The organism is Ralstonia sp. ASV6 (assembly GCF_016429285.1).
Classification (GTDB): domain Bacteria; phylum Pseudomonadota; class Gammaproteobacteria; order Burkholderiales; family Burkholderiaceae; genus Ralstonia; species Ralstonia flaminis.
On record NZ_JAELUI010000023.1, the window covers coordinates 1 to 49,728 of the forward strand.

A 49,728-nucleotide genomic window follows, 5' to 3' on the forward strand; every position below is an offset into this window, starting at 1 on the left:
CGTGGTGGCCGTGCCGTGCTGAACGCACGCCGCGCCAAGGGCCGCAAGCGCCTGGCGATCTAAGACTGCCGCGCCCCGGGTGACGGCTTCTGGCCGTTGCCCATGGCTTTTGCCGCAGTCTTACCCCCAGCCGGCGATGGGCCTGCACGCCTACCCCAAAGCCGCAAGGCTGACGAAAACGGATGAGTTCTCATCCGTTTTTGCTTTGCGGCCCGTCCGGCGTAGTCGTCACTTTGTGCTGTATGTGCGCGCCAACGGGCATCCCCAGGCGCGCCTGGGCGTGGTGATCGGCAAGAAATTTGCCAAGCGCGCCGTCGAGCGCAACCTCATCAAGCGCCAGTGCCGCGAGCTGTTCCGCCTGCGGCAGCCGTCCTTGGGTGGCCGCGACGTGCTGATCCGCCTGCACGCCAAGTTCCCACGCCAGGACGTGCCCACCGTGGCTGCCTTCAAACGCATCTGCCACGAAGAGTTGTCGCACCTCTTTGAGATTGCGACACGGCCACTGCCTGCACCGCCCGCCACACCCTCTGCCCCCCAGCCTGCCACCGGGGGGGCGCCATGACGCGCGTGCTGTTGTTTCTGCTGCGCATCTATAAAGTGGCGTTCAGCCCCTTCGTGGGCGCGCAATGCCGCTTCCTGCCGACCTGCTCCGACTACGCACGCGACGCCGTGCTCACCCACGGGCCTGGGTACGGCAGTTATCTTGCGGCAAAACGCCTATGCCGCTGCCATCCGTTCGCACAAGGCGGGTATGATCCTGTGCCGCCCGCCGCTGGCGACGCTGTGCACCGCTCCAACGATTCCGCATCGACCGACGCGACCGCAGCCGACACTCAGGCTGCGCGGCCGTCGATTCACCTTCCCAGACCGTAATCCGACATGGATATCAAACGCACCATTCTCTGGGTGATCTTCTCGCTGGCGGTTGTCCTGCTGTTCGACAACTGGCAACGCGCGAATGGCCACCAGTCGATGTTCTTCCCGACGCCGCAGACGGCCACGACCACCGCCGCGCCGGGCAGCACGCCCGCAGGCGACGTGCCCAAGAGCGCCACGACCACCGCAGCAGCAGGTACGCAAGCGGCGCCGGCCACCGGCGCAGCGTCGCAGGCACCGGCTTCGGAAAAGATCGTCATCACGACCGACGTGGTGCGCGCCACCATCGACACGGCCGGCGCCATCGTCACCAAGCTGGAACTGCTGGACCAGAAGGACCACGACGGCAACCCGGTGGTGCTGTTCGACCGCAGCATCGAGCGCACGTATCTGGCGCGCTCGGGCATCATCGGTGGTGACTTCCCGAACCACACGACAGCGTTCACGGCATCGGCCGGCCCGCGTGACCTGGGCACGGGCAACGACGTCTCCATCACGCTGACGGCCGACAAGGGCGGTGCCAAGCTGGCCAAGACGTACGTCTTCAAGCGCGGCAGCTACGTGATCGACACGCGCTTTGACGTGACCAACGACGGCACAGCACCGATCAACCCGACGCTGTACATGGAACTGGCCCGCGACGGCGGCGCCGTGGAGCAATCGCGCTTCTACAGCACGTTCACCGGCCCGGCCGTGTACACCGACGGCGACAAGTTCCACAAGATCACCTTCTCCGACATCGACAAGGGCAAGGCACACGTGCCGACCCCGACCGACAGCGGCTGGGTGGCAATGGTGCAGCACTACTTTGCCTCGGCCTGGATTCCGGCGGACAACGTCAAGCGTGAGTACTACGTCGACCGCGTCGACACCAACTTCTACCGCATCGGCATTCAGGAGCCGCTGGGCACGGTGGCGCCCGGCGCCAGCGTGTCGGCCACGGCACGCCTGTTCGCCGGCCCGCAGCAAGCGCGCATGCTTGAGGCCATCACCCCGGGCCTGGATCTGGTGAAGGACTATGGCTGGCTGACCATCGTCGCCAAGCCGCTGTTCTGGCTGCTGGAGAAGATCCACGGGCTGCTGGGCAACTGGGGCTGGTCGATCGTCGCACTCACGGTGCTGATCAAACTGGTGTTCTTCCCGCTGTCGGCCACGAGCTACCGTTCGATGGCGAAGATGAAGGACCTGCAGCCGCGCATGACGGCCATCCGCGAGCGTCACAAGGGCGATCCGCAGAAGATGAACCAGGAGATGATGACGCTGTACCGCACCGAGAAGGTCAACCCGCTCGGCGGCTGCCTGCCGATCGTGATCCAGATCCCGGTGTTCATGGCGCTGTACTGGGCGCTGCTGTCGTCGGTGGAAATGCGCGGCGCGCCGTGGATCGGCTGGGTGCACGATCTGTCCGCACCGGACCCGTTCTACATCCTGCCGGTGCTGATGGCCGTGTCGATGTTCGTGCAGACCAAGCTGAACCCGACCCCGCCGGACCCGGTGCAGGCCAAGGTGATGATGTTCATGCCGATCGCGTTCTCGGTGATGTTCTTCTTCTTCCCGGCCGGCCTGGTGCTGTACTGGGTGGTGAACAACTGCCTGTCGATCGCACAGCAATGGTCGATCAACCGCATGCTGGGCACCAACAAGAAGGCGGCACCCGCCAAGTAAGGCGAACGCGCCTCAGCAAAATGGGCACCCTCGGGTGCCCTTTTTTCATGCCACTTGATAACGAACCTTATGCAGGCGCGTGGCAGACCGCCTCGATATTGTGGCCGTCCGGATCGCGCACAAAGGCGCCGTAGTAGTTCGGATGATAGTGCGCACGCACACCGGGGGTGCCGTTGTCAGTGCCACCGGCCGCCATGGCTGCTGCGTAAAACGCCTCCACCTCGGCACGCGACTCCACACGAAACGCCACGTGCAGCGGTGGCTTGTTTGGTCCCTGCCCGGCTGTCGCAGCAGAAATCCAGAACTCCGCCTTGCCCGGTGGGCCAAAGCCGGCCACATCGGTGTGGCCCGTCACGGCGGCGGGAAACTCCAGCACCTTGGCCAAGCCAATGGAGCCCAATGCCTGTTCGTAGAACCGCTTGCTGGCCTCGAAGTCGCTGACGACGACGCCGGTGTGATCGATCATCCGAATCTCCCAGGTTGGAAACTGGCGCGCAACTGCACGGCTGCCGCACAATACCGCCCATGACTGCTGCTGACCACCCCACGACCTTGCCAAACGCTTCCGACGCCCCGCGCGCGCCCATCCGCACCATTCCCATCGCGGCGATTGCCACCGCGCCTGGGCGGGGCGGCATTGGGGTCGTGCGCGTGTCGGGGCCTGATGTGCGCGCCGTCATGCAGGCCGTATGCGGCCGGCTGCTGACGCCGCGCCAGGCAACCTACCTGCCCTTCCTTGACGCCGACGGCGGCGCCATCGATCGCGGCATCGCACTGTGGTTTCCGGCGCCGCATTCATACACCGGCGAAGACGTGCTCGAACTGCAGGGCCACGGCGGCCCGGTGGTGATGCAGTTGCTGCTGCAGCGCTGCCTGGTTGCCGGGCGCGAGATCGGCCTGCGCGTGGCCGAGCCCGGCGAATTCACGCGCCGCGCCTTTCTCAATGACAAGATGGACCTGGCGCAGGCCGAAGCCGTCGCCGACCTGATCGAAGCCAGCACCGAAGCTGCGGCACGCTCGGCAGCACGCTCGCTCGATGGTGCGTTCTCGCAGGCTGTGCATGCGCTGGTCGAGCGCGTGATCCATCTGCGCATGCTGGTGGAAGCGACGCTGGATTTTCCGGAAGAGGAAATCGACTTTCTGGAAGCGTCTGATGCGCGCGGCCAGCTTGCCGGCATTCGCACGGCGGTTGACGGTGTGCTGGCGCAGGCGCGACAGGGCGCACTCCTGCGCGAAGGCCTGCACGTGGTGCTGGCCGGGCAGCCGAACGTGGGCAAGTCGTCGCTGCTCAATGCGTTGGCCGGCGCCGAGCTGGCCATCGTTACGCCCATCGCCGGCACCACGCGCGACAAGGTGCAGCAGACCATCCAGATTGAAGGCATCCCGCTGAACATTGTCGACACAGCCGGCCTGCGCGAGACGGAAGACGAGGTGGAGCGCATCGGCATCGAGCGCACCTGGGCCGCCATCGCGCGCGCGGATGTGGTGCTGCATCTGCTGGACGCTGCGGACTACCGCAGCAACGGCCTGTCCGCCGAAGATGCCGCCATCGACGCACGCATCGCTGAACACGTACCCGCCGGCGTACCGACGCTGCGCGTCATCAACAAGATCGACCTGACAGGTGTGGCCGTAGCGGGCCATGTGGATACCGAGCCGCCAGAGGTGTGGCTCTCGGCGCGCGACGGCGTGGGCGTGGAGTTGCTGCGCGCGGCATTGCTGGAGATTGCCGGTTGGCAAGGCGGCGGCGAGGGCCTGTACCTGGCGCGCGAACGCCATCTCGCAGCCTTGCGCTCAGCCAAGGAGCACCTGGCCTTTGCGGCCGAGCATGCCGATCAGCAAGCGCAATCGCTCGATCTGTTTGCGGAAGAGCTGCGGCTGGCGCAGGAAGCGTTGAACAGCATCACGGGAGCGTTTTCCAGTGATGATCTGTTGGGGGTGATCTTTAGTCGGTTCTGTATTGGCAAATAGCGAGCGACCCGCTGAGACGCAGGGCCGCCCGCCAAGCGCATCCCTCACCCACCAACCCGAACCACCACCTTGCCAAAGTGCCGCCCCGACTGCAGGTAGTCATACGCGGCTGGCACCTCATCAAAACCGAAGACACGATCGACCACCGGGCGGATCTGCTGCACGTCGACCAGACGAACCACCTCATCGAGCACCGTGCGGCTGCCGACGATCACGCCGTGCAGGTGCTTGGCAACGTCGAACAGGCTGCGCAGGCCGAAATCCACGCCCGCAAAGCCGCTCAGCAAACCCGTGATGGAGACGACACCACCCAGCCGGGTGGCCGCAATCGAGCGCGCCATCGTGTCATATCCGCCCACCTCCACCACCACGTCGGCACCCGCGCCACCGGTCAGTCGCAACACTTCGTGCTGCCACTCGGGCACGGTACGGTAGTTGATGGTTGCGTCGGCGCCGAGCTGCCGTGCGCGCGCCAGCTTCTCATTGCTGGATGAGGTGATGATGGCGCGCAGCCCCGCCGCCTTTGCCAACTGCAGCGCCCAGATCGAAACGCCACCCGTGCCCAGCAGCAACGCCGTCGCGCCCGGCTTGACCACGGTATTCGCGAACAGCGCGTTCCAGGCCGTGATGCCCGCACAGGAGATCGTGGCCGCCTCCTCAAAACTCAGATGCGCCGGAATGGCGGCCAGCGTGGATTCGTCAGCGACAAACTGTTCGGCCAGCACACCGTCAAACGTGGCACCAGGCGATTCAGCAATCTTCCAAAGTGCGATTTCACCGTCGATCCAGTTCGGGAAATAGGTGTTGATCACGCGATCCCCCGGTTTGAGCCGTGTCACGCGCGGCCCCACCGCAACCACCTCGCCTGCGCCATCGCTCAGCGGAATGCGCGGTGTGCCATCGATGCCTGGGTAGTCGCCGCGTGCGGCCATCCAATCGCGGTAATTGAGGGAGGCAGCCCGCATACTCACGACTACCTCGGTAGACCCCGGCTCGCGCGCGTCCGTGTCGATCTGCTGCAATCCCGCAATGCCGTGTCCCGGTCTGACTTGCCATGCTTTCATGTGAGTTCCCCGTTTCAATGAAGCACCGATCTTATTGTTTCCATATGAGACGCATTGACTCCATTTGGTAGACTTACCGTCGCCCACCAGGCGCCATTTGATCAACCGAAACGGAGCAGATTTGGATGGACGATCGGCTCAGCGGCGTGGCCGAATTTGTGAACGTGGTCGAGTCGGGCAGCTTTGCGGCGGCCGCGGCGCAGTTGGGGGTCACGCGCTCGGCGGTGGCCAAGGTCATCGCCCGGCTGGAACACCGCCTGAACACGCGGCTGCTGCAGCGCACGACCCGCAGCCTGAACCTGACCGGCGAAGGGGCGCTCTATTACGAGCAATGCAAACGCCTGCTGACCGAGTTGAGCGAAACCGAAGCGGCCTTGCTCGCCAGCCGGCGCGAACCGACCGGCCGATTGCGGATGACCGTGCCGGTGCTGTTCGGCAGACAGTGTGTTGCGCCGGTCATGCGTCGATTGATCGAGCGTCACCCGCTGCTGGAAGTCGAGATCGCATTCAACGACCGCATGGCCGACCTGGTGGAAGACCGCTTCGACATCGCCGTACGCATGGGCCCGCTGCCGGATCACGCCACGCTGGTCAGCCGCCAGCTGGGCTTCAACCGGATGGCACTCTGCGCGTCGCCCGCCTATCTCGAACAGCATGGCCAGCCGGCAACGCTGCGCGATCTGGACGCACATGCCTGCATCGTCTACGCGCGCGGCGCGCACCACACGCCGTGGCGCCTCCCCGGGCCGGATGGGCAGATGCAGACCTATCAGCCCGCATCACGCCTGCGGTTGGACGACCTGCTCTCCATCGCTGACGCCGCAGCAGCCGGTGCTGGCCTGGCATGGCTGCCCTGCTGGCTCATTCCGTCATACTTGAACGCTGGCCAGCTCACGGTCGTCATGGGCCATGAGGGCGTGCTCGATACGCAGGTCAACGTGCTCTGGCTGAAGACCCGCCATATGCCGCTCAAAGTGCGCGTGGCCATCGATGCCCTTGTCGATGAGGTGCCTCGCCTGCTGACGCAAGCCTGAGCGACCGAATCCATTCATCAACGGAGAATCCGGTGCGCAAGTACCGCCACTACCTGAACAACCGCGTCGTACTGGGCCTGACGTTGCTCGGCCTATCGGGCGCCGCCACGGCACAGGCCGGCTATACGCTGATGCCCATACACAACGGCGTCAATGCGCTGAAGCTGCGCGGCTACGATGCCATCGCCGTCCGTGCATGGCGCGAGAACTTCAATGCGCACAGCTTTGATGTGGTGACCTTCTTTGTGCGCGACGGCGCAGCAGGCCGCGCGCAACCCTGGAGCCTCGTGCCGATCTTCCGCCGCAATGACGGTGGCGGTGGCAACGAGAAAGAGCAACTGCACGTGACGACCAGCGGTGGCGCAGACTGCCTGCTTCACGACTTCCGGCTCCTGCTCGCACAGGGCGGCAAGCCCGCCGTGCTCATCCTCGCCAACCGCGAAGCCGGTGCTAGCTACGCGGCCGATGCCAACGTGCGCTTCGACTACTACGTGCTGACAGAGAACACCGATGGCACACCGGGCTATCCCAAGCTATCGTTCCGCTGGCAAAAATCTCAGCCCGCACGCGCGCAATACTGCGACGTGAACCGCGCCTTCGACCAGGAGCTGCATCTGGGCACGTCGAGCGGCACCGCCAACGTGGCGGATGGGCCGTAACCCATACAGTCAGCCACCACCATGAGCGCCATGTCCACCTACCCCGTCTCTGTCAAAGGCGTGCTGCGCGCACCCACCGGCGAGGTCGTCCTACTGCTCAATGAGCGCGAAGAGTGGGAACTGCCCGGCGGCCGTATCGAGTTGGGGGAATCGTCCACCGAATGCCTCGCGCGCGAGATTGCGGAGGAGCTGAACCTGGCGGTGCAGGTCGGCGCGCCGATCGATACGTATCTATTTGAGGTCGTGCCGGGCAAGCATGTGTTCATCGCCACGTATGACTGCACGCTGGTCGGCCCGTTTGCACCGGTGGTCAGCCACGAGCACAAGCGGCTCGGGCTGTTTGCGCCGGACACGCTGCCGATGCATCTGCCTGACGGGTATCGCGCGTCGATTGCAGCCGTGTGCAGTCGGAACCCATGACACCGATGCGCGCCCTGTTCATCTGCAGCCGCAACCGGCTCCGCAGCCCGACAGCCGAGACCGTCTTCGCACAGTGGCCAGGCATCGAAACCGACTCCGCCGGCTTGGCGCCCGACGCGGACGTGCCGCTCAATGTCGAACAACTCGACTGGGCCGACGTCATTTTCCTGATGGAACGCAGCCATCAGCCACGGCTATCGCAACGGTTCAAACAACATCTGCGCGGTAAACGCGTGGTCTGCCTGGAAATTGCTGACGACTACACGTTCATGCAGCCGGAACTCGTTGCCCTACTCGAGAAGCGGGTGGGCCCACATCTGCGCAAATAGCCTAAGGCTCAATCCCCGCCCCACCGCCAGCGCGGTGGTTCGCCTTTCCACCAGCACACCAGCACGAGCAACAGGCTCAGCGCCAGCGTATAGAGCACGAAGCTCACCGGCTCGGCATGCGGGCGCAGCACAGCGATGCCCGCCGCCAGCAGCACGGCATAAATGGCGATCACCACCCAGCCTTGCCAGCGAGACGGCAGCCCCCAGCCCCAGCCGTAGCGCTTGGCGGGGAACCAGTAATCGTTGGAGTGGGTTGGCATCGTCGTCTCGATAAGCTGGGGTCAATGGACGGATGCGTCGTCCCCCGCAGGCTTGGGCAGATGGGCTTCAGCCTCGGCATTACGGCGCGCCGCACGCTCAACGCCAATGTACTCGATGGCAAACAGTGCAAGGATGGCCAGCAGGGCGCCCGCGCCGAGCAGCCAATGGCTCATCAGGTTCATGATCGAAAGACGCATTGCGTCCGCAGTCTGGGATACCTGCAGCGTACGGCTGTGCCCGTCAAAAAGTCGTAAAGAGAGGCGGGCACCGCGCAAAATTCGCGTCTACGGCAAGACGAGGAACGGGCGAGACGAGGAAAGCTCTGCGCGACAAACGCCAACAGCCAGCCGGTCAATCACCGCTGGCGGAAGTCGTTTGCAACAGAACATGCGCGCGAAGGCGCACCGAAGCGGCGGAGAACGGCACTTAGGCCATCAACCGCATCTTGCGAGCTTCTGTATCGGGGGTTGGAGCGTTGGCCGGGCCCCGAAAGAGCTTCCGGGTGCGTGCAAGGCACGCTACGAACCAAGCTCGGCGAGTTGGAAGTCGACCGACTTCACACCGCCAACGGCAGCACCCAGTTGGTGCTACCGGAACAACTACGCGATCTTAGTAGAGCTTCTTCGGCAGCATTTGCGAGCGCAGGCGTTTACGCGTACGCGACACAGCGGCAGCCTTCTTGCGCTTGCGCTCGGTCGTCGGCTTTTCGTAAGCGGTACGGGCGCGCAGTTCCTTGATCAGGCCAGTGCGCTCAATTTCACGGCGGAAGCGGCGCAGTGCAACTTCGACCGGCTCGTTTTCTTTCAGACGGATGGTGGTCATCGGGTCCCTTGCTCAGTATTCGGGTGGACGGCGAAACAGCGGATTATATACCGCCCAGAGGGCGTGCAGTGTAGTTGAATTGGTTTACCGATGCAAGCATCGGCTTTGCGTGCCCAATCAGGCACTTTTGCACCGTCCACCGTCGCGTGGAGACGACGGCAGACGGTGCGCGCTGAAGGGTCAGCGAGCCGGCGTCATGTCCGGTGCGACGGGTGCCACGCCCGGCGCAGCCGTCGGTTGCGCCTGCTTGGCAGCGGCAATGGTGCTGCTTTCCTGCAGGCCACCGCCCAGCGCCGTGTACAGATCGATGGCGTTGGTCAGGCGGGCCAGGCGCGTCTGCACCAGAGTCTGATCGGCGCTGAACAGATCGCGTTGCGCATCCAGCACGTCGAGGAAGCTCGACACGCCGTTGCGATAGCGTTGGTCCGACAGCGTCAGACGCTCAGCCGTGGCATCGCGGAAGCGCTTCTGTGCAGCCACCTGCTCTTCCAGCGTGCCGCGCGCCACCAGGGCGTCAGACACTTCCTGGAACGCGGTCTGGATGGTCTTCTCGTAGGTGGCGACTGCGATCTTCTGGTTGGCCTTGGTGGAGTCCAATTGGAAGATGCGCGTGCCCCAGTCGAAGATCGGCAGCGTGAGATTCGGCACGAACGACCACAGCCCCGTCCCGCTCTTGAACAGGTCATGCAGTGCGCCGCTGGCCGTGCCCACGTTGGACGTCAGCCCGATGCTCGGGAAGAACGCCGCACGCGCAATGCCGATGTTGGCATTGGCGGCAATCAGCTTCTGCTCGGCCTGGCGGATGTCCGGGCGCTGCTCCAGCAGCTCCGACGGCAAGCCCGGCGGGATGTCGGCCACGATCTTTTCCGACGACACGGTGGTCGGCGGTGGCAGATCGGCCGGCAGCGGCGCACCCACCAGCAGTACCAGCGCATTGGTCGCCTGGGCGTACTGACGCGTCAACTGTGCAACGGCCACACGCGCCGATTCGACCAGCGTCTCGGTCTGGCGCAGGTCCAGCAACGACGAGGCACCCACGTCAAAGCGCTGCTTGGCGAGCTTGTAGTAGTCCTCGCGACCCTTCAGGGTCTGCTGGGCCAGCTCAAGCTGCTCGGCGTAGGCGCGCTCGTTCAGGTAAGCCTTGGCCACTTGCGAGATCAGGCTGATCTGCGCGGCACGCTGGCCCTCCGCGGTCGCCAGGTAGCTGGCGCGCGCGGAGCGCGTCACGTCGCCCACGCTGAACAGGTTGACCTGGTAATTGCTGATACCGACACCAAGCTGGTACTGCTTGGTGACGATATCCGACCCGGTCTGCGAGATCGACTGCGGCGTCAGGCTGCGCGTGTACGTTGCAGCCGCGTTGACCGGCGGCAGCAGCTCAGCAACTTGCAGACGGTACTGCGCGCGCGCTGCCTCGATGTTGAGCACGGCGATGCGCAGGTCGCGGTTGTTTTCCAGCGACAGGCCGATCAGCTTCTGCAGGCGCGGATCGGGGAAGAACTCGCGCCAGCCGAGATCGGTGGCGCGCGGGGCGTTTTCGCCCGGCTTCGCGCTATCAGCCGGCACGGCATAGCCGGCCGGTGCCTGCGGATACGTGCTCGTTACCGGAGCATCCGGGCGCTCATAGGTCGGCGCCAGCGAGCAGCCAGACAGCACGCCGGCAGCAAGCAGGAGCGCCGGCAATAGCGCAGGGGTTCGAAAGGTCATCGTTTTCTGCATATTCAGATTTCCTCGTCCAACGGACGGTGCGCGGCATCCAGGCGGCGTTGACGCTCGCTGCCCTTGAAGATGCGACGGACCACCACGAAGAACACGGGCACCAGCACCACAGCCAGCACCGTCGCGGTAATCATCCCGCCCATCACGCCGGTACCGATGGCGCGCTGGCTGGCGGAGCTTGCACCGGTGGCAATTGCCAGCGGCAGCACGCCCAGGATGAAGGCGAACGACGTCATGATGATCGGGCGGAACCGCAGATGCACGGCCTCCAGCGTGGCTTCGATCAGGCCCTTGCCTTGCGCCTGCAAGTCCTTCGCAAACTCGATAATCAGAATGGCGTTCTTAGCGGATAGACCCACCACCGCAATCAGGCCGACCTTGAAGTACACGTCGTCAGGCATGGCGCGCAGCGTCACGCCCAGCAGTGCGCCGAGCACGCCCAGCGGCACCACCAGAATCACCGCCGCCGGGATCGACCAGCTTTCGTACAGCGCAGCCAGCACCAGGAACACCGCCAGCAGCGACAGCGCATACAGCGCAGGCGCCTGCGAGCCGGAGGTCTTTTCCTGCAGCGACTGGCCCGTCCACTCGTAACCGATACCGGCCGGCAGCTTGCTCGCGAGGCGCTCCATTTCAGCCATGGCCTCACCCGTACTCGCGCCAGGCACAGCATCACCCGACAGGCGGATCGACGGATAGCCGTTGTAGCGCACGAGCTGCACCGGACCGACGATCCAGTGGCCCTTCGCGAACGTCGACATCGGCACCATGTTGCCCTGCCCGTTGCGCACGTACAGGTTCATGATGTCTTCGGGCTGCATGCGGTTGATCTTGTCCGCTTGCACGATCACGCGTTGCTGACGACCGTAGTTCGGGAAATCGTTGGCGTACGCCGAACCCAGCGCCGTCGACAGCGTGGCGTTGATGTCAGTGAACGACACACCCAGCGCGTTGGCCTTCTCGCGGTCGATATCCACCTGGTACTGCGGCGAATCTTCCAGACCTTCAGGACGGACGCCCTTGAGGATCTTGCTCTTCGCAGCCATGCCCAGGAGCTGGTTACGTGCAGCCATCAGCGCATCGTGGCCCAGGCCAGCACGGTCCTGCAGACGGAACGTGAAGCCCGTTGCATTACCCAGTTCCGGGATCGGCGGCGGGTTCAGCGGGAACACGATCGCATCGCGAATGCCACCGAACAGCGCACCAAAGGCACGGCCGGCCACGGCGTCAGCGGATTGATCCGGGCCGCGCTCCTTCCAGTCCTTGAGCGTGGTGAACACCAGACCAGCGTTCGGGCCGTTACCCGAGAAGCTGAAGCCCTGCACAGCCACCATGTTCTCGACGGCCTTTTCGTGCTTGTAGTAGTTCTCGACCTGCTTGATCACTTCCAGCGTGCGGTTGGCCGATGCGGCCGGCGGCAGCTGGATGTTGGTCACGATATAGCCCTGATCTTCGGTCGGCAGGAACGAAGACGGCAGGCGCAGGAACAGGAACACCACCGCAGCGATCAGCACACCGTAGATCACCATGTAGCGGAAGGTCTTCTTCAGCATGCGCTCCACGAAGCTCTGATAGCCATTCGTGGTGCTCGTGAACATGCGGTTGAACCAGCCGAAGAAGCCCTTCTTCTCGTGGTGCGAGCCTTTCTCGATCGGCTTGAGCAGCGTCGCGCACAGTGCGGGCGTGAGCGTCAGCGCCATGAGTGCAGAGAAGAAGATCGACGACACCATCGACAGCGAGAACTGGCGGTAGATCGCACCCACCGAACCCGAGAAGAACGCCATCGGGATGAACACGGCCATCAGCACCAGCGTAATGCCGATGATGGCGCCCGTGATCTGACCCATGGCCTTGCGGGTGGCTTCTCGCGGGGGCAGGCCTTCTTCGGCCATGATGCGCTCGACGTTTTCCACCACCACGATGGCATCGTCAACGAGAATACCGATCGCCAGCACCAGGCCGAACATGGTTAGCACGTTGATCGAGAAACCCATCGCGTTCATGGTGGCGAATGCGCCCAGCAGCGAGATCGGCACCACGATCGACGGCACCAGCGTGTAGCGGATGTTCTGCAGGAACAGCAGCATCACCAGGAACACCAGCACCATGGCCTCGAGCAGCGTCTTGACCACTTCCTCGATCGAGATCTTGACGAACTTGGAGGTGTCGTACGGCACCTTGTATTCCACGCCCGCCGGGAAGTACTTCGACAACTCTTCCAGCTTGGCCTTCACGGCCGTGGCGGTGCCCAGCGCATTACCCGTGGGCGAGAGCTGCACGCCAATGGCCGAAATCGGCTGACCGTTGATCCGCGCAGACGTCGAGTAGGTCTGGCCACCCAACTCCAGGCGCGCCACATCCTTCACTCGCACCAGCGAGCCGTCCGGCTTGGCCACCAGCACGATGTTGCCGAACTGCTCGGTGGTCGTGAGCTGGCCTTCCACCACGACGGTCGCCGCAATCGGCTGATCAGAAGTGGAGGGCAGGTCGCCCAGCGTACCGGCCGACACCAATGCGTTCTGGTTGCGGATCGCGTTGTAGACGTCGGTCGGGGTCAGCTTGTAGCCGACCAGCTTGGCCGGGTCGATCCAGACGCGCATGGCGCGTTCCGTACCGAACAGGATGGCCTGACCGACACCCGGCACGCGCTTGATTTCGTTGAGCACGTTACGCGAGATGTAGTCACCCAGCGCCACCGGATCCATCTTGCCGTCGGTCGATGCCAGCGTGGCGAACAGCAGGAAGTTGGCGCGGGCCTTGTCGACCTGCACGCCCTGCTGCGTCACCTGCGCGGGCAAACGCGCTTCCACGCGCTTCAGGCGGTTCTGCACGTCCACCTGCGCCAGCGCGGGGTCCGTACCGGCCTTGAACGTCACCGTGATCTGCGCCTGGCCGTTACCGCCCTGGCTGACCGACTCCATATAGAGCAGGCCATCCGCGCCGTTCATTTCCTGCTCGATGATGCTGGTGACAGATTCGTCCAGCGTCTTCGCGTTCGCACCCGGGTACGTTGCCGTGATGATGATCGATGGCGGCGCAATGGTCGGGTACTGCGAAATCGGCAACTGGGTGATCGAGATCGCCCCGCCGATGATGATGAACAGCGCGAGCACCCAGGCAAAGACTGGGCGATCGATAAAAAACTTTGCCATGCGATGGCTCCTTGTTTACTGCTTGGCTGCCGGCGTGCTGGCAGCGGGAGTGCTTGCGGCAGGGGCGCTGGCCGCAGGTGCTGCGCCTGCCGGAGCACCCTGACCCGGCTTCTGACCTGCCGGCGTGGGCTGCCACGGCACCGCCTTGACCGGCGCACCCGGGTGGACCTTCTGCAGGCCATCGACGATCACCTTGTCGCCAGCCTTCAGACCGCTGGAGACAATCCACTCCGTACCGGTCGAGCGATCGGCCTGGACCTGGCGTACGGCAGCCATGCCCTTCTCGTCGACGACCATCACGGAGGCGCCGTCCGGGCTGCGCGTCACGGCCTGTTGCGGCACCGTGATGGCTTGCTCGTCCACCGCCTGCTCCAGGCGCGCGCGCACGTACATGCCCGGCAGCAGCGTACGGTCGGCGTTCGGCACGATGGCGCGCAGCGTGATGGTGCCCGTGGCCGGGTCCACCGTCAGGTCGGAGAAGTACAGCTTGCCCGGCTGTGCGTAGGCGCGGCCGTCTTCCGTCACCAGCGTGACCTTGGCAGCGTTGTCGCCCGACTTGACCAGCTTGCCGGCCTTGAGCGCTTCCTGCAGGCGCAGCACTTCGGTGCTCGACTGCGTGAAGGTCAGGTAGATCGGGTCGATCTGCTGCACCGTGGTCAGCAGCGTTGCCTCACCCTGGCCAACCAGCGCGCCTTCGGTGATCTGCGCCAGACCGGCACGGCCGGCGATCGGCGAAGTGACACTGGCGTAACCGAGGTTCAGCTTGGCGGTTTCCACGGCAGCGCGCGCAGCGGCAACGTCAGCGGTGGCCTGCTTGGCAGCAGCCGTTGCATCGTCATAGTCCTGCTTGCTGATAGCGTTGGTGGCAACCAGCGGCTTGTAGCGCTCGGCCTTGAGCTGCGCCTGCGTTTGCGTGGCTTCGGAGCGCGCCAGTTGCGCTTTCGCGCTGTCGAGCGAGGCCTGGTACTGCGCCGGGTCGATCTGGAACAGCTGCTGGCCAGCCTTTACGTCACTGCCTTCAGCGTATGAACGCTTGAGCACAATGCCAGCGACCCGTGCGCGCACCTGGGCCACACGCGTGGCTTCCAGACGGCCCGGCAACTCGCTGGTCAGACCAACGGTATGCGGCTGCACGGTCACAATGCCGACTTCGGTCGGAGGCATGCCGGCGCCGCCCGGCCCTTGTGCCTGCTTGTTGCCGCAAGCTGCAAGCGCCACCACCATGAATGCGGCGGCAGCGAGTTGGTGATAACGGCGGGTGTTCGTCATAGATGACCCCATGTGGCGATAAGCGGAATGCCGGGCGCCGCGCCGCCACGCAAACGAATGCGTGTGCTGCGCCGGCAAACCGTCAGCGAAACCAAAAAATACAATTGAAACGCACGATCCTAGCCGTATCCGATGGCATGCGATACGGCGTTTGCGACGAAGTCGCAACAAAACGGACTCAACGACGCGAGAACGAGCGCGATTTGCTGCAGTGCTTCACCTAGTCACAAGACGCCCGGGCTGTGGAATTGACCAAGCCGATGTGGCGCATGTTGCAATGTGCAAGAGGCGAAGTGCGCGCTATTATAGATACGTTCACGCATGTATGTAAGCAGGACCCATCGGCAAAGCAGGGCCATTGTTGCAACTTTTGCTGACTTCGTTGCAATGGCGGAACCGCGCGGGATCGGGGCAGAATGCGGCCCATCAAGGCCCGCAGCGCCTGCAATGCAGGCCGTAGCATTGCGCAATATGAAATAATGCGTTGCCAAAGATTGTGCGACGCACAAAAGCGAATCAAAAGAACGCCGTCAGGGTGAGCCGGCGTTCCTCTGGAAGATCATGGTCAGACGAACCAAGGAAGAAGCACTGGAAACACGCAACCGCATCCTGGATGCGGCAGAAGACGTGTTTTATGCACGTGGCGTAGCGCGCACGTCGCTATCGGACATCGCGCAGGCCGCAGGCGTGACGCGCGGCGCCATCTACTGGCATTTTCGCAACAAGGCTGACGTGTTCGCCGCCATGTGCGAGCGCGTGAAGCTGCCAATGGAAACCATGTGCACCCCGCTCGGGGTGGAGGCTGACGACCCGCTGGGGGAACTGCGCACGGTGGGTAACTTCCTGTTGCGCCAACTGGTGGAAGACGCGCACTGGCGCAAGGTCTTCGAGATCATGTTCAACAAGTGCGAGTTCGTGGAAGACACGAGCCCCATCCTCAAGCGTCAACAGGAATCGTTTGAGGAAGGCATGACGCACCTGACCAGCATCATCGAACAGGCAACGCGGCGCGGGCAATTACCGGCTGACCTGGATATCCCCCTGGCGGTGTCGCATTTCCATGCCACGTTCAACGGCATCATGGGCGACTTCCTTTTCTATCCGGATGCGTCCTCCCTCGCCAGCAAGCGTGAGCGCCTCATGGACGCCTGCATCGACACCCTCAAATACGCCCCTTCGCTGCGCCTGGCCCAGCCGGCAGCACTCGCCAAGGACTCCGTATGAGCACGCCCACCTTCGATCAGATGGTGTTTGCCGGCGGCGGCAACCGCTGCTGGTGGCAGGCTGGCTGGTGGGATGTCGTGCAGCCCGAACTGAGCCTGGCGCCGCGTGTGATCACCGGCATCTCGGCCGGCGCATCGACGGCCTGCATGCTGCACGCGTGGAACTCCGCCGAGCTGATGGACTACTACGGCGAGACCCTGCGCCACAACAAGCGCAACGCCCACTGGGGCAACCTGCTGCGCGGCGAGCGCGTGTTCCCGCACTACGGCATGTACCGCACGGCGCTGCTGACGGTGTTTGGCGAGGGCCGTTTCGCGCGGCTGGCGCAGGCGCCCGAAATCCGCATCGGTGTGGCGCACATCCCGCGCTGGATGGGCGCGCGCACGGCCGTGGCAGCGGGGCTGATTGCGTACAACATCGAAAAGCACGTCCGCAAGACGCTGCACCCGACGCTGGGCCGGCGCCTGGGCTTCACGCCCGAATTCGTGCGCGCGCAGGATTGCGCCTCGCCTGAGGAGCTGGCCGACCTGCTGCTGCAGTCGGCTTCGACCCCGCCGTTCACGCCGGTACTGCGGCGTGGGGGACGGCCAGTGCTCGACGGCGGCATGGTCGACAACGTACCGGTGCACGCGCTGGACCCGACCCCGGGCGATGCGCTGGTGCTGGTGACGCGCCTGTACCCGCGCCCGACGTTCTTCCGCATGGATGTGCCGGTGGCCGGCGGCGTGCAGCGCCGCTTTTACGTGCAGCCTTCGCGCAAGGTGCCGATCTCAAGCTGGGACTACACCCGCCCGGGTGCCATGCGCGACGCCTATGCGCTCGGCCGTCATGACGGCGAAACCTTCCTGCGCGAACTTCCACGCGGGTTCGCCGAACCGGTGGCTGCGTAGCCATCGCAATCAGGCAAGCGGCGGGCGCGCCGTTTGCTGCACACGGTGCGCCCGCCGGCGTGCCGCCATGGCCGTCCGGCCGATGCCACCTTGATGGACAGACGGACACCGCCATGCCCGCAAAATCCGCAGCTTCCTTTGATTTGATCGTGATCGGCGCCGGCTCGGCCGGGCTGGCGGCCGCACGCCATGCAGCGCAGTTGGGCGCGCGCACGCTGATCATCGACCGCGCGCAGGTAGGCGGCACCTGCGTCAACCGTGGCTGTGTGCCCAAGAAGCTGCTCGGCTACGGCGCGGCCTGGTCACAGACGATCGCGCGTTGTCTGCGTGCGACGCATGCCGCCGATGCCTGGAGCCAGGCCATCGCCCGCACCCGTGCGGAGGTGGCACGCCTGAACGAGGTTTATCACTCGCACCTGCTGGATTCCGGCGTGCAGTGGCTGACGGGCATCGCCTCGCTGCGCGGGCGCGGCATCGTCCGACTGCACAGCGAGACCGGCAAGACCACGTTGCGCGCGCGACAGGTCGTGCTGGCCACCGGCGCGCACCCCGTGCCGCTGCCAGTGCCCGGCGCCGAACTCGCCTGCAGCTCTGACGACGTCTTCGGCTGGGACGCACTGCCCGCCTCGCTCATCATCGTGGGCGGTGGCGTGGTGGCGGTGGAGCTGGCATCGATGCTGGCGCGCTTTGGCGTGCGCGTGACGCTGCTGGTGCGCGAGGCACGTGTGCTGCCCGAATTCGATGTCACCGTATCGGAAGCCACGGCACAGGCCCTGGCCCGCTGTGGCGTCGACCTTCTATCAAACGCCCACGTCGTGCGTGTGGAGCGCGATGCGGTCAACGGCGATGGCGTGGCCGTCTACGTGAGCGACGACGCTTCCAGCGAGATCCCGCGCGTGCTGCGTGCCCAGCGCGTGCTGGCCGCCATTGGCCGCGCACCAACCACGGCGGGTCTCGGCCTGGAAGCGGCAGGCGTCTCGCTCGATGCGCGCGGGGGGATAGCCGTGGACCGCCACTTCCGCACCCGCGCGCGCGGCGTGCATGCCGTGGGCGATGTCAGCAGCGGGCAACAGCTCACGCCCGTGGCCACAGCACAAGGGCATTACGTGGCTGAACGCCTGTTCGGCAAGGGGCTGAAGGGGATGCTGCGGCTGCCCGACATGAATACGGTGCCGACAGCTGTGTTCTGCGACCCGGCCATCGCCACCGTGGGCTTGACCGAAGCTGACGCGCGCACGCGCTGGCCTGACCGCGCAGACAACGACAAACGCGCCACCGCCGACCGTATCGACGTTGTGGTCCGGCGCTTTGTCTCGCTCGAACAGCGCTTTGCCGGCACCGGCATGGAATCGCTGATCAAGCTGGTGTGCAACGCGCGCAGCGGGCGCGTGCTCGGCGCGCACATCGTCGACAACGCCGCGCCCGAGATCATCCAGGCGCTGGCGGTGGCGGTGCGGATGGGGGTGCGGCTCAAACACCTGCGCACGACCGTGGGCCTGCACCCGACCGTGGCGGAGGAACTGCTGAGCGTGTAACGGCCTGCGCGCTGGAACGCACTCATTCAACTTTCCTGACCCCCGCCTCCAAATCCATGCATGTTGCACGCGCAGGGGTGGCGCAGAATGGTCGCCATATTCTTCAGGAAATTTGACATGCTTCCCGTGCTCTATCTATCTCATGGGTCGCCGATGCTGGCGGCCGATCCAGGCCCCGTCGGCAAAGCCCTGGCTGCACTTGGGCAAGAGATGGCGACGCTCAGCCCCCGCGCCATCGTGGTCGTCTCGCCGCACTGGATGACGCGCCGCCCGGCTGTCACCGCCCGTGCTCAGCAAGAGGCCTGGCACGATTTCGGCGGTTTTCCGCCGCAACTCTATGCGCTGGAATATGCGCCACCGGGCGCACCCGATCTGGCCGAGCGCATCCGCGCGCTGATCGATGGCAACATCGTGCCGGGACTGGAGGAACAGGCCTCGACCGTGCTCGACCCACGCCAGCCGCTAGACCACGGCGCCTGGGTGCCGCTGATGTTGATGTTTCCTGAGGCGAAGATCCCCGTGGTACAGGTGTCGCTCATGCCGGGCCTGTCGCCCGCATGCCAGATGGCGATGGGGCGCACGCTGGCACCGCTGCGCGACGAGGGCGTGCTGATCATTGGCTCGGGCAGCTTCACGCACAACCTGCGCGCGCTGATGCGCGGCCCCGGCACGACGCAGCACGGCGTGCCGGTGGAACCGTGGGTGGATGCGTTCCGCGAATGGATGCTGGAAGCTATGACTGAAGGCATCCGCAGTGGCGATTTCGCCACCTTCTGCGACTACCGGGCGCAAGCCCCGCAAGCCGCCCACGCCCACCCGACCGACGAGCACCTGATGCCGCTGTACGTGGCACTGGGAGCAGCGATGGGGCAGCCTTCACAGGCCACGGCCGGCGGCGTGCAGGCCCAGCACGTGGTCGACACCGTCACCTACGGCTCATTGGCAATGGACAGCTTCCGTTTTGACGGCGCAGGCGCCAATCAACCGCAGCTTCGCGCCGCGGCTTGAACTCAAAAAACTCGTGTTGAACCTGTTCACGATCCGTAGCGAGCGGTCCGAGGTTGGTCCGCGCAGTAGGATCGCGGACAGGTTCAGGCGCGGATCAGCGCGGGCGCCAGGGCCGTCGGATTGACCACGCTATCGACGTTGCCCTGCAGAACATCGAGGATGTTCTGGAACGCGATGCTGAAGTACAGCTCGTAGCTTTCGCGCTCCACATAGCCGATGTGCGGCGTGCAGATACAGTTCTCCATGCGCAGCAGGGTGTGGCCCTGCAGGATGGGCTCCGTCTCAAACACGTCAATGGCGGCCATGCCCGGGCGCCCGCGGTTGAGCGACGTCACCAGCCCGTTTTCTTCCACCAGCTCGGCGCGGCTGGTATTGACGAAGAGGGCGGTCGGCTTCATGCGCGTCAGGTCGGCCACCGTTACGATGCCGCGCGTCTCGTCGTTCAGGCGCAGGTGAACGGACAGCACGTCTGACTGCTCGAACAGCGCCTCTTTCGATTCCGCCACGCCAAAACCATCGGCTCGCGCGCGCTCCTGCGAGCCCTCGCGGCCCCACACCAGCACATTCATGCCAAAAGCGCGACCGTAACCGGCCACAAGCTGGCCGATCTTGCCGTAGCCAAAAATCCCCAGCGTCTGGCCCTTCAGCACGCGGCCGATGCCAAAGTTGGGCGGCATGGTCGTCGACTTCAGCCCCGATTGCTGCCACGCACCGTGCTTGAGACTCGCCACATACTGCGGAATGCGGCGCTGCGCGGCCATCACCAGCGCCCAGGTCAGCTCGGCCGGCGCCACTGGCGAGCCCTTGCCCTCCAGCACAACCACGCCCTTGTCGGTACAGGCATCCAGGTCGATATGGCTGCCGGCATCGCGCGATACGCGGCCGGTCTGGCTGATGATCTTGAGTTTGGGCAGGCGATCGAGCAACTGACGCGTCACGCGCGTGCGCTCCCGGATCAACACGATGGCTTCAACGTCCGCCACGCGTGCGGCCAATTGCCCCACGCCTTTGACGGTGTTGTTGAACACTTTGACTTCGTGGTCCTGCATCAGGCTGAAGCAATCCAGCTTGCGAACAGCGTCTTGGTAGTCGTCCAGTACGGCAATCTTCATCGACATCTCACTTCGAACAATGGTGCGCAGCAAAAAACAGCGATCCCTCGCGGTGGTATTCTTCCCATCCCTCGTCGCACGACAATCCGTTGCGACGTTTGGAATTGCCCGCCGCGGGCACGCAATTTGCGCTGCCTCGCTGGTGACGAGTCCTTGTTCTAGGGTCTGTTGACCTCGGTCCCGCCACTTTAGCGCACGCGGCCCCCGCTGCCCGGAAAAACCCACGTTCCGTCAGTGCACCGCTTTGTAACTGAATGTGAAATCAGCACGGCTCCTGTCCTTCCGCCTGCGTTGCCCCTCCCACTGGAAATCGCGGATCCGGCCCGTTCACGATGCGCCGTCGATCGCTTTCCACTCCGCCGCCGGGCGCCCTGGCCCTGGCTGCCGTGCTGATCTGCCACCGCTTTCTTTTTCACTTCCATTGGAGTTTTGGTCATGAATCAACCCGCGATGCAGGGCGTGCCCGCATTGAACGTGCCCGATTACGTGAAACACCCGCGCCTGGTCGCTTGGGTGGGCGAAATCGCTGCACTCACCAAGCCGGAGCGCATTGTCTGGTGCGATGGCTCGCAAGAGGAGTATGACCGCCTGTGCGCCGAGATGGTCGCCGCCGGCACGATGAAGCAGCTCAACCCGGCCAAGCGCAAGAACTCGTTCCTGGCGCTGTCGGACCCGTCGGACGTGGCGCGCGTGGAAGACCGCACTTTCATCTGCTCGCAGAAGAAGGAAGACGCTGGCCCCACCAACAACTGGACGGCCCCCGCCGAGATGCGCCAGACGCTGAACGGCCTGTTTGATGGCTGCATGCGCGGCCGCACGCTGTACGTGGTGCCGTTCTCGATGGGTCCGCTGGGCTCGCCGATCGCGCACATTGGCGTGGAACTGTCGGACAGCCCGTACGTGGCCGTCAACATGCGCATCATGACCCGCATGGGCCGTGCCGTGTATGACGTGCTGGATACCGATGGCGACTTCGTGCCGTGCGTGCACACTGTCGGCAAGCCGCTGGCTGCTGGTGAAAAGGACGTGCCGTGGCCGTGCAACCCGACCAAGTACATCGTGCACTTTCCGGAAACGCGCGAAATCTGGTCGTTCGGTTCGGGCTACGGCGGCAACGCGCTGCTGGGCAAGAAGTGCTTCGCACTGCGGATCGCCTCGACCATGGGCCGCGACCAGGGCTGGCTGGCCGAGCACATGCTGATCCTGGGCGTGACCTCGCCGGAAGGTAAGACTTACCACGTGGCGGCGGCCTTCCCGTCGGCCTGCGGCAAGACCAACTTTGCGATGCTGATTCCGCCGGCCGGCTTCAACGGCTGGAAGGTGACGACCATCGGCGACGATATCGCCTGGATCAAGCCCCGCCAGGACGCCGACGGCCAGACGCGCCTGTACGCCATCAACCCGGAGGCCGGCTACTTTGGCGTGGCCCCGGGCACCAGCGAGAAGACCAACTTCAACGCGATGGCCACGCTCAAGGAAAACGTCATCTTCACCAACGTGGCGCTGACGGACGACGGCGACGTGTGGTGGGAAGGCATGACGGATACGCCGCCTGCGCACCTGATCGACTGGCAAGGCCAGGACTGGACGCCGGAATCGGCCAAGGAAACCGGCCGCAAGGCCGCGCACCCGAACGCGCGCTTCACGGCGCCGGCCGCGCAGTGCCCGTCGATCGACCCGCAATGGGACAACCCGGCCGGCGTACCCATTGATGCGTTCATTTTCGGTGGCCGCCGCTCGACCACCGTGCCGCTGGTGACGGAAGCCCGCGACTGGACCGAAGGCGTATACATGGCCGCCACGATGGGCTCGGAAACCACCGCCGCCGCCGCTGGCCAGCAAGGCGTTGTGCGCCGCGACCCGTTCGCCATGCTGCCGTTCTGCGGCTACAACATGGCCGACTACTTCGCGCACTGGCTCAAGCTGGGCGACCAACTGGCAACAAGCGGCGCCACGCTGCCGAAGATCTTCTGCGTGAACTGGTTCCGCAAGGACGAGAACGGCAAGTTCGTGTGGCCAGGCTTCGGCGAGAACATGCGCGTGCTGAAGTGGATGATCGACCGTATCGAAGGTCAGGCACAGGGCAACGAGAATGTCTTCGGTGTGTCGCCGCGCTACGAAGAGCTGCGCTGGGAAGGCCTGGACTTCACGGCCGAGCAGTTTGCCAAGGTGATCTCGCTGGATGCCGCCGCCTGGAAGCAAGAACTGGCGCTGCACGACGAACTGTTCACACAACTGGCGAACCACCTGCCGCAGGCACTGCCGGAAGCCAAGGCGCGCCTGGAGGGCCGCCTGCAGGGCTGATGCGCACGCTCTCCAGAAAAAGCCCGCCGCGTGCGGGTTTTTTTTTGCTCACTGCCGGCGCTTGCTTAAGCAGCGAGCAGTAATCCTAAAGGTTTAAATTGCGCGATTTACCCCTTTCAACAAAACAGTCCACTTGATTTAAATTTAATTGAATTGCGTTGTAAAAAATACCTCCGCGCACAGATGAATGCACGTTATGCCATTGAAAACATAATAGCCATGCATTTATGCGAATGACGAATCATTGCAAGCATGATGCGCCCCAAAACCATTGCCAGACATAGCTTTGTGAAGAGCGCATGTCAATCATTGACGTACGAAATGTACCGCCCCTAAAAAATTACCGACTTTTAAAAATGGTGCGTGACGAATTCCTGCGGGATTCTTATAATCCGGCAAAACAGGATCTCTCTTCCACGAGCCGGAGGGGGTATCCAGACAAGAGGAATCGGGAAAGGAAGGCTGGTCAATGCCATGTGCGGATGGGGATACCCCCCATCTTCCCGGTGCCCGGGGGGGCGCCGGCTCGGTTTTCGCGTAAGTGATGCCGCACCTTGTGCAAACGATTGCACAGTGCAGCACGCGACAAGAAGACCGGGGGGCCGATCAACCAATCCCAAACCACCCTGGATATACCAGGAGGCTCCGCCACCGATCGTCAACGGGACGGCAACACACGACGATCGCCCTGCTGATCCGCAAGGCCCGGCAGATGGCGCCCGAGAGGCACGACCAGCAGGCAAACGCGCAATGCCTGCACGGAATCCATAACAACGCGCACCGCAGACAGCAGAGCGCAGCCGCAAGGCTGCTCGCCGGAATGTGTCGGCTGGTTAGACGGGAGGTTTTACAAGTGGGTACTCAAATCGTGCTGGTCGAACAGGACCAGGCAGAGGGCGAACGTTTGTCATTTTCCCTGCGCGACGGCGGACATCATGTCCTGCGTGTCGACAGCCCTGCGCAAGCGCAAGCCGCAATCCAGGCGTCTACGCCGGATCTGCTGGTAATGGAGTGGGCATGGCCCGAGCGTGAGTCGATCGACATGCTGCTGGCGTTGCGTGCCAGCACGCAAACGCGCGGCCTGCCGGTCATCGTGTTATCGCGCCACGGCGACGCACGCGCCAAGATTGCGGCGCTCGATGCCGGTGCAGACGACTACGTCGTCAAGCCGTGCGATACGGGCGAGCTGCATGCACGCATCCGCGCCGTGCTGCGCCGACGCACACCGCAGCAAGGCGACGAGATCCTGCAGGTCAACGGCCTGAGCCTTGATCCGCTCACGCTGGGCGTGACTGCGCAAACCGAAACCGGCCCGCGCGCCATCGCACTCAGCCCGCTGGAATTCCGCCTGCTGCACTTCCTGGTCGCGCATCCGCAGCGCGTGCACTCGCGTACGCAACTGCTTGACCGCGTGTGGGGCAACCATGTCTTCGTGGGGGAACGTACCGTCGATGTGCACGTGCGCAAGCTGCGCGTGGCGCTGGCTGGCACGCCCTGCGACGGCCTGATCCAGACCGTGCGCGGCGGTGGATACCGCCTGGTGGTGGGTGGCGGTGCGGCGCAGGCCGCAGAACCGATTGGCGATCGCCTGAGCGTGGTCGCCTCGCGCAAACCCGAGCCGATCGTCGAGACGCCGTTTGCACGCACACCGCTGCGGCCTGCAGCGATGCAGATGACGGTCTGATCCAACAACAAACGCATCAACCGGAACGGCGCCCAAGAGCGCCGTTTTCTTATCAACTGGGGAGAACAAGCATGAAATCGTGGTTGAGTGGTGCCTTGCTGACCGGACTGGCCGTCTGTGCCTACGCGCAGGAAGTGACACCAGGGCAGTGGGAAGACAAGACCAGCTACACCGTCAACGGCAAGCCGCTGGCGATTCCGGATGAGCACGGCCGCCAGGTCTCCGTGCATACCAGCACCGGCTGCCTGGCGAGCAAGGATGCCGGCGACGTTCGCGCAACGATGGAGCGCAACATGGCCCGCGACATGCCTGGCTGCCGCCTGACGCAATGGAACTATGTTGCGGGCACGCTCAAGGTGAAGGTCAACTGCGATGCCGGCGCGCAAGGCGGCACGGGCACGCTGGAAGGCAGCGGTCCCCTGAGCGCCAACCGCTACGACATTTCGGGGACAGGGCGCTCGCAGCATCCGCAGTTCGGGCCGATGACCATTGGCTTCCGCTATCAGGGGCGCTACGTGGGTGCGTGCAAGTCGTAAGCTGGCGCACCAACAAAACAACGGCCGGAGTGCTTATGCACGTCCGGCCGTTTTTCTTTGCGACGAAAACCGATCAGCGTTGGCTCTCGCGCCAACGCCTGAGCCAGCCCAGCCCCTCGCTGGTACCCGCACGCGGCCGGTACTCGCAACCGACCCAGCCGTCGTAGCCCAGCGCATCCATCAACGCGAAGAGGTGGGGGTAGTTCAGCTCGCCCGCATCCGGCTCGTGGCGATCGGGCACGCCGGCAATCTGCACGTGGCCGACATCCGCAACGTACTGCTTGAGCTTGACCGACAGATCGCCCTCCATGATCTGCGCGTGGTACAGGTCGAACTGCACCTTCAGGTTGGGGGCGCCCACCTCCTTGCACACCGCATGCGCTTGCGCTTGATGTGTGAGGAAAAAACCCGGCATGTCGCGTGTGTTGATCGGCTCGAGCACGATGGTGATGCCCGCGCTTGCCGCCTCGCGCGCGGCATAGGCGACGTTGCTCACGTAGGTGGCCTGATGGCGTGCGCGGTCGGCGCCGGCGGACAGCAGACCGGCCATCACATGCAGGCGCGTATTGCCGAGCACCTGCGCATACTCCAGCGCCGTGGCAATGCCGCGCTTGAACTCGTCTTCGCGCCCGGGCAGTGAGGCAATGCCGCGCTCGCCGCTTGCCCAATCGCCCGGCGGGGCGTTGAACAGCGCTTGCGTGAGGCCTGCATCGTCCAGGCGGGCACGGATTTCCGCGCGGTCAAAGTCGTAGGGAAAGAGAAACTCCACGCCCTCGAAGCCATCCTTTGCCGCAGCGACAAAGCGGTCGAGAAACGCGTGCTCCTGATACATCATGGACAGGTTGGCGGCAAAGCGCGGCATGGCAAACCTCGGAAGACGATAGCGACAACAGCAACGATAGCGATGACCTAGCGGCCCTTGCCCAGCTCCACGGCAAACTTCACCAGCTCCGCCTGGCCCTCGATGCCGAGCTTGCGCTTGAGGTTCAGGCGGTGCGACTCCACCGTGCGCACGGAGAGCCCGAGTTCATCGGCGATGCGCTTGTTGGCGTAACCCTTGGCGATGCCATCGAGGATGTCGCGCTCACGCGGTGTAAGCGCCTCAACGGGCGTGGGCATGATGGCCTGCTCGGCCATGCGCATCGCCAGTTGCGCACTGTAGAAGGCGCGACCAGCAAGCACCGCATCAATCGCGTCGACCAGCTCGCTGGCAGGCGCGTCTTTGAGCACGTAACCGCGTGCACCGGCGCGGATCACCTGGCGCACGTATTCCAGGTTGTCGTGCATTGACAGCACCAGCACGGCAATCTCCGGAAACTGCTCGGCAAATTTTTCAGTGAGCGCAATGCCGTTCATGCCGCGCATACCGATGTCCATCAGCGCCAGATCGGGCGACAGCGTGCGTGCGGCTTCGAGTGCAGCTTCAGCATCGCCCGCTTCGCCCACCACTTCAAAATGCGGCACGGCTTCCAGCCGCACGCGCACACCATCGCGCACCAGCGGGTGATCGTCGACGAGGAGCAATTTGACAGGCGTGTTCATGCGGAGGCGGGCAAAGCAGTGGAAGCGGCCGAAGTCGCAGCGGCCAGTTGAGCAATGACGATGTGCGGCAGCACGGCGCAGACCTCCGTGCCATGCACGTCGGAAACAATGGTACAGGTGCCGCCCAGCGCAGCCATGCGTTCACGCATGTTGCGCAGGCCAATGCCGTGTTCGGGATCCACCTGCACGGATTCGACATCGAAGCCCGGGCCGTTGTTGCGAATGGACAACCGCACGGCATCGATGTCGTTCTCCAGCAGCACGCCGATGCGGGTGGCATACGTGGCGTGGCGCTCGACGTTGGAGATGGCTTCCTGTGCGATGCGGAACAGCGCCGTGTTGCAGGCATCCGGCAACTGCACGGTCGGCCCGGCGAGCTCGAGCGCGATGGCGAAACCCGGTTGCCGGTCTTCATGCGCTTCGCGTGTTTCGCGCACGAGCAGTTCCAGCGCAGCCGCCAGGCCCAGATCATCGAGCAGTGCGGGACGCAGATTGTGCGACACGCGCCGCACCTCGCCCAGCGCGCCGTTCAAGCGATCGAGCGCGCGACGCAGCATGCTGGCGGCCTTGTCGGTGGCGGCGGCTTTCGCAGGCTGCGCTTCCAGATGACCGTGCGCCGTCTCCAGCAACAGCTTGGTCGACACCAGCACCTGGCTGATGCCGTCATGCAGTTCTCGCGAGACACGGGCCCGCTCGTCTTCCTGGGAGCGCACCACCTGCTGCGCAAGCTGGCGCAACTTGGCATCCGCCTCACGATGGTCGCTCACGTTGAGCGCCAGGCCGCTGCCCGCCACCAGCAGGATGCTGATGGCCGCGATGGCCACCACCCAGGCGAGTGTCTGGTCGATATTGGTCTGTGCGCGCTGATCGATCTGGCGCAGGGTCTGTTCGATGTCATCCAGGTAGAGGCCGGTACCGACCATCCAGCCCCACTTCGGAATCGGCTCGACATAGCCGAGTTTGGGCACGCTCTGGTGCGTAGAGGGCTTGTCCCACATGTAGCGCACGAAACCGCCGCCGTTCTGCGCGGCCGCGACCAGCCTCTGGATGGTGGGTTGTCCGCCCGCATCGGTCAGATCCCACAGGTCCCGGCCGACAAGCTCGGGCTGACGCGGGTGCATCAGGTTCCTGCCGCGCATGTCGTAGAGAAAGAAATAACCGTCGGTGCCGAAGTCGAGGCGGGCGAGGGTGCGCATGGCTTCGTCGCGCGTGGCCGCATCGTCACGGCCAGAGGCAACGAGCGGCGCGATGGCGCTCTGCGCGAGCTTGACGTAAGCGCGCAGTTCCGTCTCCTTGGCCTGCAGGTAGGCGGACTCCACCAACTGCCGCTCATGCTGCGCCAGCGCGATCGACTGATGCCGCACGGTCAGCATGATCGCCAGCATGGCGATGGTCAGCGGCGCGACGGCGAGTAACAGAATCTTCTGGCGGAGCTTCATGGCAGGGCGCGGCACCTTGCATCGCAACATCGTAAGGTTCGGGCGCGTTTTCGATTGGGAATCACGTGGCCTGCGTAGTACTACGGACAGGTGCTGCGTAGTCCTCCGCTTGTGGCAGGCACTGAGGCTGGCAAATACTACACGGCCTCGCCGTCCGACCAACTCAGGCCAACGGACTGCGTGCAAACCTTGCCGACGACGCGAGAGCGACATGATCGGCAGGATCAACCCGCAGGGATGAGCCCACATCCCGCTTCGACCAAGGTTCGAGGAGACCGACATGAGCTTCATCAGGCAACACCTGATCTGGCTGGTCGTCGCCATTCTTGGCGCGTCTGCCTTTGCCACCGTTGCGCTTGCGCGCGGCGAGGCAGTCAGCGCGCTTTGGGTGGTGGTGGCTGCCGTGTGTATCTACCTGATTGCGTATCGCTATTACAGCCGTTTTATTGCCGACAAAGTGCTCGGCCTGGACGGCACCCGCAAGACGCCCGCCTGGCGTCACAACGACGGGCTCGATTACGTCCCCACCAACAAGTACGTGCTGTTCGGCCACCACTTCGCGGCCATTGCCGGTGCCGGCCCGCTGGTGGGCCCCGTGCTGGCCGCGCAGATGGGCTATCTGCCGGGCATGCTGTGGATTCTGGCCGGCGTGGTGTTTGCCGGCGCGGTGCAGGACTTCATCGTGCTGTTCATCTCCAGCCGCCGCGATGGGCGCTCACTGGGGGATCTGGTGAAGAGCGAGATGGGCACGGTGCCCGGCGTGATTGCGCTGTTTGGCGCGTTCCTCATCATGATCATCATCCTGGCCGTGCTGGCACTGATTGTGGTGAAGGCGCTGGTCGGCTCGCCCTGGGGCACCTTCACGGTGGCGGCAACAATTCCTATCGCGCTGTTCATGGGCGTGTACGTGCGCTACATCCGCCCGGGCCGCATCGGCGAGGTGTCGATCATCGGCTTCGTGCTGCTGATGCTCGCCATCATTGGCGGCCAGGCTGTGCATGAGAACGCTGCGCTCGCACCACTGTTCACGTTCGACGGCAAGGCGCTGACGTGGATGCTCATCGGGTACGGCTTCGTTGCCTCGGTGCTGCCGGTGTGGCTGCTGCTGGCCCCGCGTGATTACCTGTCGACCTTCCTGAAGATCGGCACGATCATCGCGCTGGCCATCGGCATCCTGATCGTGGCACCGAAGATGCAGATGCCGCAGCTCACGCAGTTTGCGGCCGGCGGTGGCCCCGTGTGGTCGGGCAATCTGTTCCCGTTCCTGTTCATCACGATTGCGTGCGGCGCGGTGTCGGGTTTCCACTCGCTCATCTCGTCGGGCACCACGCCCAAGCTGCTGGAGAACGAAACGCAGGCACGCTTCATCGGCTACGGCGCGATGCTGATGGAATCGTTCGTTGCCATCATGGCGTTGGTAGCCGCTTCGGTCATCAACCCGGGCGTGTACTTTGCGATGAACAGCCCGGCGGCACTGGTGGGCGCCACGCCCGATGCAGTGGCGCAAACGCTGTCCACCTGGGGCTTCGTCATCACGCCTGATGTGCTGATCCAGACCGCCAAGGACGTGGGTGAGAACACCATCCTCGCCCGTGCGGGTGGCGCGCCGACGCTGGCCGTTGGCATGGCGCACATCCTGCACCAGGTGGTGGGCGGCCAAGCCATGATGGCCTTCTGGTACCACTTCGCGATTCTGTTCGAGGCGCTGTTCATCCTCACCGCCGTGGATGCGGGCACGCGTGCGGGCCGCTTCATGCTGCAGGATCTGCTGGGTACGTTTGTGCCGGCACTCAAGCGCACCGATTCGTTGGTCGCCAACTTGATCGCTACGGCTGCGACCGTCGCGCTGTGGGGCTACTTCCTGTACCAAGGCGTGGTCGACCCGCTGGGTGGCATCAACACCCTGTGGCCGCTGTTCGGCATCTCCAACCAGATGCTGGCCGCGATTGCGCTGACACTGGGCACCTGCGTGCTGGTCAAGATGAAGCGTGACCGCTACGTATGGGTGACGCTGCTGCCGACCGCATGGCTGCTGATCTGCACGCTCACCGCCGGCTGGCAGAAGCTGTTTGATCCGGACCCGAAGATCGGCTTCCTGGCGCACGCCAACAAGTACGCCAGCGCCGTTGCCGAGGGCAAGCTGCTGGCCCCGGCCAAGTCGATGGCGCAGATGCAGCAGATCGTGCTGAACGACCGCATCGACGCGTTCCTGTGCGGCCTGTTCATCCTGGTGGTGATGAGCATCGGTTGGTACGGACTGCGCACGGTGCTCAAGGCGCGCGCAGCCAACCGCCCGACCGTCAACGAAACGCCGTACGAAGCGCTGGGCGCCTGAGCAACGACATGCGCGAAGAACTCGAAAACTTCGGCCGCTACCTGGGCCAGACCCTGCGCCTGATGGTGGGCGTGCCGGACTACGACACCTACGTGCGCCACATGCAGGAGACCCATCCCGGGCGGCCTGTCATGACGTACGAAGACTTCTTCCGCGAACGCCAGGACGCGCGCTACCAAGGACGCGTCGGCCGCTGCTGTTGACGGCGCGATATCCAACGCTGCCAAAAGAAAACCGCCGGTGCATGAAGCCATGCCCGGCGGTTTTTTTCATGCCTGCGCTGCTACAAGGACGGACGCGCCGCCGTGGGTGGATCGCCGCGCTTGGCCCGATAGGTCTTCTCCACCAGCTCACGCAACTTGGCCAATGCGCCAATGTCGCCTTGTGCGGCCGCCTTGCCATACCAGTTCTTGGCCTGCTCGATATCCTGCGGCACCACACCGGGCTCACCGCGTTCGTAGTAACTGCCGACGATGTACTGCGATGGCGCATCACCGCCCTCGGCCGCCTTCTTGTACCAGGTGAAGGCGCGTCCGTAGTCGAGCGGCACGCCGCGGCCGGTGAAGTAGTTGGTGGCGAGTGCACGCTGCGCCTCGATGTGCCCGGCGGTGGCGGCACGCTCGTACCACTTGTTCGCTTCTTCCAGAGACCGCGGTACCAGTTCGCCGCGTTCGTACAGCTCGCCGTAGGCAAACTGCGCGTGGGTCATCTGGTTATCAGCGGCGCGGCGCAGCCATTTGACGGCCTCCTCGGGCCGGGCGATCGTGCCCTCGCCACGCATCAGCATCATCGCGTAGTTGAATTGCGCGAGGCGATTGCCGCGTTGCGCGGCCTCAGCGAACTCGTCGAATGCGTGACCGAAATCGTTCTGCTCGTAGTGCGCGATAGCGATCTGCGTGAGGGCAGCGGCATCGCTGTGGAGCTCCGTCGGTGCAGTGGCTGCCAGCGCCGGCAGCATCGCGGCGCTCGCCGCCACGGCAACGACTGTCCGCAGCATGCGTCGTGTGACTGGTATGCCCATCGCGCGCTCCTCATCGGAAGATGATCGAGTGTACCGCGCCGCGCCGTCTCGCGTTGACGTGGCGCGGGCGCACGGACAGGCACAAAAATTGCCGCGGCAACCTGCTCGCGCCGCGGCGTGCAATCAGGCCGCGCGCACCCGGTACACCGCCACGCTGCCGCGCCAGTTGGCACCCCAGCGCACCACGCTGCCCTCATGCAGCACAACGCGATCGAGAATCAGCAGCCCGACCTTGGGCGCCAGCGCCTCGAAGTCGCGAATGGTCAGCACACGCACATTGGGCGTGTCGTACCACTCATATGGCAGCGATTCCGACACCGGCATGCGCCCGCGGAAGATCGACAGCCGATGCGGCCAATAGCCAAAGTTCGGGAACGACACGATGCACTCGCGACCCACGCGCAGCATCTCGCGCAGCACCTGCGCGGTGTTGTGGATGGTCTGCAGCGTCTGCGAGAGGATGACGGTGTCGAAGCTCTTGTCTTCGAACAACGCCAAGCCGCCCTCCAGATTCTGCTGGATCACCTGCACGCCCTTCTTGGCGGTGGCCAGCACGCCGGCATCATCAATCTCAATGCCGTAGGCCTGCACGTCCAGCTCGTCCTGCAGCACGCGCAGCAGGCTGCCATCAGCACACCCCAGGTCGAGCACCGTGGAGCGCGGCTCGATCCAGCGGGCGATGGCGCGGAAGTCTGCGCGGTCGGCCAGGATGTTCGGCACTACCGAGGGTGCACCAACAGGATTCAGCGTTTGCGTGGTCATGCGCCGATCTCCTGGGCGATGCGTTCGTAGTAGGCGCGCACCAGAGCGTGGTAGCGCGTGTCTTCCAAGAGGAAGGCGTCGTGGCCGTGCGGGGCTTCGATCTCGCCGTAGGTGACGCGATGCTTGTTGTCGAGCAGCGCCTTGACCAGCTCGCGGCTGCGCGCTGGGGCAAAGCGCCAGTCGGTCGTGAAGCTGACGACGAGGTAACTCGCTTGCGTGTGTGCCACGGCCTTGGTCAGATTGCCGCCATACGCCAGCGCCGGGTCGAAATAGTCGAGCGCGCGCGTGATCAGCAGGTACGTGTTGGCGTCGAAGTACTCGGCAAACTTGTCGCCCTGATAGCGCAGATAGCTCTCGACCTGGAACTCGACATCGAACGAGAAGCGGATGTCGTCAGCCTTGAGCTCGCGGCCGAACTTGGACGCCATGTCCTCGTCCGACAGATACGTGATGTGGCCGATCATGCGCGCTACGCGCAGGCCGCGCTTGGGCTTGACGTTGTGCGCGTAGTAATCGCCCCCGTGGAAGTCGGGGTCGGACAGGATGGCGCTGCGTGCCACCTCGTTGAAGGCGATGTTCTGCGCCGACAGCTTGGGCGTGGAAGCCACCACCACGCAGTGCCGCACGCGCTCCGGATACATCAGGCTCCACGCCAGCGCCTGCATGCCGCCAAGGCTGCCGCCCATCACCGCCGCGAACTGCTGGATGCCAAAGCGATCCGCCACGCGTGCCTGGGCATTCACCCAGTCTTCCACCGTCACCACCGGAAAGCGTGCGCCGTACGGGTCGCCCGTCTCCGGGTGTGGGCTCATCGGGCCGGTCGAGCCGAAACACGAGCCGAGGTTGTTCACCCCGATGACGAAAAAGCGGTTGGTATCCACTGGCTTGCCAGGGCCAACCATGTTGTCCCACCAGCCGACTTCGCCTTCCGCATGCACGCCCGCCACGTGGTGCGAGGCGTTGAGCGCGTGGCAGATGAGCACGGCATTGGAGCGGTCGGCGTTGAGCGTGCCGTAGGTCTCGACCATCAGGTCGTAGCCGGCGATCTGCGAGCCGTTGCGCAACGGCAGCGGCTCGGCAAAGTGCATGCGCTCGGGCACAACCAGGCCGATGGCGTTGGCTGGTTTGCCCTTGTGTGCCGCTGGAGATGGTGTTTCGGACACATTGGCCTCGACCGCAGCATCTGCGGAGGCCGCCTGAAGTTCTGTCATGGCACCAAAGAAAAAACCCGACCGGCAACGCTGTGTTGCAACCAATCGGGTTCTCATGTGGCGCACGTGGGGCGCTTATCTTCACTACCCACGTTCTGACCGAACCTCTTTAGCCGCATTTGTAATGAGAGCCCTGAACCACATTCGTGCCATCAGGACTCCCGCGCGCCCGCAAGCCAGTCGTCAAATCGGCGCGTCAGGAAGTCGTGATTATAGAGCAAGCGCCGAGCAATGCGGCTAAGCCGTTGTGTCGTCTCGTTATGCTCTGTCGAAAGCGTGGCGATCAATCGGCCGCGTCATGGCTCACCGCCAATGCCCAGCGCTCGGCCCACGCATTGAGCGGCATGAGCAGCGACTGTAGCTCGACGCACAAGTCGGTGAGGCGGTACCCGCCTTCGTCGTGATCGACCAGCCCGGCAGCACGCAACTCCTTGAGGCGCGTGTTGAGCACAGCCGGATTGGTATCCGCCGCGTCCTGCAGCGTCCGGAAATTCAGTGGGCCGTCGCGCAACTCCCAGATGATGCGCAGTGTGCCGCGTCGGCCGAACAGGTCCAGCGCCACCATGATCGGGCGGCCGGAATCCGAGCCGCGCACGGCTCTGCCGGGAAGTGGTGTTCTCATGCTTTACTTTCCATAGCAAATTTTGTACGTTTACTATGAAAATCATAGCGCAGGAGACCACATGGAAACCGCTCGCATTGCCCCCGCAACCCCACCTTTTGCTGCATCCATCCAACACACCATCGACAAGGTCATGCGCGGGCAACCACCGCTGACCCTATTCACGACGCTGGCCCGCGATGAACGGCTGGCCAGCAAGTTCTTCGCAGGCGGTCTGCTGGACAAGGGACACCTCAGCCTGCGAGACCGCGAACTCGTGATCGACCGCACGACCGCGCGCTGCCGGTCCGAGTACGAATGGGGCGTGCATATCGCGATCTTCGGCGAAGCAGCCAGCCTGACTGAAGCGCAGATCCACTCACTGGTGAACGGCGATCCGACCGACGCCTGCTGGCAGCCACACGAGACAACGTTGCTGCAGTTCTGCGATGCGCTGCACGACGCATGCGATATCGACGACACGCTGTGGGCACGCGTGAAAGCCCACTACAGCGACGATGCCGTGCTCGAACTGCTGATGCTGGCCGGCTTCTACCGCACGGTGAGCTATCTCACCAACGCCCTGCGGCTGCCGTTGGAAGACTTCGCACGGCGCTTTCCCACCACGAAAAACGCCCCGGCCTGAACCTTCGCTGCAAGGGCGAAGATCCAGCCGAGGCGCTCATGCTGCTTGATGCCGCGCGTGTTGCTTATAGGCCAGCCATGTTGATGTACTTGATCTCCAGGTACTCGTCGATGCCGTACCTGGAGCCTTCGCGGCCGAGGCCTGATTGCTTGACGCCACCGAATGGTGCTTCGGCCGTCGAGATCAGCCCGGTGTTGACGCCGACCATGCCCGACTCCAGCGCCTCCGATACACGCCACGCGCGGCCCAGGTCACGCGTGTAGAAGTACGCGGCCAAGCCGAACTCGGTGTCGTTGGCAGCGGCCACCGCTTCGTCTTCGGTGTCGAAGGGGATGAGCGCTGCCAGCGGGCCGAAGGTCTCTTCATGCGCGACCAGCATGCCGGGCTTGGCATCCACCACGACAGTCGGTTCGAAGAACGCGCCGCCCTGTGCGGAAAGCGCATGCGGCTTGCCGCCCACCAGCACGCGTGCGCCTTGCGCAACCGCATCGTCCAGATGCTGGCGCACCTTGTCCATTGCACGCATATGGATCAGCGGGCCCTGCTGCACGCCGGGCTCGGTGCCGTTGCCCACGCGCAGCGCGCGCACGGCATCCGCCAGCTTGGCGGCAAACGTGTCGTAGATACCGCGCTGCACATAGAAGCGATTGGCGCACACACAGGTCTGGCCGGCGTTGCGGTATTTGGCGATCATCGCGCCTTCCACGGCAGCATCGACATCGGCATCGTCGAACACGATGAAGGGCGCGTTGCCGCCCAGTTCGAGCGAGAGCTTCTTGATGTCTTCCGCGCACTGGCGCATCAGCAGCTTGCCGACACCCGTGGAGCCCGTGAAGCTCAGCTTGCGCACGGTGGTGTTGGAGGTCAGTTCACCGCCGATGGCTTGCGAATCACCCGTGATGACGGAGAGCAAACCCGCAGGGACACCCGCACGCGCAGCCAGCTCTGCAAAAGCCAGCGCGGAATAGGGCGTCTCAAGCGCAGGCTTGACCACCATCGAGCAGCCCGCCGCCAGCGCCGGGCCCACCTTGCGCGTCATCATCGCGATCGGGAAGTTCCACGGCGTGATGGCGGCCGTGACACCGATCGGCTCCTTGGTGACGACGATGCGACGATCGCTCTGCGGCGCGGGAATCGTGTCGCCGTACACGCGGCGCGCTTCTTCGGCAAACCACTCGATGAACGAAGCAGCGTAGGCGATCTCGCCGGCGGCTTCGGGCAGTGGCTTGCCTTGCTCGGCCGTGAGGATGGCAGCGAGATCCTGCTGGTGATCCATCATCAAATCAGCCAGGCGGCGCAAGATCTTCGACCGCTCACGCGCCGGCACCTTGCGCCAGGCACGCTGTGCAACTTGTGCAGCCTCGATGGCGCGGCGCGTTTCGGCGGCACCCATGCCGGGCACGGTACCGATCTTTCGGCCGGTGGCGGGATCGGTCACATCGCGCGTGGCGCCGTCATCGGCATCGGCCCACGTGCCGGCAAGGAACGCCTGCGTGCGCCACAGGCTCGGGTCTTTGAGCACGATCGGTGCTGCGGGTGCGCTCGGCAAATCAGTGCGGGTCATGCTGTCAGCCCTCCAGTGCGCGTTGCAGAATGGCAAGCCCCTCTTCGAACACCGCGTCTTCAATCGTGAGCGGGAACAGGAAGCGGATCACATTGCCGTACACGCCGCACGACAGCAGCAGCAGACCGGCGTCGAGCGCACGTTGCTGCACGCGCTTGGTGAAATCGGCGTCGGGCTTGCCATCCGGCGTGTTGAATTCCACAGCAACCATCGCGCCCACGCCACGCACTTCAGCAATGCGCGGTTGCTTGGCCTTCATGCCGTTGAGCGCATCCACCAGACGTGCGCCAAGTGCGGCGGAGCGCTCGCACAGCTTCTCGTCGGCAATGATGTCGAGCACCGCATGGGCGGCGGCCACAGCCAACGGGTTGCCGGCATACGTGCCGCCCAGGCCACCCGGCGCCGGTGCGTCCATGATTTCCGCACGGCCAGTGACTGCCGACAGCGGCAGACCGCCGGCCAGACCCTTGGCCATCGTCATCAAATCGGGCAGCACGCCGGTGTGCTCCATGGCGAACAGCTTGCCGGTGCGGGCAAAGCCGGTCTGCACTTCATCGGCAATCATCACGATGCCGTGCTCATCGCACAGTGCACGCACGGCGCGCACGAAGTCGGCAGGCATCTGGTAGAAACCGCCCTCGCCCTGCACCGGTTCGAAGATGATGGCTGCAACCTGGCGCGGGTCGATGTCAGCCTTGAACAGGCGGTTGATGGCATCGAGCGAATCCTGCGTGCTCACGCCGTGCAGCGCGACCGGCGCCGGCACGTGATAGATGCTGCCCGGAAACGGACCAAAGCCCGTCTTGTACGGCACGACCTTGCCCGTGAGCGACATGCCCATGAACGTGCGGCCGTGGAAGGCGCCCGTGAGCGCGATCACGCCGGGTCGGCCGGTGTGTGCACGGGCGATCTTGATGGCGTTCTCTACAGCCTCGGCACCCGTGGTGAAGAACGCGGTCTTCTTGGCGTGCGTGCCGGGCGTGGCCGCATTCAGGCGCTCGGCCAGTTCGACGGACGAGCCATACGGCACGATCTGATACGCCGTGTGCGTGAAGTGGTCGAGCTGCTCACGCACGGCCTGCACCAGGCGCGGGTGACGGTGCCCCGTGTTCACCACGGCAATGCCGGCCGCGAAGTCGATGTAGCGGCGGCCTTCCACGTCCCAGAACAGGGCGTTCTCGGCGCGCTCTGCGTAGCGGTCGGTCATCACACCCACGCCACGCGGCGTGGCGGCCAGGCGGCGGGCATTCCATTGGGCATTCTGTTGCGGGTCTCGGGCGTTCATGGCGTTGGGGTGCGTTGGGTCAAAAAAGATCGGATGGAGGCCAGTGTGGCAGCCATTGGCCCCGTACAATGAGACCCAATCATGTTTTTCTGATGGAACCACTTTCGAGATACACCGCAAAGCGACTGCGCGACCCGATCTTGACCCTGTGATGCTCGTCGTACACGAGTACGACTGCGCTTCTCGGGCCAACCTCAGGCCGCTCGCTACGCTTTGCGGCGCATCCCGGGCTCAGATATTCGTATGGCCGATCACTCCCCCACCCACCGCGCCAGCATGCTGGTCGACTACCTGCAGCGCCGCTTCGACCGCTCCGACACCAGTGGCGAGCCCGACCACCGCCGCCTGTACCGCGCGCTGCAGGAGGGCATCCTGCGCGACGAACTGCAGCCCGGCACGCGCCTGCCATCGTCACGTCAGTTGGCCACCGAACTGGGCATTGCACGCAACACAGTCATCCACGTGTACGAGCAGTTGGGCGTGGAAGGCTATGTATCGGCAGGCGTTGGCAGCGGCACCTTCGTCGCCGATACCGCACCGGACCGGCTGGACGCGACGCCTGTGCCAGCGGCCCCTGTTGCTGAGGTTGCTGAAGCGGCTGCGCCCATCGCACCGATGCTCTCCACGCGAGGCCGTGCGCTGGTGCGCGATGCGGGCGCCAGTTCGCGGCAATGGGGCGCTTTTATGCCGGGCGTACCGGAAGTGCGAATGTTTCCGGCGCGCATCTGGTCGCGGCTGCACAACCGGTTGCTGCGCAAACCCTCGCCGGCGTTGCTGACATATCCGGTGGGTGCCGGCTACCTGCCGCTGCGCACCGCGCTGGCGGACTACCTGCGCACCGCACGCGGCGTGCGCTGCGAGCCCGAGCAGATCATCATCACCGCGGGCATCCACCCGTCGCTGCAACTCATCGCACAACTGCTGTGCGATGCGGGCGACAGCGCGTGGATTGAAGACCCCGGCTACTGGGGCGTGCGCAGCGTGCTCACTGCTGCGGGCATCCGCACCGTGCCACTGCCGGTGGACGACGAAGGCATGCGCTTCGACGTGCCCGCACGCACGCGCCAGCGCGGCAAGCCGCCCAAGCTGATGGTGGTCTCGCCCTCGCACCAATACCCGCTGGGTTCGGTGATGAGCTTGGCGCGCCGCCGCGCGCTGCTCGCCACCGCGCACGCCACCGACGCGTGGATCGTCGAAGACGACTACGACAGCGAATTCCGCTACGGCAGCCGCCCGCTGCCATCACTGCAAGGCTTGGACGAAGGCGGACGCGTGCTCTACATGGGCACGTTCTCGAAGGTGCTGTTCCCGAGTCTGCGGATTGGTTATCTGGTAGTGCCGCCCGCGCTGGCAGATGCCTTTGCGACAGGGCTGTCGGAGATGTTCCGCGGCGGCCAGATCCTGACGCAGGCGGTGCTGGCGGACTTTATTGCCGAGGGACATTTCGTCTCGCACATCCGGCGCATGCGCGGCGTGTATGCGGAGCGGCGCGAAACGCTGCTTGCCTCGATCGCCAACGAGTTTGGCGAGTCGCTGCCCGTGCATGACGGCGCATCGGGCTTGCATCTCGTGCTGGGATTGCCGGCGGGCACCAATGATGTGGCCGTCGCGGACATGGCACTCGCCAACGATGTCGTGACGCGGCCACTCTCGCGCTACTACCAGGACGACGCGCGTCGCCAACCCGGCCTGCTGCTGGGCTACGGTCATGTGGAGACCGAACACATTGCTGCGCGTTTTCACACGCTGGCAGAGGCGGTGCGAACGATCGGTTGAGCGCGAAAAAAAGCCCGCATCTGCGGGGCTTTTTTTTTCGGCAACGTCCTCAGGCCAACACCACCCGCAACTGCGCCTCCACACCCTCCATGGGCGACTTTCGGAAGCCGCTCTTGGCGTACCGGTGCCAGCGCCCCAGCACTACGCAGACGATCAGGTTGGCGCGCGAAGCGATGTCCGTATCGGCGGGCCACGCACCCTGCGTCACAGCCACGCGCAGGCTCTGCTTGAACGAGGCTTCGATACGGTCCAGGCACTGCGCCATACGTTCAGGCAGGCGTTCGTCCTCGCCGACGAGTGCTTCGCCCACCAGCACACGTGTCATGCCCGGGTTCTTGTCGGCAAACGAGAGCAGCATGTGCGCGATGGCATGCGCCTGACGCAGGCCGAGCTCTTCACGCAGGGTGATCTGGTTGATGAGGCCGAAGACGGTCTGCTCGATGAACTCGATCAGGCCCTCGTACATCTGCGCCTTGCTGGCGAAATGTCGGTACAGCGCCGCTTCGGAAACATCCAGTTTGGCAGCCAGCCCTGCTGTAGTGATCTTTTCGCCACGCGGCTGTTCGAGCATGCCCGCCAGCGTCTGCAGGATCTGCACGCGGCGCTCGCCCGGGCGGGGACGCTTGCGTACGGGTGTGGCTTCAATAGGCGCTTCCGTAGCCAGCTCGGCCGTCGGAAACCCCGTTTGCGCGTTGCTCATGACTTCCTGGCCCCTCTCCCGTTCTGCACGCGGAAACGATGCAACAGCCTAGCCGCGTCGAACAAGCCTTCGTTTTAGTTGAAGCACCGATTTTACTTTCACGCCGACATAGCCGGGCCGGTTGGCGAACAAAATCGGTGCGGCGGCCGGCTGATGTGGCGAATTTGCACGGGCGCCCATTGCCGCCGCTTGCATTGGATGCAAAGCCTCGGCAGCCGATTGCGATGACAGCGCCGAAGACGGCGAAACCACCCCAGGCGCCATGCGCCGGAGATAGCCCGTCACCCACACGGTGCCGATGCCCAGCTTGCGGTAGCGCTTGAGGTGTGAAAGCGTGTCTTCCACGAGGATGGCGCGCGACGGCGCAATGCGCTCACGCGCCAGCAGCCGGCGCAGCATCAGCGGATCGGGCTTCGGGCGCAGACGCCGGTGCACCCACATGTGCTCAACGGCAATCTCCCGGGCAAACGCGCGCTTGAGGCCAATCAGCCGCACCACCTCGCGCGCATAGGCAACAGGGGCATTGGTCAGCAGGATCTTACGCCCAGGCAGCGCTCGCAGCAGTTGGGCCAGGCCGCGTTCGGCGCGCACCATGGCGCGCAGGTCATCAAACGTATGGGCCTGGGCAAGGAAGTCGTCGGGGTCAACGCCGTGGTGGCGGACCATGCCGAGAATGGTGGCACCGTAGCGGCGCCAATAGTCCACGCGCACCTCGCTGGCGGTGGCGTCATCCGTGCCAAGCACGCGCGCCACATAGGCCGTCATCAGCCGGTTGATCTGCGGAAAGATCGCGTGCGACGCGTGGTGGAGGGTGTTGTCGAGGTCGAACAGCCAGACGGGCTGTTGCTTGGGTGGCGTTGGAGCCACCACCTCGCGTGGCCAGGCGTGCGCGCGGCGCGCCTGAGCCACCCGGGTGCGGCGCATCAATGCGAGCGGATCATCGTGCCGAACGCCTGTTCGGTCAGGATTTCCAGCAGCAGCGAGTGCTCGATACGACCATCGACGATGTGCACCGAGTTCACGCCGCTCTTTGCGGCATCCAGCGCGGACGAGATCTTCGGCAGCATGCCGCCCGAAATCGTACCGTCGGCAAACAGCTCATCGATCTCGCGCGCCGACAGGTCGGTCAGCAGGTTGCCCTGCTTGTCCATCACGCCCGGGATGTTGGTCATCATGACCAGCTTCTCGGCCTTCAGGATCTCGGCCATCTTGCCGGCCACCACGTCAGCGTTGATGTTGTAGGCCTGGCCTTCATCGGAGAAGCCGATGGGCGAGATGACGGGGATGAACGCGTCGTCCTGCAGCGCTTTCACCACGGCCGGGTTGATGGTCTCGATGTCGCCCACGAAGCCGATGTCGATGAATTCGCCCGGCTTTTCGCGGTCCGGCATCTTCAGCTTCTTGGCGCGGATCAGGCCACCGTCCTTGCCGGTCAGGCCGACCGCTTGGCCGCCGTACTGGTTGATCAGCATGACGATGTCCTGCTGGACTTCGCCGCCGAGCACCCATTCGACCACTTCCATGGTCTCTTCGTCCGTCACGCGCATGCCCTGGATGAAGGTGCCTTGCTTGCCGACCTTCTTCAGGGCTTCGTCGATCTGCGGGCCGCCGCCGTGCACCACCACCGGATTCATGCCGACCAGCTTGAGCAGGATCACGTCGCGCGCAAAGCCGTGCTTGAGCTTCTCTTCCGTCATGGCGTTGCCGCCGTACTTGATGACGATGGTCTTGCCGTGGAACTTGCGAATGTAGGGCAGGGCCTGCGCGAGAATCTCAGCCTTCACCGGCGGCGCAATGTGCGCGAGTTCGGGGTCGAGGCCAGCAGGGTCGGGGGCAGCAGCAACAGAAGCGTTCATGTCGGAGACATCCGGATTGGGCGGGTATGATGGAGCGCCGAATGTCGCCTGCTACACAAAAGCGTTGCAGCCCATTTTCGGCAGGCGCGATTTTACAAGAAAAGCCGGCACAGTCTGATGGCATATCTTGCGCGCCCAAAGCAACCGTTGCCGACAGAAAACACTCCACACACATGGCCATCGCCCCTGATCAACTCGACGCCCTGCGCCCGCACCTGCAGCGCTTTGCGCAATTGCAGTTGCGCGATACGGCGCTCGCGGAAGATGTGGTCGCCGACACCATCCTGGCCGTGCTGGAGCACCCCGAGCGCTATGCCGGCAACGCCTCGCTCAAGACGTACGTGATCGGCATTCTCAAGCACAAGATCATCGACGAGATCCGCTCGGGGCGGCGCGAAGTGCGCGTCTCGCTGCTCGCCGGTGGTGCGTCGGATGACGGCGAACAGCGTTCCGACGAAGCCGTCTTCGATGCACTCTTCGCCGCTGATGGTCACTACCTCAGCCCGCCCACCGACTGGGGCGACCCGGATGCGGCGCTCTCGCGGCGGGAATTCTTCGACATCCTGCAGATGTGCGTCGACCGCCTGCCGCCGCGCGTGGGGCGCGTATTCATGATGCGCGAGTGGCTAGAGCTGGAAACCGATGAAATCTGTCAGGAACTGGAGATCACCGCGACCAATGCTTGGGCGCTGCTGTACCGCGCCCGCATGCGTCTGCGCGAGTGCCTGGATCTGCACTGGTTCGGCAACCAGCCCGCAGCCGCCTAAGTCGCGATACAGAGGAACAACATGCCGAACCGTTGGGGAATGCTCACCTGCAAGGAAGCGCACCGTGTACTGGTGAGCAGGATGGACCGCGAGCTGGGAACGGGCGAACGCCTGCGCCTGCGTGTGCACCTGTTTGCGTGCGATGCATGTACGCGCTTCTCGCATCAGATGGGCGTGCTGCGCCAGGCGATGCACCGTCTGGGTCAGGACGATGATGCGGGAGGCGGGCGCCCGTGAACGCGTCAATCAATGCACCTGAGGCCAACACCGCCTGCGCGATCTGCGGAGTGGCACTGCGTTGCGGTGCCATCGGCAACGGTACGCAGCCGGATGCGACCTGCTGGTGCATGACGGAAGAGAAACTGCCTGCCAGTGCACGGCACCCCGGACAGGGCTGCCGCTGTAAGCAATGCCTGCGCAAAGCGATCGCACAAGTGCGAACGGCGTCGGAATCGAACTGATCAGTCTTTACCGTCGTCGTCCAATGTGCGCAATGCGCGTCGGACGTCGGCCCGTCCGCGCTGGCGCTCTGCGTGACCGCCCTCGGTGTGGGCGCCGGCCTTGCGGCCGCGGGCAAGCGGCACCAGGAGGTTGCGCGGACGCGCGGTGCCAGCCTTGGTGGAAGGCTCGATGCGGAAGGTGAATTTCTGGCGAGTGCTCAGCGTCTTGTTAGCCATGTCGGCTCTCAGTCTCGGTCGGCCCGCAGCAGCACCCGCCGCGCGCCATCAATGTTTGTGCTCACCACCGTGGTTCATGGCAGGCATGTTGCCGGCGGTCAGGTCGCGCACCTTGGCCTCGACCTTCTGCTCAACGACGCGCTTGTCGGCCAGCTCCACCTTGAGCGTGATGGGCACGGTGGCGTCCTTGGCCAGCGGCTGCTTCAGATCCATCAGCATGACGTGATAGCCGCCCGGCTTGAGCTGCACGACCTGGCCCTTGGGCAAGTCAAGCGACTGCACTGCGCGCATGCGCATCACGTCGCCCTCCATCTTCATCTCGTGAATCTCGGCCGTGCCCGCCACCGGAGTCGACACGCCGACCAGCTTGGCGCCATCGGTGGACTGCAGCGTCATGAACGCGCCGCTGGAAGTCTGGCCCGGCACGGTGCCGCGCACCCAGGCGTCCTGCACCGTAACCTGGGCAAAGGCAGCAGCGCTGACCAGCAAACCAGCGGCCAGGGCGGCCAGACGGGCAGAAGTACGGATCGATCGGGACGTCATTATGAAAGGCTCCTGTCGGGACAAACGTGCTGCGCATTAAAGCACAGGGCTCGCGGCAAGGTACGTTGGGTGCACAATTGTGCGGCTGATTGACGCATCGCGGCACCCGAAACGGCGCGGTGCCCGCGTTTACACTTCTCCTTCATGCTTTCGACCCTGTCTCTTGCCGCACCACTGCTGGATACGTCCAGTCTACGCCGCCTGTTCTGGCTGCGATGGAGCCTGCTCGCCACCCAGCTGATCCTGATGCTGCTGGCGCCGCAGGTCTTCGGCGTGCAGTTACCGGTGGTGCCCCTGCTCATGGTGATGGGCCTGCACGCGCTGTTCAACCTGGCCACGGGCCTGCGCATGCGCAGCGAACGGCCGGTGCGCCCTATCGAAATCACCATCCAGTTGCTGGTGGACCTCACGGCACTCTCCGCGCTGTTGTACTTCACCGGTGGCGCGACCAACCCGTTCGTGTCGTTCTACCTGCCTGCACTGGCGATTGCTGCAGCCCTGCTGCCGATCGCCCACGTGGTGGGCCTGACGCTGTACGCGCTGGCGGCCTACAGCATGATGCTCGGCAACTACATCCCGCTGAACCTGCTGAACCAGGCCGATGCGGTGCCGTATCACCTGGCCGGCATGTGGATCGACTTCGTGGCCAGTAGCGCAATGATTGCCGGCTTCACGGCGCGCCTGTCCGCCGCACTGCGTGAGCGCGACGCCGAGCTGACAGAAGCGCGCGAACGCCTGCTGCGCGATCAGCGCGTTGAGGCGTTGATGTCGCAAGGCGCCAGTGTGGCGCATGAGATGGGCACGCCTCTATCCACAGTTGCGGTCATCGCCGGTGAGCTGCAGCACGACGCGAAGCAGCCCAATTCGCCGCTCGCCCCTTACCAGGAAGACCTGCGCGCCATCGAGCAGCAGCTCGAACTGTGCCGCGCCGCGCTCGCCCGGTTGCAGCGCAAACCCAATGATGGCGCGCCCGAGCCACTCGGCCAATGGCTGCCGGAGTTCACGCAGACTTGGCAATTGCGCCACCCGGATATCCGTCTGCACACGGAAAGCTCGCCGGCCGCGCAGGCGGTGGAATTGGATCCCGTCTATGTGGGCCAGATCCTCACCATCCTGCTCGACAACGCTGCACGCAGCCAGCAACAGGCCAAACGCGACCAGGTGCCGCTGCTGCTGACCGTCAAGATCGACGCCACCCCCGATGCGCTGCGCGAGGCCCCACCGCAGATCGTGCTGTCCATCATCGATACCGGCCTTGGCCTGCCGGAAGACCTGCGCACGTCGCTGGGCCGCACGCCGGTGCGCAGCAAGCACGGTGGCCACGGCATCGGCGTCTATCTGGCCGCAACCACGGCACGTCGCCTGGGCGGCACCGTGGTGCTGCGCCCCAACCCACCGCAAGGCGCGATTGCCGAACTCCGGCTGCCGGTTGGCGGTCCGAAGGAAGAATCGGCCGCCCCCATCATCGGCGCGCCCACCCTATTCACATAAGAGCGACCGCTCCAACACGGCCCCTGCGGCCTGGAGATCCACATGCAACAACCCGCCCCCTTCCTGATCCTCGACGACGACGACGTTTTTGCGCAAACCCTGGCGCGTGCGCTCACACGTCGCGGCTTTGCTCCGCAGATCGCCCATACCGGCGGCGAGGCACTGTCGCTGGCCCGCCAGACGCGCTTTGCCTATGTGACAGTGGACCTGCACCTGGCCGCCAGCGACAAGGGCCTGATGCCCCACGGCGGCACGGATTCCGGCCTGCACTGGATCGCTCCACTGCGGCAGGCACTGCCCGACGCGCGCATGCTGATCCTGACGGGCTACGCGAGCATCGCGACCGCCGTGCAGGCAGTGAAGCTCGGCGCCGATGAATACCTCGCCAAACCCGCGAACGTCGATTCGATCCTGCTGGCGCTGCAAGTGGGCGTATCCGAGGCCGTGGCCGAGCAGACCATGGAGAACCCTGCACCGCTGTCGGTGGCACGGCTGGAGTGGGAGCACATCCAGCGCGTCCTGGCCGAGCACGGCGGGAACATCTCCGCCACCGCGCGGGCGCTGAATATGCACCGGCGCACGCTGCAGCGCAAGCTGGGCAAGCGGCCGGTCGCCAAGTAAGGCGAACAGCCGCCCGGCGTGTCAGCGCTGGCGCATCACCATCGCGTATCGCGCTCCCACGCCTTGAGTTCGTCTTCGGCACGCTCCTTCGTGTAGCCATAGCGTTCTTGGATTTTGCCGGCAAGCTGGTCACGCTTGCCGCGGATGATGGTCAGGTCATCGTCGGTGAGCTTGCCCCACTGCTCCTTGACCTTGCCCTTGGCCTGCTCCCATTTGCCTTCGATCTGATCCCAGTTCATACGACCTCCGTTGCGGTTGGAACAAAGCGGGGGCGACCCGCAGGCCGCCCGTGTAAAAACTTCCGTGCGGCTTACTTCTTGAACTTGGCGGCCACGTCGTTCTGGCACGTCGTCTTGGCATCGCCCGACATGGCGTCACAGCGTTCCTTGGCTGCCTTGTAGTTGGCGTCGTTGGTGTCCTTGGCGGCATCGCGGCGCGCTTCGCTGACGTCCTTGGCGGTACCGGTCGCCTTGGCGTGACTCACGTCTTCAGCACCCTTGGCACGCGTGTAGGCGGCCTTGGCATCCTTGACACAACTGTCCTTGTCGTTGCCCTTCATGGCATCGCACTTGGTCTTGGCGACGCCGTAGTCGGCCTCGGCCCGTTCCTTGGCAGCGCGGTTGCGGGCGGCTTCGGTGCCGTCGCGGTCGACCGTGGCGTTGGCCTTGGCAACGCTGTAGTCGCCCTTGGCCTGCGCTCGGCAGACATCACGCGCATTGCCCTTCATCGCATCGCACTTGTCCTTGGCTGCCTTGTAGTCGGAGTCGGCCTGCTTGACGGCGCTGTCGTACGCCGCGCGCTTGGTGTCGTTGGACGTGGATGCCCCGGCGGGCCCAGTTGGCGCAGGCGTGAGCTGAGCGTGAGCGATGCCCAACGGGGCGCAAGCGAGCACGCAACACAGGGTCAGGCGTTGGATCGATTTCATATGCTTCTCTCCTTGTCGTCATTGGCATCACGCACGCGAGGTGCGCGGCGCGCATTGTCTTTGCGGCATCCCTTGCTCAGCAGATAACGGGCCTGCCCCCAGGCAATCCTGAGCAAATCCTTGCTGCGCCTGGGCTGGCGAGCGCCCAAACAAAACGGGCCGCATCGTTTCCGATGCGGCCCGCAGGGCATGTGGGATGCGTTGCTTACACGCTTACAGCACGTAGCGCGACAGATCTTCGTTGCCCGACAGCTCGTTCAGACGCTCATCGACATACGCGGCGTCGATGGTGACAGTCTCGCCCGACGACTTGTGCGCGTGGAACGACAGGTCTTCCAGCAGACGCTCCATCACCGTGTACAGGCGGCGCGCACCGATGTTCTCGACCTTCTCGTTGACCGCGCAGGCGATCTCGGCCAGGCGACGGATGCCATCATCCGCAAACACAAGATCGACACCCTCCGTCTTCATCAGCGCCTGGTACTGCTTGGTCAGGCTCGCGTCCGTCTGCGTAAGGATCGCGCGGAAGTCGTCCACCGACAGCGAATCCAGCTCCACGCGAATCGGGAAGCGGCCCTGCAGTTCAGGGATCAGATCACTCGGCTTGGACAGATGAAACGCGCCCGACGCGATGAACAGGATGTGGTCGGTCTTGATCATCCCGTACTTCGTGTTGACGGTCGTGCCTTCCACCAGCGGCAGCAGATCGCGCTGCACGCCCTGACGCGACACCTCGCCACCGCCGTACTCGCTGCGGCTGGCGATCTTGTCGATCTCATCCAGGAACACGATGCCGTTCTGCTCGACATTGGCAACGGCCTTGTGCTTGAGCTCGTCTTCGTTCAGCAGCTTGGCGGCCTCTTCGTCGATCAGCAGCTTGAAGGCCTCGGCCACCTTCATCTTGCGGCGATGCTTCTTGCCCTGGCCCAGCCCGGCGAACATCGAGCGGATCTGTTCCGTCATGTCTTCCATGCCCGGCGGGCCCATGATGTCCATGCTGGGGGTGCCGGCCGATACTTCGAGCTCGATCTCCTTGTCGTCGAGCTGACCCTCGCGCAGCTTCTTGCGGAACGCCTGGCGCGCGTTGGAATCCTTCTCTTCCGGCTGCGAGAAACCGATGTCGCGCGGCGGCGGAATCAGCACGTCGAGCAGGCGGTCTTCCGCTGCATCTTCGGCCTTGGCGCGCACCTTCTTCATCTCGGATTCGCGCGTCTGCTTGATGGCCATCTCGGCCAGGTCACGCACGATGGTGTCGACGTCGCGGCCGACATACCCCACCTCGGTGAACTTGGTCGCCTCGATCTTGATGAACGGCGCATCGGCCAGCTTGGCCAGACGGCGGGCGATCTCGGTCTTGCCCACGCCGGTCGGGCCGATCATCAGGATGTTCTTGGGCGTGATTTCCTGGCGCAGCGGGTCGCCCACTTGCTGACGGCGCCAGCGGTTGCGCAGCGCCACGGCCACGGCCTTCTTGGCCTTCTGCTGGCCGATGATGTGCTTGTCGAGTTCGGAAACGATTTCCGACGGCGTCATGGTTTCAGACATGGGAATCCTGTGCAGAGCGAGACCGCTTACTCGAGCGTCTCGATCACGAAATTGGTGTTGGTGTAGATGCAGAGTTCGCCGGCAATCTTCAGCGATTTCTCCACCACCTCGCGGGGGCCGAGGTCGGTGTTCTCCATCAGCGCCTTGGCGGCCGATTGCGCGTACGAACCGCCCGAGCCGATCGCGGCGATACCGCCTTCCGGGTCCAGCACGTCGCCGTTGCCGGTGATGATCAGCGTCGCTTCACGGTCCGCGACGATCAACATCGCTTCCAGGTGACGCAGGGCGCGGTCGGTCCGCCAGTCTTTTGCAAGATCGACTGCAGAGCGCAGCAGATTGCCCTGATGCTTCTGCAGCTTGGCTTCGAAGCGGTCGAGCAGCGAGAACGCATCGGCGGTGGCGCCGGCAAAGCCAACCAGCACCTTGCCATCATAGATGGCGCGCACCTTGCGGGCGGTGCCCTTCATCACGATATTGCCCAGCGTGACTTGGCCGTCGCCGCCGAGCGCAACTTGGTTGCCGCGCCGCACGCTGACAATGGTGGTGCCGTGATACTGTTCCATGCGCTTGTTCCTTGGGGTCCAGCCTGAGCCGGCCCACCGCGGGCCGGTCAAAGAGTTCCATACTTGACGTCAGCCCCCAGGATTTCAAGCCTGATTTGCGCAGCGGCGCACAATTTTTGTGCGCCGCGCATCCCTTTTAGGATCGTCAGTGCGTGACGTCGAAAGCGTAGGTGCGCTCATCCAGACGCGGCACCACCGTATAGCCCTTGCGCGCGGCCCACACGTTGATGTTGAAGTACAGCGGAATCACGCCGTAGTCGCGCATGCCGATTTCCGTGGCTTCCTGCAGCAGCTTCTCGCGCTGGGGGTCGTCGATGGTCTGCA

Annotated in this window: 52 protein-coding genes and 1 pseudogene; 25 read left to right on the forward strand and 28 right to left on the reverse strand. The window is 64.4% G+C overall.

Annotation, left to right across the window (positions count from 1 at the left end; all coding sequences use genetic code 11):
- From JHD73_RS29730 to yidC, 4 genes are all read left to right on the forward strand, one after another.
- Positions 1-63, forward strand: a 63-nt coding sequence (locus JHD73_RS29730; RefSeq protein WP_199029006.1) for a 50S ribosomal protein L34, incomplete at its 5' end; no start/stop codon positions are given.
- A 73-nt stretch (positions 64-136) separates the two neighbouring features.
- Positions 137-562 (forward strand): ribonuclease P protein component, encoded by a 426-nt coding sequence (rnpA, locus tag JHD73_RS06375; RefSeq protein WP_199028922.1) that lies wholly within the window; start codon positions 137-139, stop codon positions 560-562.
- Positions 559-873 carry a membrane protein insertion efficiency factor YidD gene (gene yidD / locus JHD73_RS06380; protein WP_199028924.1) on the forward strand — a complete coding sequence of 105 codons (315 nt, stop codon included), beginning with the start codon at positions 559-561 and terminating at the stop codon, positions 871-873. Before rnpA ends, yidD begins: the two co-directional genes overlap by 4 nt.
- A 6-nt stretch (positions 874-879) precedes the next feature.
- Positions 880-2,541 (forward strand): membrane protein insertase YidC, encoded by a 1,662-nt coding sequence (yidC, locus tag JHD73_RS06385; protein ID WP_199028926.1) that lies wholly within the window; start codon positions 880-882, stop codon positions 2,539-2,541.
- Positions 2,542-2,608: 67 nt separating this feature from the next.
- Here the strand turns inward: yidC and JHD73_RS06390 are convergent, their stop codons facing one another.
- Complete coding sequence (locus JHD73_RS06390) at positions 2,609-3,007, reverse strand: VOC family protein (protein ID WP_199028928.1); 399 nt, start codon at positions 3,005-3,007, stop codon at positions 2,609-2,611.
- Between the two features lie 59 nt (positions 3,008-3,066).
- Between JHD73_RS06390 and mnmE the strand changes: the two genes are divergently transcribed.
- Entirely contained in the window at positions 3,067-4,512 is a 1,446-nt protein-coding gene (mnmE, locus tag JHD73_RS06395) for a tRNA uridine-5-carboxymethylaminomethyl(34) synthesis GTPase MnmE (protein ID WP_199028930.1), read from the forward strand.
- Between the two features lie 44 nt (positions 4,513-4,556).
- On the opposite strand, the gene JHD73_RS06400 is transcribed toward mnmE, so the two are convergent.
- Complete coding sequence (locus tag JHD73_RS06400; RefSeq protein ID WP_199028932.1) at positions 4,557-5,576, reverse strand: NAD(P)-dependent alcohol dehydrogenase; 1,020 nt, start codon at positions 5,574-5,576, stop codon at positions 4,557-4,559.
- Positions 5,577-5,701: 125 nt separating this feature from the next.
- Here JHD73_RS06400 and JHD73_RS06405 point away from each other — a divergent pair, with 125 nt between their 5' ends.
- The 4 genes from JHD73_RS06405 to JHD73_RS06420 are packed head-to-tail and all read left to right on the forward strand — an operon-like array spanning position 5,702 to position 8,018.
- Positions 5,702-6,610, forward strand: coding sequence for a LysR family transcriptional regulator (locus tag JHD73_RS06405; protein WP_199028934.1), 909 nt, complete (start codon positions 5,702-5,704; stop codon positions 6,608-6,610).
- Positions 6,611-6,642: 32 nt separating this feature from the next.
- A complete protein-coding gene (locus JHD73_RS06410; protein ID WP_199028936.1) occupies positions 6,643-7,269 on the forward strand; it encodes a hypothetical protein in 627 nt (208 codons plus the stop codon).
- Positions 7,270-7,299: 30 nt separating this feature from the next.
- The gene (locus tag JHD73_RS06415) at positions 7,300-7,689 is read left to right on the forward strand and encodes an NUDIX domain-containing protein (RefSeq protein WP_199028938.1); all 390 of its coding nucleotides are present in this window, start codon (positions 7,300-7,302) and stop codon (positions 7,687-7,689) included.
- A gap of 5 nt (positions 7,690-7,694) precedes the next feature.
- A complete protein-coding gene (locus JHD73_RS06420) occupies positions 7,695-8,018 on the forward strand; it encodes a low molecular weight protein tyrosine phosphatase family protein (RefSeq protein ID WP_199029008.1) in 324 nt (107 codons plus the stop codon).
- Positions 8,019-8,026: 8 nt separating this feature from the next.
- Here JHD73_RS06420 and JHD73_RS06425 read toward each other — a convergent pair whose 3' ends face one another.
- The 6 genes from JHD73_RS06425 to JHD73_RS06450 form a co-directional block, all read right to left on the reverse strand.
- Positions 8,027-8,278 carry a hypothetical protein gene (locus JHD73_RS06425; protein ID WP_199028940.1) on the reverse strand — a complete coding sequence of 84 codons (252 nt, stop codon included), beginning with the start codon at positions 8,276-8,278 and terminating at the stop codon, positions 8,027-8,029.
- Between the two features lie 21 nt (positions 8,279-8,299).
- The gene (locus tag JHD73_RS06430; RefSeq protein WP_199029016.1) at positions 8,300-8,476 is read right to left on the reverse strand and encodes a hypothetical protein; all 177 of its coding nucleotides are present in this window, start codon (positions 8,474-8,476) and stop codon (positions 8,300-8,302) included.
- A gap of 412 nt (positions 8,477-8,888) precedes the next feature.
- Positions 8,889-9,101, reverse strand: a complete 213-nt coding sequence (gene rpsU, locus JHD73_RS06435; protein ID WP_003262970.1) for a 30S ribosomal protein S21 — start codon at positions 9,099-9,101, stop codon at positions 8,889-8,891.
- A gap of 180 nt (positions 9,102-9,281) precedes the next feature.
- On the reverse strand, positions 9,282-10,820 hold the full coding sequence (locus tag JHD73_RS06440) for an efflux transporter outer membrane subunit (protein ID WP_199028942.1): 1,539 nt from the start codon (positions 10,818-10,820) through the stop codon (positions 9,282-9,284).
- Between the two features lie 2 nt (positions 10,821-10,822).
- On the reverse strand, positions 10,823-13,972 hold the full coding sequence (locus tag JHD73_RS06445) for an efflux RND transporter permease subunit (RefSeq protein ID WP_199028944.1): 3,150 nt from the start codon (positions 13,970-13,972) through the stop codon (positions 10,823-10,825).
- A gap of 15 nt (positions 13,973-13,987) precedes the next feature.
- Complete coding sequence (locus JHD73_RS06450; protein WP_199028946.1) at positions 13,988-15,241, reverse strand: efflux RND transporter periplasmic adaptor subunit; 1,254 nt, start codon at positions 15,239-15,241, stop codon at positions 13,988-13,990.
- A 561-nt stretch (positions 15,242-15,802) separates the two neighbouring features.
- Here JHD73_RS06450 and JHD73_RS06455 point away from each other — a divergent pair.
- The 4 genes from JHD73_RS06455 (at position 15,803) to JHD73_RS06470 (ending at position 19,898) form a co-directional block, all read left to right on the forward strand.
- Positions 15,803-16,465 carry a TetR family transcriptional regulator gene (locus tag JHD73_RS06455; RefSeq protein WP_199028948.1) on the forward strand — a complete coding sequence of 221 codons (663 nt, stop codon included), beginning with the start codon at positions 15,803-15,805 and terminating at the stop codon, positions 16,463-16,465.
- Positions 16,462-17,355 (forward strand): patatin-like phospholipase family protein, encoded by an 894-nt coding sequence (locus tag JHD73_RS06460; protein WP_199028950.1) that lies wholly within the window; start codon positions 16,462-16,464, stop codon positions 17,353-17,355. The genes JHD73_RS06455 and JHD73_RS06460 overlap by 4 nt, the downstream gene beginning before the upstream one ends.
- A 113-nt stretch (positions 17,356-17,468) precedes the next feature.
- On the forward strand, positions 17,469-18,890 hold the full coding sequence (locus JHD73_RS06465) for an NAD(P)/FAD-dependent oxidoreductase (RefSeq protein ID WP_199028952.1): 1,422 nt from the start codon (positions 17,469-17,471) through the stop codon (positions 18,888-18,890).
- A 117-nt stretch (positions 18,891-19,007) separates the two neighbouring features.
- Positions 19,008-19,898 carry a class III extradiol ring-cleavage dioxygenase gene (locus JHD73_RS06470; RefSeq protein WP_199028954.1) on the forward strand — a complete coding sequence of 297 codons (891 nt, stop codon included), beginning with the start codon at positions 19,008-19,010 and terminating at the stop codon, positions 19,896-19,898.
- Positions 19,899-19,981: 83 nt separating this feature from the next.
- Here the strand turns inward: JHD73_RS06470 and JHD73_RS06475 are convergent, their stop codons facing one another.
- Complete coding sequence (locus JHD73_RS06475) at positions 19,982-21,010, reverse strand: D-2-hydroxyacid dehydrogenase family protein (RefSeq protein ID WP_199028956.1); 1,029 nt, start codon at positions 21,008-21,010, stop codon at positions 19,982-19,984.
- Between the two features lie 435 nt (positions 21,011-21,445).
- On the opposite strand from JHD73_RS06475, the gene JHD73_RS06480 reads away from it, so the two are divergent.
- The 3 genes from JHD73_RS06480 to JHD73_RS06490 all read left to right on the forward strand — a co-directional run bounded on the left by JHD73_RS06480 (position 21,446) and on the right by JHD73_RS06490 (position 25,534).
- Positions 21,446-23,314, forward strand: a complete 1,869-nt coding sequence (locus JHD73_RS06480) for a phosphoenolpyruvate carboxykinase (GTP) (protein ID WP_199028957.1) — start codon at positions 21,446-21,448, stop codon at positions 23,312-23,314.
- Positions 23,315-24,167: 853 nt separating this feature from the next.
- Positions 24,168-24,998, forward strand: a complete 831-nt coding sequence (locus tag JHD73_RS06485; protein WP_316682254.1) for a winged helix-turn-helix domain-containing protein — start codon at positions 24,168-24,170, stop codon at positions 24,996-24,998.
- 71 nt (positions 24,999-25,069) lie between these two features.
- Entirely contained in the window at positions 25,070-25,534 is a 465-nt protein-coding gene (locus tag JHD73_RS06490) for a DUF3617 family protein (protein ID WP_199028959.1), read from the forward strand.
- Between the two features lie 73 nt (positions 25,535-25,607).
- On the opposite strand, the gene otnI is transcribed toward JHD73_RS06490, so the two are convergent.
- From otnI to JHD73_RS06505, 3 genes are read right to left on the reverse strand one after another with little or no spacing between them, the layout of a single operon-like run.
- Positions 25,608-26,396, reverse strand: coding sequence for a 2-oxo-tetronate isomerase (gene otnI / locus JHD73_RS06495; RefSeq protein WP_199028961.1), 789 nt, complete (start codon positions 26,394-26,396; stop codon positions 25,608-25,610).
- A gap of 47 nt (positions 26,397-26,443) precedes the next feature.
- On the reverse strand, positions 26,444-27,076 hold the full coding sequence (locus JHD73_RS06500) for a response regulator transcription factor (RefSeq protein WP_199028963.1): 633 nt from the start codon (positions 27,074-27,076) through the stop codon (positions 26,444-26,446).
- Positions 27,073-28,515 carry a cache domain-containing protein gene (locus JHD73_RS06505; protein ID WP_199028965.1) on the reverse strand — a complete coding sequence of 481 codons (1,443 nt, stop codon included), beginning with the start codon at positions 28,513-28,515 and terminating at the stop codon, positions 27,073-27,075. The genes JHD73_RS06500 and JHD73_RS06505 overlap by 4 nt, the downstream gene beginning before the upstream one ends.
- Before the next feature lie 280 nt (positions 28,516-28,795).
- On the opposite strand from JHD73_RS06505, the gene JHD73_RS06510 reads away from it, so the two are divergent.
- Both JHD73_RS06510 and JHD73_RS06515 read left to right on the forward strand, forming a co-directional pair.
- Positions 28,796-30,850, forward strand: a complete 2,055-nt coding sequence (locus tag JHD73_RS06510; RefSeq protein ID WP_199028967.1) for a carbon starvation CstA family protein — start codon at positions 28,796-28,798, stop codon at positions 30,848-30,850.
- Between the two features lie 8 nt (positions 30,851-30,858).
- The gene (locus JHD73_RS06515; RefSeq protein WP_199028970.1) at positions 30,859-31,053 is read left to right on the forward strand and encodes a YbdD/YjiX family protein; all 195 of its coding nucleotides are present in this window, start codon (positions 30,859-30,861) and stop codon (positions 31,051-31,053) included.
- 80 nt (positions 31,054-31,133) lie between these two features.
- On the opposite strand, the gene JHD73_RS06520 is transcribed toward JHD73_RS06515, so the two are convergent.
- From JHD73_RS06520 to JHD73_RS06535, 4 genes are all read right to left on the reverse strand, one after another.
- Complete coding sequence (locus JHD73_RS06520) at positions 31,134-31,847, reverse strand: tetratricopeptide repeat protein (RefSeq protein WP_199029010.1); 714 nt, start codon at positions 31,845-31,847, stop codon at positions 31,134-31,136.
- A 147-nt stretch (positions 31,848-31,994) separates the two neighbouring features.
- Entirely contained in the window at positions 31,995-32,633 is a 639-nt protein-coding gene (gene metW, locus JHD73_RS06525; RefSeq protein WP_199028972.1) for a methionine biosynthesis protein MetW, read from the reverse strand.
- Positions 32,630-33,844 (reverse strand): homoserine O-acetyltransferase, encoded by a 1,215-nt coding sequence (locus JHD73_RS06530; RefSeq protein ID WP_233176809.1) that lies wholly within the window; start codon positions 33,842-33,844, stop codon positions 32,630-32,632. Before JHD73_RS06530 ends, metW begins: the two co-directional genes overlap by 4 nt.
- A 283-nt stretch (positions 33,845-34,127) precedes the next feature.
- A complete protein-coding gene (locus tag JHD73_RS06535) occupies positions 34,128-34,466 on the reverse strand; it encodes a helix-turn-helix domain-containing protein (protein WP_233176810.1) in 339 nt (112 codons plus the stop codon).
- Positions 34,467-34,527: 61 nt separating this feature from the next.
- Here JHD73_RS06535 and JHD73_RS06540 point away from each other — a divergent pair, with 61 nt between their 5' ends.
- Entirely contained in the window at positions 34,528-35,091 is a 564-nt protein-coding gene (locus JHD73_RS06540; protein ID WP_199028974.1) for a carboxymuconolactone decarboxylase family protein, read from the forward strand.
- A 64-nt stretch (positions 35,092-35,155) separates the two neighbouring features.
- Here JHD73_RS06540 and JHD73_RS06545 read toward each other — a convergent pair whose 3' ends face one another.
- Together JHD73_RS06545 and gabT are read right to left on the reverse strand one after the other, a co-directional pair.
- Positions 35,156-36,655 carry an NAD-dependent succinate-semialdehyde dehydrogenase gene (locus JHD73_RS06545; protein ID WP_199028976.1) on the reverse strand — a complete coding sequence of 500 codons (1,500 nt, stop codon included), beginning with the start codon at positions 36,653-36,655 and terminating at the stop codon, positions 35,156-35,158.
- Positions 36,656-36,659: 4 nt separating this feature from the next.
- Positions 36,660-37,940, reverse strand: coding sequence for a 4-aminobutyrate--2-oxoglutarate transaminase (gene gabT, locus JHD73_RS06550; RefSeq protein ID WP_199028978.1), 1,281 nt, complete (start codon positions 37,938-37,940; stop codon positions 36,660-36,662).
- Positions 37,941-38,216: 276 nt separating this feature from the next.
- Here gabT and JHD73_RS06555 point away from each other — a divergent pair, with 276 nt between their 5' ends.
- Positions 38,217-39,716, forward strand: a complete 1,500-nt coding sequence (locus JHD73_RS06555) for a PLP-dependent aminotransferase family protein (protein WP_199029015.1) — start codon at positions 38,217-38,219, stop codon at positions 39,714-39,716.
- A gap of 49 nt (positions 39,717-39,765) precedes the next feature.
- Here the strand turns inward: JHD73_RS06555 and slmA are convergent, their stop codons facing one another.
- From slmA to argB, 3 genes are read right to left on the reverse strand one after another with little or no spacing between them, the layout of a single operon-like run.
- On the reverse strand, positions 39,766-40,416 hold the full coding sequence (gene slmA / locus JHD73_RS06560; RefSeq protein WP_199028980.1) for a nucleoid occlusion factor SlmA: 651 nt from the start codon (positions 40,414-40,416) through the stop codon (positions 39,766-39,768).
- 48 nt (positions 40,417-40,464) lie between these two features.
- Positions 40,465-41,340 (reverse strand): pyrimidine 5'-nucleotidase, encoded by an 876-nt coding sequence (locus JHD73_RS06565; RefSeq protein ID WP_199028982.1) that lies wholly within the window; start codon positions 41,338-41,340, stop codon positions 40,465-40,467.
- Positions 41,340-42,272, reverse strand: a complete 933-nt coding sequence (gene argB / locus JHD73_RS06570) for an acetylglutamate kinase (RefSeq protein ID WP_021196928.1) — start codon at positions 42,270-42,272, stop codon at positions 41,340-41,342. Before argB ends, JHD73_RS06565 begins: the two co-directional genes overlap by 1 nt.
- A gap of 173 nt (positions 42,273-42,445) precedes the next feature.
- Between argB and JHD73_RS06575 the strand changes: the two genes are divergently transcribed.
- The 3 genes from JHD73_RS06575 to JHD73_RS06585 are packed head-to-tail and all read left to right on the forward strand — an operon-like array spanning position 42,446 to position 43,500.
- Positions 42,446-43,039 carry a sigma-70 family RNA polymerase sigma factor gene (locus tag JHD73_RS06575; RefSeq protein ID WP_199028984.1) on the forward strand — a complete coding sequence of 198 codons (594 nt, stop codon included), beginning with the start codon at positions 42,446-42,448 and terminating at the stop codon, positions 43,037-43,039.
- 21 nt (positions 43,040-43,060) lie between these two features.
- Positions 43,061-43,276: a zf-HC2 domain-containing protein gene (locus JHD73_RS06580; protein WP_199028986.1), complete on the forward strand. Its 216-nt coding sequence runs from the start codon at positions 43,061-43,063 to the stop codon at positions 43,274-43,276.
- Positions 43,273-43,500, forward strand: a complete 228-nt coding sequence (locus tag JHD73_RS06585) for a cysteine-rich CWC family protein (RefSeq protein ID WP_199028988.1) — start codon at positions 43,273-43,275, stop codon at positions 43,498-43,500. The genes JHD73_RS06580 and JHD73_RS06585 overlap by 4 nt, the downstream gene beginning before the upstream one ends.
- On the opposite strand, the gene JHD73_RS06590 is transcribed toward JHD73_RS06585, so the two are convergent.
- Both JHD73_RS06590 and JHD73_RS06595 read right to left on the reverse strand, forming a co-directional pair.
- On the reverse strand, positions 43,501-43,716 hold the full coding sequence (locus JHD73_RS06590) for a hypothetical protein (protein ID WP_199028990.1): 216 nt from the start codon (positions 43,714-43,716) through the stop codon (positions 43,501-43,503).
- A 48-nt stretch (positions 43,717-43,764) separates the two neighbouring features.
- Positions 43,765-44,259 carry a copper chaperone PCu(A)C gene (locus JHD73_RS06595; RefSeq protein WP_199028992.1) on the reverse strand — a complete coding sequence of 165 codons (495 nt, stop codon included), beginning with the start codon at positions 44,257-44,259 and terminating at the stop codon, positions 43,765-43,767.
- 144 nt (positions 44,260-44,403) lie between these two features.
- On the opposite strand from JHD73_RS06595, the gene JHD73_RS06600 reads away from it, so the two are divergent.
- Both JHD73_RS06600 and JHD73_RS06605 read left to right on the forward strand, forming a co-directional pair.
- Positions 44,404-45,750 carry an ATP-binding protein gene (locus tag JHD73_RS06600; RefSeq protein WP_199028994.1) on the forward strand — a complete coding sequence of 449 codons (1,347 nt, stop codon included), beginning with the start codon at positions 44,404-44,406 and terminating at the stop codon, positions 45,748-45,750.
- Positions 45,751-45,792: 42 nt separating this feature from the next.
- The gene (locus JHD73_RS06605; protein WP_199028996.1) at positions 45,793-46,371 is read left to right on the forward strand and encodes a response regulator transcription factor; all 579 of its coding nucleotides are present in this window, start codon (positions 45,793-45,795) and stop codon (positions 46,369-46,371) included.
- Positions 46,372-46,406: 35 nt separating this feature from the next.
- Here JHD73_RS06605 and JHD73_RS06610 read toward each other — a convergent pair whose 3' ends face one another.
- The 5 genes and pseudogenes from JHD73_RS06610 to JHD73_RS06630 all read right to left on the reverse strand — a co-directional run.
- On the reverse strand, positions 46,407-46,610 hold the full coding sequence (locus JHD73_RS06610) for a CsbD family protein (RefSeq protein WP_199028998.1): 204 nt from the start codon (positions 46,608-46,610) through the stop codon (positions 46,407-46,409).
- A gap of 71 nt (positions 46,611-46,681) precedes the next feature.
- On the reverse strand, positions 46,682-47,296 hold the full coding sequence (locus tag JHD73_RS06615) for a hypothetical protein (RefSeq protein ID WP_199029000.1): 615 nt from the start codon (positions 47,294-47,296) through the stop codon (positions 46,682-46,684).
- Between the two features lie 213 nt (positions 47,297-47,509).
- Positions 47,510-48,841 (reverse strand): ATP-dependent protease ATPase subunit HslU, encoded by a 1,332-nt coding sequence (gene hslU / locus JHD73_RS06620; protein ID WP_199029002.1) that lies wholly within the window; start codon positions 48,839-48,841, stop codon positions 47,510-47,512.
- A gap of 26 nt (positions 48,842-48,867) precedes the next feature.
- Positions 48,868-49,404 carry an ATP-dependent protease subunit HslV gene (hslV, locus tag JHD73_RS06625; RefSeq protein ID WP_199029004.1) on the reverse strand — a complete coding sequence of 179 codons (537 nt, stop codon included), beginning with the start codon at positions 49,402-49,404 and terminating at the stop codon, positions 48,868-48,870.
- A gap of 145 nt (positions 49,405-49,549) precedes the next feature.
- Positions 49,550-49,728 (reverse strand): annotated as a pseudogene (locus tag JHD73_RS06630) (ABC transporter substrate-binding protein); the annotation flags it as partial.

What these genes read in the sequence shown, in the direction of transcription:
- rnpA (WP_199028922.1), top strand. Translation starts at nt 137, where the DNA reads ATGGGCCTGCACGCCTACCCCAAAGCCGCAAGGCTGACGAAAACGGAT.
- yidD (WP_199028924.1), top strand. Translation starts at nt 559, where the DNA reads ATGACGCGCGTGCTGTTGTTTCTGCTGCGCATCTATAAAGTGGCGTTC.
- yidC (WP_199028926.1), top strand. Translation starts at nt 880, where the DNA reads ATGGATATCAAACGCACCATTCTCTGGGTGATCTTCTCGCTGGCGGTT.
- JHD73_RS06390 (WP_199028928.1), bottom strand. Translation starts at nt 3,007, where the DNA reads ATGATCGATCACACCGGCGTCGTCGTCAGCGACTTCGAGGCCAGCAAG.
- mnmE (WP_199028930.1), top strand. Translation starts at nt 3,067, where the DNA reads ATGACTGCTGCTGACCACCCCACGACCTTGCCAAACGCTTCCGACGCC.
- JHD73_RS06400 (WP_199028932.1), bottom strand. Translation starts at nt 5,576, where the DNA reads ATGAAAGCATGGCAAGTCAGACCGGGACACGGCATTGCGGGATTGCAG.
- JHD73_RS06405 (WP_199028934.1), top strand. Translation starts at nt 5,702, where the DNA reads ATGGACGATCGGCTCAGCGGCGTGGCCGAATTTGTGAACGTGGTCGAG.
- JHD73_RS06415 (WP_199028938.1), top strand. Translation starts at nt 7,300, where the DNA reads ATGTCCACCTACCCCGTCTCTGTCAAAGGCGTGCTGCGCGCACCCACC.
- JHD73_RS06420 (WP_199029008.1), top strand. Translation starts at nt 7,695, where the DNA reads ATGCGCGCCCTGTTCATCTGCAGCCGCAACCGGCTCCGCAGCCCGACA.
- JHD73_RS06425 (WP_199028940.1), bottom strand. Translation starts at nt 8,278, where the DNA reads ATGCCAACCCACTCCAACGATTACTGGTTCCCCGCCAAGCGCTACGGC.
- JHD73_RS06430 (WP_199029016.1), bottom strand. Translation starts at nt 8,476, where the DNA reads ATGCGTCTTTCGATCATGAACCTGATGAGCCATTGGCTGCTCGGCGCG.
- rpsU (WP_003262970.1), bottom strand. Translation starts at nt 9,101, where the DNA reads ATGACCACCATCCGTCTGAAAGAAAACGAGCCGGTCGAAGTTGCACTG.
- JHD73_RS06440 (WP_199028942.1), bottom strand. Translation starts at nt 10,820, where the DNA reads ATGCAGAAAACGATGACCTTTCGAACCCCTGCGCTATTGCCGGCGCTC.
- JHD73_RS06445 (WP_199028944.1), bottom strand. Translation starts at nt 13,972, where the DNA reads ATGGCAAAGTTTTTTATCGATCGCCCAGTCTTTGCCTGGGTGCTCGCG.
- JHD73_RS06450 (WP_199028946.1), bottom strand. Translation starts at nt 15,241, where the DNA reads ATGACGAACACCCGCCGTTATCACCAACTCGCTGCCGCCGCATTCATG.
- JHD73_RS06455 (WP_199028948.1), top strand. Translation starts at nt 15,803, where the DNA reads ATGGTCAGACGAACCAAGGAAGAAGCACTGGAAACACGCAACCGCATC.
- JHD73_RS06460 (WP_199028950.1), top strand. Translation starts at nt 16,462, where the DNA reads ATGAGCACGCCCACCTTCGATCAGATGGTGTTTGCCGGCGGCGGCAAC.
- JHD73_RS06465 (WP_199028952.1), top strand. Translation starts at nt 17,469, where the DNA reads ATGCCCGCAAAATCCGCAGCTTCCTTTGATTTGATCGTGATCGGCGCC.
- JHD73_RS06470 (WP_199028954.1), top strand. Translation starts at nt 19,008, where the DNA reads ATGCTTCCCGTGCTCTATCTATCTCATGGGTCGCCGATGCTGGCGGCC.
- JHD73_RS06475 (WP_199028956.1), bottom strand. Translation starts at nt 21,010, where the DNA reads ATGAAGATTGCCGTACTGGACGACTACCAAGACGCTGTTCGCAAGCTG.
- JHD73_RS06480 (WP_199028957.1), top strand. Translation starts at nt 21,446, where the DNA reads ATGAATCAACCCGCGATGCAGGGCGTGCCCGCATTGAACGTGCCCGAT.
- JHD73_RS06490 (WP_199028959.1), top strand. Translation starts at nt 25,070, where the DNA reads ATGAAATCGTGGTTGAGTGGTGCCTTGCTGACCGGACTGGCCGTCTGT.
- otnI (WP_199028961.1), bottom strand. Translation starts at nt 26,396, where the DNA reads ATGCCGCGCTTTGCCGCCAACCTGTCCATGATGTATCAGGAGCACGCG.
- JHD73_RS06500 (WP_199028963.1), bottom strand. Translation starts at nt 27,076, where the DNA reads ATGAACACGCCTGTCAAATTGCTCCTCGTCGACGATCACCCGCTGGTG.
- JHD73_RS06505 (WP_199028965.1), bottom strand. Translation starts at nt 28,515, where the DNA reads ATGAAGCTCCGCCAGAAGATTCTGTTACTCGCCGTCGCGCCGCTGACC.
- JHD73_RS06510 (WP_199028967.1), top strand. Translation starts at nt 28,796, where the DNA reads ATGAGCTTCATCAGGCAACACCTGATCTGGCTGGTCGTCGCCATTCTT.
- JHD73_RS06515 (WP_199028970.1), top strand. Translation starts at nt 30,859, where the DNA reads ATGCGCGAAGAACTCGAAAACTTCGGCCGCTACCTGGGCCAGACCCTG.
- JHD73_RS06520 (WP_199029010.1), bottom strand. Translation starts at nt 31,847, where the DNA reads ATGCTGCGGACAGTCGTTGCCGTGGCGGCGAGCGCCGCGATGCTGCCG.
- metW (WP_199028972.1), bottom strand. Translation starts at nt 32,633, where the DNA reads ATGACCACGCAAACGCTGAATCCTGTTGGTGCACCCTCGGTAGTGCCG.
- JHD73_RS06530 (WP_233176809.1), bottom strand. Translation starts at nt 33,844, where the DNA reads ATGACAGAACTTCAGGCGGCCTCCGCAGATGCTGCGGTCGAGGCCAAT.
- JHD73_RS06535 (WP_233176810.1), bottom strand. Translation starts at nt 34,466, where the DNA reads ATGAGAACACCACTTCCCGGCAGAGCCGTGCGCGGCTCGGATTCCGGC.
- JHD73_RS06540 (WP_199028974.1), top strand. Translation starts at nt 34,528, where the DNA reads ATGGAAACCGCTCGCATTGCCCCCGCAACCCCACCTTTTGCTGCATCC.
- JHD73_RS06545 (WP_199028976.1), bottom strand. Translation starts at nt 36,655, where the DNA reads ATGACCCGCACTGATTTGCCGAGCGCACCCGCAGCACCGATCGTGCTC.
- gabT (WP_199028978.1), bottom strand. Translation starts at nt 37,940, where the DNA reads ATGAACGCCCGAGACCCGCAACAGAATGCCCAATGGAATGCCCGCCGC.
- JHD73_RS06555 (WP_199029015.1), top strand. Translation starts at nt 38,217, where the DNA reads ATGCTGGTCGACTACCTGCAGCGCCGCTTCGACCGCTCCGACACCAGT.
- slmA (WP_199028980.1), bottom strand. Translation starts at nt 40,416, where the DNA reads ATGAGCAACGCGCAAACGGGGTTTCCGACGGCCGAGCTGGCTACGGAA.
- JHD73_RS06565 (WP_199028982.1), bottom strand. Translation starts at nt 41,340, where the DNA reads ATGCGCCGCACCCGGGTGGCTCAGGCGCGCCGCGCGCACGCCTGGCCA.
- argB (WP_021196928.1), bottom strand. Translation starts at nt 42,272, where the DNA reads ATGAACGCTTCTGTTGCTGCTGCCCCCGACCCTGCTGGCCTCGACCCC.
- JHD73_RS06575 (WP_199028984.1), top strand. Translation starts at nt 42,446, where the DNA reads ATGGCCATCGCCCCTGATCAACTCGACGCCCTGCGCCCGCACCTGCAG.
- JHD73_RS06580 (WP_199028986.1), top strand. Translation starts at nt 43,061, where the DNA reads ATGCCGAACCGTTGGGGAATGCTCACCTGCAAGGAAGCGCACCGTGTA.
- JHD73_RS06590 (WP_199028990.1), bottom strand. Translation starts at nt 43,716, where the DNA reads ATGGCTAACAAGACGCTGAGCACTCGCCAGAAATTCACCTTCCGCATC.
- JHD73_RS06595 (WP_199028992.1), bottom strand. Translation starts at nt 44,259, where the DNA reads ATGACGTCCCGATCGATCCGTACTTCTGCCCGTCTGGCCGCCCTGGCC.
- JHD73_RS06600 (WP_199028994.1), top strand. Translation starts at nt 44,404, where the DNA reads ATGCTTTCGACCCTGTCTCTTGCCGCACCACTGCTGGATACGTCCAGT.
- JHD73_RS06605 (WP_199028996.1), top strand. Translation starts at nt 45,793, where the DNA reads ATGCAACAACCCGCCCCCTTCCTGATCCTCGACGACGACGACGTTTTT.
- JHD73_RS06610 (WP_199028998.1), bottom strand. Translation starts at nt 46,610, where the DNA reads ATGAACTGGGATCAGATCGAAGGCAAATGGGAGCAGGCCAAGGGCAAG.
- JHD73_RS06615 (WP_199029000.1), bottom strand. Translation starts at nt 47,296, where the DNA reads ATGAAATCGATCCAACGCCTGACCCTGTGTTGCGTGCTCGCTTGCGCC.
- hslU (WP_199029002.1), bottom strand. Translation starts at nt 48,841, where the DNA reads ATGTCTGAAACCATGACGCCGTCGGAAATCGTTTCCGAACTCGACAAG.
- hslV (WP_199029004.1), bottom strand. Translation starts at nt 49,404, where the DNA reads ATGGAACAGTATCACGGCACCACCATTGTCAGCGTGCGGCGCGGCAAC.